Genomic DNA, 57,334 nt, shown 5'->3' on the forward strand with positions numbered 1-57,334 from the left:
CGCCTCGGCCAACACACCCAACTCCACCAACTCGCGCGGCCCGAACTGCTCTGCCGACGCCTTGTATCCCAACTTCAGCATTACCGTGCAACCTCCGAACAACGTGGTGCCAGCGAAACGATCACGCACTATCGCGCAAATCCTGCACGAAATCATGCACACTGAGCGCAGACAGTGTCAATATCCACGCAAAGGTGTGTCGCCCGTGCGTTATGGTCGTGCACCGACCCCCGACCACGGCGTCCGAGTACCCAGAAATTCGAGTGCCCAGAGCCCTAGGAGCAATCGTGTCAGCGACCGCACGGCGACGTGAAATCTTCCACCGAATCCTCGCCGACGGATATGTCGATGCGAAGACCCTCTCGGCCGATCTCGGCGTCGACGCGTCCACGATCCGTCGCGACCTCGATTCGCTCGCCCGTGAAGGGAAGGTCGAGCGCACGCACGGGGGCGCCCGAGCGGTCGAGGGCGCGGGCCTCGAGGTGCCGTACGCCCTCGAGAAGGACGTACGCCGTGAGGAGAAGGTGGCGATCGCGGCGGTAGCGGCCGCCATGGTGTCCGACGGCGACAGCGTGGTGCTCGACAGTGGATCCACAACCTACGAGGTAGCGGTCGCACTGCGACACAAGGCGTCACTGACGGTCCTCACCAATGACCTGCGTATCGCGAAATACGTTGCGGCATTTCCCGATGTCCGGCTTCTCGTGTCCGGAGGCGAGCTCCTCGGCTCGGCCTACACCCTGGTCGGCGACCATGCCGTGCAGTTCCTCTCGGACTACTCGGCCGACTGGGCGTTCCTCGGTGCCGACGCCGTGCACCCCACTGCCGGCATCACCAACACCAACACGCTGGAGATCCCGATCAAGCGGGCGATGATCCGGTCGGCCGAGAAGACGATCGTCGTGGCGGATCGTTCGAAGTTCGGAGAGCGCGCGCTCGCCCGGGTCGCGAGCCTCGACGAGGTCTCGTGCATCGTCACCGACGGCGGCCTCGACGAGGAGAAGCGGGCAGCCTACGGCGACCGACTCGTGATCGCTTCGAACTCTTGACATACAATCATTCGGTTGTGCATTTGGGATGTGAGCGGAGACGACGAGGACCGGGCCGATGCCCTGTTCCACGCGCTCTCCGACCGGACCCGACGAGACATCATGCGACGCGTCCTGGCGGGGGAGCACTCGGTGTCCGCTCTCGCAGCGAACTACGACATGTCCTTCGCCGCAGTACAGAAACACGTCGCCGTGCTGGAGAAGGCCGGTCTGCTCGTGAAGCGACGCAGCGGTCGCGAGCAGTTGGCCAGTGGTGACGTGGCGGCAGTGCGGTCGGTGGCGTCCATGCTCACCGAGATGGAGCAGCTCTGGCGCGGTCGCATCGCGCGCATCGACGAACTCATCGCATCCGAATCCTCCGAGGAAGGCTGAGAAATGCCTGTAACCGACGTCCGGCACGACTCCGACCAGCCGACCCTGACCATCACCGCGGAGTTCGCCGCCCCGGTGTCCCGCATCTGGCAGGTCTACGCCGATCCCCGTCAGCTGGAGAAGATCTGGGGACCCCCGACCTTCCCCGCGACGGTGGTCGACCACAATCTGAAGCCCGGCACCCGTACCACCTACTTCATGACCGGCCCCGATGGTGAGAAGTACGCCGGCTACTGGGATATCACGACCGTCGACGAACCGACGGGCTTCTCGTTCCTGGACGGCTTCGCGGAGCCGGACTTCACCCCGAAGCCGGAACTACCCGTCTCACGGTGCGTCTACAGTTTCGAGGAGTTCGAGGGCGGCACGCGCGCAACCTATGTCAGCACCTACGAGAGCGCCGAAGCGCTCCAGCAGGTTCTGGACATGGGCGTGGTCGAGGGCGCCTCGTCCGCCATCAACCAGATCGACGCATTGGTAGCGGAGCAGTAGCACCGAGCCGAACCCCGGTCCGTGCGGAGAAGAAGTACACCTCGTCGGGTTTCGGGATCACGTGGATCTCGGAACCCGACGAGACGGGCACATGCCGATCCCACCGGACGACGATCCTGTCGGCATCTCCGTCCACGGTGTCCTTCGGCACCGCGTACACGAACGACTCGGCACCGAGTTCCTCGACCAGGACCGTCCGTAGCGACCAGGAGTCGGATCGCCACGCCCCCACGGTCGTCCACGATTCCGGACGGACCCCGATCACCACGCGATCGGAATCCACCGAACGCGGAACGCGGATTCGCAGCGCTCCGAGTTCGGCGTACCCGTCGTGTACAGCTGCCTCGACGAGGTTCATCCCCGGCGACCCCACGAACCCGGCGACGAAGGTGTTCACCGGCTCGTCGTACAACTTCCGAGGCGACGCGACCTGCTGAAGGCGGCCGTTCTCCAGGACGGCGACACGATCTCCCATCGTCATCGCCTCGACCTGGTCGTGGGTCACGTACACGGTGGTGGTGCCGAGCGACCGCTGCAACTCGGCGATCTGCGCGCGGGTGCTGACCCGCAGTTTCGCATCGAGATTCGAAAGCGGCTCGTCCATGCAGAACACTGCCGGGTGACGGACGATCGCGCGCCCCATCGCGACACGCTGACGCTGACCACCCGACAGCTTTCCGGGCTTGCGGTCCAGCAGTGATTCCAGTTCGAGCATCCGGGCGGCTTCGAGCACTCGGGCCGTGCGCTCGTCCTTCTTCATCCCCGCGTTCTGCAGAGCGAAGGCCATGTTCTCCGCCACGGTCATGTTCGGGTAGAGCGCATAGTTCTGGAAAACCATCGCGACGTCACGGGCCTTCGGTGGCAGTCCTGTGACGTCACGACCACCGATCTCCACGCGCCCGGAGTCGACCGCCTCGAGACCGGCGAGCATGCGCAGGCTCGTCGACTTGCCGCATCCCGAGGGCCCGACGAGGACGAGGAATTCCCCGTCCTCGATGTCGAGGTCCAGTCGGTCCACGGCAGGACGATCGGCACCGGGATACCGATGGGTGACGTTGCGGAAGGCGATGGCAGCCAATGGTGTTCCTTCTACTTCAGGTTGGGGGTGATCTGCCTGTCGACGACCGCCTGCAGCTGCTGCTGCACGTCGGCGAAGGTCGTTGCGACGTCGGCGTTCTGCAGTGCGATCCGTTCCAGGCCGGTCCCGATGATCTGATCGCCACCGGGGACGAACACCCGGGCGTAGTCCTGGGAGCGCGTGACGGCCAGCTGGTCGACCGCGGTCCGTGCGTTGGGGTTGTCCTCGAGGTACTCCTTCATGGCGGGGTTGTCCACCGCGGACTTCCGGACCGGCATGTAACCGATGTTCTGTGAGAAGTACGCGGTGTTGTCGCCGTTGGTGACGAACTCGACGAACTTCAGGGCATTGCGCTTGCGTTCGTCGGAGATACCGGACGGAATCGCCAGACCCGCACCACCGGTGGGGCATCCCGCGACGCCTTCGGGAGCCGGCAGGAAGGCCGTCCCGAATTCGAAGGACGCGTTCTGCGTGATACCCGACAGGTCTCCCGTGGACGCGATCGTGGAGGCGATGAGACCGGCGGAGAAGTCGTTCGCGATATCGGTCGTCACCGCGGCGTACTTCTTGTCGTGGATCATGCGCTTCAGGAATTCACCTGCCGCAATTGTCTTCTCGTCGGTGAACTTCAGGTCCCATCCGTCGGAATAGGCACCACCGAAGGTCCAGATCGGGCCCTCGAAGGTCCATCCGAGGTAATCCTTGGCGTTGCCCCAGCCGTGCGCGAGCCTGCCGTCGCCGACCACCCCCTGGATGCGGGGACCCCACTCGTCGAACTCCTCCCAGGTGTCGGGTCCGCGATCGGGAAGTCCGGCCTGCTGCCACACCTGCTTGTTGTAGTAGAACAGCGGAGTCGACCGCGCGTACGGAAGAGCGAAGTGACTCCCCTCGTAGAGATAGTCCGCGAGCAGGGAATCGACGTAGTCGCCGGTGTCCACTCCCACCTCGCGGAACAGATCGTCGAGCGGGGTGATCGCACCGGTGATCGCATAGTTGAACCACCACACGTCCGACAGCACGACCACGTCGGGCAGGTCGCCGCCGGAGAGCGCGGCGTTGAACTTCTGTGAGACCTCCTCGTAGTTCTTGCCACCGTCGATGAGATCGACCGTGATGCCCGGGTTCGCGTCCTGGAACCGCCGGATCAGCTCCTTCTCCACGTCCTGGGATTTGCCGGGGTGGTTGGACCAGAAGCTGATCCGCGATGCATCGCCGGATACCGATCCCGTTCCCGAAGTCTGGGACGAGCCACCGCCCGTCCCTGCACATGCGGTCAGCGCAGCGCTCGCAGCCACGAGACCGGTCAGCCCGAGGAAACGACGCCTGTCGATGTTCCTGATGTCCATTCCCAGCTCCCTGAGGATTCAGCCCTTGACCGCACCGGAGGTGAGGCCCTTGATCATGTGCTTTTGCAGCACAAGGAAAATCACGAGAATCGGCAGCATCGCGAGCACGGTGCCGGCCATGACCGGACCCCAGTTCGTGACACCGTCGTTGTTCTGGAGTTGTGTCAGCCCGATCGGTAACGGCGCAACGGATGCGTCGTCGGCCATCAGGAACGGCCATAGATACTCGTTCCACTCGTTCACGACGGTGATGAGCGCGAACGCGACCATGGTCGGGCCGGATACGGGGAGGACCACGCGCCACAGCAGCCGGAACGGGCCCGCTCCGTCCATCCGTGCGGCTTCGATGATCTCGGCCGGAATGGACAGGAAATGGTTGCGCATGAGGAACGTTCCGAAGGCCACGCCTGCCAACGGCACGATGATGCCCTGGAAGGTGTTGCGCCAACCCCAGTCCGCGACGAGCGCATAATTGGAGATGACGGTGATCTGGTTCGGCACCATCAGCGCGGCGATGATGCCGAGGAAGACGATGTTCTTGCCGGGGAACCGCAGGAACACGAGACCGAACGCACTGAACACTCCGAGGACGAACTTCACCGTCGCCAGTATCGTCGTGATGACGATCGAGTTGCGCAGGAACAACCCGTACGGCACAGATTCGGTTGCCTCCGTGTAGTTCTGCGGATGGAAGACGCTCGGCCACCAGGTCACCGGCAGCGTGTAGATGTCGGGCCGCTCCTTGAACGATGTCACGACAATCCAGTACAAGGGCAGAGCCACCACCAGCAGCACGAGCACCATGGCGACATAGGCCAGAGCCGTGACGGCGCGCTCTCGTCTTCGGTGCGAACGCGTTTCGTCCGCGGGTGCGACCAGGTGCACGACAGACTTCTCCGCGACAGCGGTCACGAGTGACCTCCTCGGTCCATGATGCGCACCTGATAAACGGTCACCGCGAGCAGTACCAGGAACATGATGGTGGCAACGGTGGCGCCGTAGCCGGCACGGAAGTTGCGGAACGACTCGTCGTAGATCTGGTAGACCATCGTGGTCGTGCCGGTCCCCAACGGACCCCCACGAGTCATGACGTTGATGATGTCGAAGACCTGGAACGAATTGAGCAGCACGGTGATCGACAGGAAGTAGGTGGTGGGCCGCAATTGCGGAAGGACGACGCGCCGGAAGGTCGTCCCCCGGGAGGCACCGTCGATGGCGGCGGCTTCGCTCAACTCGGGCCGGAGTCCCTGCAGTGCAGCGAGATAGATGACGAATGTGTAGCCGAGATTCTTCCACATGTACGTCAGGGTCACCATCACCAACGCCCAGTTGGAGTCCTGGTAGAAGTCCGGCGTCGGAAGTCCCACCCGGGTCAGGACGTCCTGCACCAGACCGAAGTTCGGATCGAAGACGAACTGGAAGGCGATTCCGACGGCTGCACCGGAGATGACGAACGGTGCGAACAGCGCCGACCGGACGAGATTGCGTCCGTGGAGCCTACGGTCCAGAAGCAGTGCGAGCCCGAGTCCCAGTGCCATCGAACCGGCAACGGTCGCCACGGTGAACACGATGGTGTTGCCGACGATTTCCCAACTGTCGGGACGCGTGAACCATTCTCGGTAGTTGGCGAGTCCGACGAAGGTCGAGTTCGGGCTCGCGATGTTCCACTCGAAGAAGGAGAGCCGGATGTTGTCGGCGAGAGGCCGGTAGGTGAACAGGATCAACAGCGCGAGATTGGGCCCGACCAATGCCGCGAAGAGCGCGTAATCGCGCCACGGGCGGTGGCGGAGGCCGCGTTCGTGTTGCGGCAGGGTTCGTTCCGGACTCGGTGACACCGGAGCAGTGTGTGCCGACAGAACGAACCATGGGTTACGAAAGGGCGACGCCCCCTGCTATTCCGGACGAACGTTACGAACCGGAAGCAGGGGGCGTCGGAGATGTGCGTCGGTGTCAGAGATTCCAGTCGCCGAGACCGTCCCAGCCGTTGAGGGTTCCACCGGCCGTGTTCTGCACGATCACCGGATCGCCCTTCTTGGCGTTCTCGTAGAACCACTTGCCGTCCTCGGTGCTCACGTTGAGGCAACCGTGGCTGACGTTGGTGTTGCCCTGCGCGCCGACCGACCACGGTGCGGCGTGGAGGAAGATGCCGCTGTTTGACATCCGCGTCGCGTACTCGACGTAGGTGCGATATCCCTCGGGGCTGTCGACGGGCACCCCGTAGGTCGACGAGTCCATGTACATGTCGCGGTACTTCTCACCGACGATGTACGTGCCGTTCGGGGTGTCGTGGCCGGGCTTGCCGAAGGACGTCGGCATGGTGCGGACGACCTCGCCGTTACGGGTGACGGTGATGGTCTTGGTGTTGTTGTCGGCGACCGTCACCAGAGCGTCACCGATGGTGAACGACGACTGAGTGTCGCCGGCCTTCACGGTCACCGCGGTGTTCGCGGGCCAGAACTCGAACGGCTTCCAGCGGACCTGCGTGTTCGACGCCCAGTAGAAGTGCCCGTCGACGGGCGGCTGCGTGGTGATGCGGATGGCGCGTTCGGCGGCTGCACGATCTCCGACGGCCTCGTTGAAGCGGATGATGATCGGCTGCGCGACACCCACCGTCTCCCCGTTCGACGGGTTGACGGACGGAGCGGAGAACGGGGCGGCCGGCTCGGGAGCGAGCTGGGGCGGAAGCTGCGGCGGCGTCACCCCGGGCGGCGTGAGCCCTTCGATCAGCTCTTGGACACTCGGCACCTCGGGCCCACCGGGCCACAGCGGTGCCGCGCTCGCAGGACCGGCGGTGGCCAGTGCCACGGCGGCTGCGCCCACGAGTGCAGCACCGATCCGCGCAGATCGGCGGCCCGTGCGGCGACCGTTCGACAAAGCTCGCTTTTCGAACATTCCACAACCCATCGTTCAGCGGTGCGCCGCGCCTTACTTCCCCTGCGCGGCGTGCTCGTACCCGTTCATTAGACACAGGACGGTTACGGACGGGCAATTCGAATGCGGACGGTCTCGGCGTTTTCCCAGTTCAGCGGACCGAGTGGTCTATTACGAATGCGGACGGCTACGGCGCGGGTGAACGGATATCACCCGCGCCGCAGACCCGCGGTCACACCGTTTCCGGGACGTCGAGGTGGGCGATGACGAGCTCGAACTCACCGGTATCGAGCACCCTGGCGCCTGCTGCCCGAGTCACCTCGGAGCGGATGTCGTCGACATGTGCTCTGGTGCGGTCCATCGCCTCGGCACTGTCGAACGTCAACGAGGTCACCCCGCGACCACCGGCACGGTCGAGCATCAGGCTGGCGCTGCAGAAACCCTCGAGTTCCTCCATCCGCGGCAGCGCGGCCATCTTCCACATGTCCACACCGCGATCCACCTGCGCGGGATCGATGTCGACCCAGGTGACACTGCAGCAGGACCCACGGGTCGAGTGGTGATCGCGGTGCATGACGGCGATCTCCCAGTTGGCCACGTCCGTGGTGGCATGGAACATCCGGGCCGCCTCGTCCCGGAGCATGCGGGCCATGCCTTCGCTGGAGCGCAACACGTCCTCGTCCCGCCAGGAGCTGGTGGCGATGCATCGGCCCGAGCCGCGGTCGATCAGCAGGGACAGCCCCAGGCAACCGTTCATGTCCGCCAGGGCAGGCATCACGATGTCGCGTACGTGCTTGATCCCGGCGTCGATGTACGACGGATGCGCATGAATTGTGGTGGAGCGTGCAAACACGATCGGCACCCCTCTCCTCAGGGCGGCGCCGACGCGGCGTCGCCGGTCGTTTCGGCGCGACCCCCCACCCGAAACCACCCGTGTTCACACTGCTCCCCTACTCGGCCGTAGGCAATAGACGGACAGCGTGCGTCTGTCATCCTCGAAGGGTGGCGGCCTCGAACGGCATCGACCGCATCGGTCCCGGAGACCTGATCGAACTCGTCTCGGACGTGGGACGGGTACCCATGAATGTCGGTGCTGCGATCTTCTTCGCCGGTGAGAACCTGACGAACCCCACGACACTGATGACCGTGCTCGCCGAACGCCTCGTCCGGGTTCGACGCCTGCGGCAATGCCTGATCGAGCCGGCCTTCGGACTCGGGCGTCCCTACTGGCTCGACGACGCCCACTTCGACATCGATGCCCACTTCTCCCAGGTGCGGTGCCCCGGTCCCCGCGACAGGGACGCCGCACTGACGCTCGCCGCGGACGCCCTTACCCGGCCGCTGCCCCGATCGCAACCGTTGTGGCGCGCGCTGCTCGTCACCGACATCGCGGACCCGAACGGGCACACGGCGTTGGTGATGGTGCTGCACCACGTCCTGGCCGACGGGATCGGTGGTCTGTCGATCCTGGCGCATCTCGTCGACGGCATGGACAGCACACCGCCCATGCCCGAACAGCGCGCTTCAACGCAACCAACCAGACGAGAGTTGTTCTACGACAATGTAATCGGTCACTTGCGGGCGCTCCGCCGGGCACCGCGAGCCGTCGCACGTCTTCCTGCAGCATGGACAGAACTCGGGGGGGCGCCGGCGGACGTGCCCCGCGGTGTTCGTTGAACGCGCCCATCGGGTCTCGTCTGGCGCTCAGGACCGTCGAGGTGGATCTGGACACGCTCCGTCGGGCGGGACGGCAGTGGGACGCAACGATCAACGATGTGCTGCTGGTCGCCGTCGGGGGCGCCCTCGCCACCATCCTGCACAAGCGCGGCGAGTTCCCGTCCGAGCTGATGATCTCGGTGCCGGTCTCCGCCCGCACCGCTGCCACGGGTGGGCAACTGGGCAATCGCGTCGGCGTCATGCCCGTCCGGGTACCGCTGGACGGGACCCCGGAGCACCGGTCGGTATCCGTCTCCCGCACGACCCGACTGCAGAAGGCGAACGTGCGGGGCCTGTCTGCCGAACTACTGGGTCCGGTCTTCCGCGCCCTTGCGGCCGTCGGGGCGTTCCGCCGGTTCGTGGACCGGCAGCGCCGGGTCAACTCGTTCCTGTCCGACCTGCCGGGACCGTCGTCGACGCTCACCGTTGCCGGAGTGCCTGTCGCGTCGATGGTGCCGATGATCGTCACCACGGGCAACGTCGCGGTCGCTTTCGCGGCCCTGTCCTATGCCGGCACGCTGACCGTGGCGGTCGTCGTCGACCCCGATCTCGTCCCCGAACACCGTGACCTCACGGAGGCCCTGCGCGAACAGTTCCGCTCGATCGTCGCCTCCGCACAGTGACTGCCGGCCGCTCCGATGTGGCGGTCGGGAACCGAGGAGCGGAGTACCTTGCTGTGCATGTCGGAGAAGATCGCCGAGATCCGTACCCTCGCCGATGCCCGGAAGGTGTTGGCATCGCAACCGTTCAGCGTCCTGATCGGAGCCCGTCTGACCGAGTACGAGCGCGGCCGGGCAGTCCTGGAAATACCGCTCAGGGAGGAACTGCTCCAGCAGTTCGGCTTCGCGCACGGAGGTGTTCTGGCCTACGCGGCCGACAATGCGCTCACGTTCGCCGCAGGCACGGCCCTCGGGCCGTCGATCGTGACGACCGGCATGAGCCTCGACTACCTGCGGCCCGCCGGGGGCGCACTCCTACGCGCGGTCGCCACGATCGTCAGCACCAGTCGCAGGCAGGCACTGTGTCGTTGCGAGATCTACGCCGTCACCGAGGACGGGACGGAGAAGATGTGTGCGGCGGCGCAGGGCAGTGCTCGCCTGATCGATCTGAATCGTTGAGCGGGACAATCTGTTCCACCCTCCGTTCAGAGACCGAAGATCCTCGTCAGTCGCGCATCGGAGTCGTACAGGGCGTCGGTGTCGAAAGTGGATGCGGAGCTGAGCACCTCGTTCGCCCCGGTGGAGGCGAGCAGTTTCTCGAGCCCTTCGGCCACCTGATCCTCGGTGCCGGCCAGCGAACCCTTCGCGGTCTCGTCGACGATGCGGCGGCGCCGCTCGGTCATCGGCTGCCGGCGGATCTCCTCGATCGGGGACAGCGGCGGGAACGCCCCCTCTTCGCGTGAGACGGCCATCGCCCATGCCTCCGGAAGCTGCAGCTCCCGAGCCTCGGCTTCGGTGTCGGCGATGAGGATGTCCAGGCCGACGACAACATAGGGCTCAGCGCCGGGTGTGGCCGGGCGGAAGTCGGCGCGATAACGGTCGAACGGTTCCGATCCCTGCCGCAGAAGCGGTCCGGCGACGACGACGGGCAGGCCCAGACGCGCCGCCAGCCGCATACCTTGCCCGGTGCCGAGGACGAAGATCGGAGGCGGCTCGGACAGTCGAGGACGCACCGTCACTTCGGCGGTGCCGTGCAGATAACCGCGCAGTTCCTCGATGTCGGCGGCGAAGTCGTCCGCGTCGGCCTTGTGGGTCCGCAGCGCATCGCGCACAGGCGCGGTGAATCCGAGGGAACGACCGACACCCAGATCGATCCGTCCCGGGTGCATCGCTTCAAGCATCGCGAACTGTTCGGCGACGACGATCGGTTGATGGTTGGGCAGCATGACGCCGCCGGATCCCACTCGGATCCGGCTCGTCCGCTCCGCGATCGTGCCGATGAGCAGCGGTGGAGCTCCCGACGCGATGCCTGGGACGGCGTGGTGCTCGGCCACCCAGAAGCGGTGGTAGCCGGCCGCCTCGGCGAGTTCGGCGCGACGCAGGGTCTGCTGCAATGCGGCAGCGTCCGGCTGCCCCTCCCGGGTCCGGGAGCGGTCCAGCAACGACAACGCCACCTGCACGGTCGTCTCAACACCGCGACCGTCCCGGATCTTCCCTGCAGGTCAGGGATCTTCGGGACCCCAAGCGCGTCCGGCTGCGATCCAGTCCCCATGGAAGTGGAGTTGCCCGTGCTCCGATGCCTTCTGCGCCGCGGCGACACCGTGTGCATCGGCGAGGTACAGCAGGAGATCGGCGATCGCGTCTCCGACCGCGACGACCTGGTCGCGGGCATCACCCGCTCGGATCGCCATCTCGGCGAGTACGCGCCCGGTGCCGATCGCCCCTGTCAGGGACCGGTGGTGGAACTGGGTGCAACCGGCACGACCGCAGGACAGACACAGATCCGATACGTGATCACCCATCGGAGTCCTCATGTCATTTCCTGCCGAAACATAAAGCCAATTATGTCCGATTTCGTTTCGGTGCCGAATGGGAGGTGTCGACGTACTGGACAATGCCACCCCACGCGGCAGGGTCGAACTGCTCACGGCCGCGGGTTCTTCCGGGTCCACCGCGGCCGGTCGTTGCGGGTGGCCGCCGTGCAGCGACGACACGGGACGACTCCGTGTTCACCCAGCTCCGCCAAGTCCATGCGTGGGTGTCGCCGGACGGGTAGCGGATCCCGTCGGTATCGATCCATCGGCCCGACGCAGCGACCGCCGGGTGGGAGTGCTGAGCCATGGGTCCGGGTTCCCGCCACCGGACGGGATTACTCGATCCGCGACGCTGCGAGCATCTCCTCGATCGAGACGAACTTCAGGCGCGAGCGTCCCGCCGCCGATCCGCGGGCCTTCTCCTGCTTGTCGATCTGCAGCCAGCCCCGGTAATCGATGTGCTCCGGACGCCGCTCGGCGACCAGCGCCGCCAACTTCTCCCGATCGGCGACCGGCTCGGGCAGCTTGCCCTCGACGAAATCGTCGAGGATCTTCTCGACCGTTTCGGCAGAGCACTGCTTGTTGGTGCCGATCACGCCGCTGGGACCACGCTTGATCCAACCGGCGGTGTAGACACCGGGCACCGGTGCTCCGGCCTCGGCGTCGATCACCCGGCCGCCCTCGTTCGGGATGACCCCGCGCCGCTCGTCGAAGGGCAGACCGGCCGGCGCGGTGCCGCGGTAACCGATCGAACGCAGCACCAATCCCGCCTCGAGGATTTCGGTCTGTCCGGTCGGGCGGGCCTCGAGACGGCCGTCGACCTCGACCAGTTCGTTGCGCTCGAGGGTGATCGATTCGACAACACCGTCGCCGGAGATCTCCACCGGCGAGGCGAGATAGCGCAGCACGATCCGCTTGTTGCCCTCGGTGGGAGTGCGCTGCGCGAAGCCCTCGACCTGCCGCACCTTGAGCGTCAGGCGGGGTTCGACCTCCGGATCGTCGATCAGCGCGCGGCTGACCGGGTCGAGTTCGACCTCGACCGGGTCGACGACCACATCGACACCGGGCAGCGAGCCGAGCGCGAGCAGCTCCGGGTTGGTGTAGGCGGCCTGCGCCGGGCCGCGCCGGCCCACGACCACGACCTCGCGGATGTTCGACTTCCGCAGCGCCTCGAGCGCGTGCTCGGCGATGTCGGTGCGCGCGAGCTCGTCGGGGTCCATCACCAGGGCTCGCGCGACGTCCAGGGCGACGTTGCCGTTGCCGATGATCACCGCGCGTTCGGCCGACAGATCGAAGGTGTGGTCGGCGAAATCAGGGTGTCCGTTGTACCAGGCGACGAACTCGGTCGCGGCGCGGCTGCCCACGAGGTCCTCTCCCGGGATGCCCAGCGTGCGGTCGCCTGCGGCACCGGCGGCGTAGATCACGGCGTGATGGTGCGCGAGCAGTTCCTCGTGGGTGATGTGGGTGCCGACCTCGACGTTGAAATAGCACTGGGTGTTCTTGTGGCCGATGGCGCTGCGGAAGAGGTCGCCGACTCCCTTGGTGCTCTGATGATCGGGGGCCACACCGGCACGCACGAGCCCGTAGGGGGTGGGCAGGCGGTCGAAGATGTCGACCTGCACCGCCGAGTGCGTCACCAGATCCATCGCGGCATAGCACGCCGCAGGACCCGAGCCGACGATCGCCACCCGCAGCGTGCCCAGCTCGGCGGGCAGCTTGCGGCGCGTGCGCAGCTCGGGCCAGTCCGGTCCGATCGGGTAGCGACGGTAGTACTCGGCGTTGATCTCGAGATACGGCTCCTGCGCCGGCGTGAGTTCGTTGTCGGCGGCGATCGCATCCACCGGGCACTCGTCGACACAGGCCCCGCAGTCGATGCACGTGTCGGGATCGATGTAGAGCATCTCCGTGGTCGCGAAGGGTGCTTCGTCGGGTGTCGGGTGGATGCAGTTGACCGGGCAGACCTCGACACACGAGGCGTCGTTGCAGCACGCCTGGGTGATTACATAAGCCACAGTTGTACCTGCCTACAGTGCCGATTCCGGACAACGAACGAGCCTCAGACTAGTACACGTTCCAGTTTCGGTCGAGAACCACGTTCTCAAAACCATATCATCGAATTTCCGGCTGTCGAGATGCCTCAGATGTCCGTTTCGGCGCTCGATTCGATGCGGAAACCGATCTTGAGAGTGACCTGCGTGTGGGCCACCCGGCCGTCGTCGATGTGGCCCCGGATGTTGACCGTCTCGAACCACTCGAGATGCCGCGTGGTCTCCGCTGCTCGCGCCACCGCTTTCGCGATCGCGTCGTCGACTCCCGTCGTCGACGATCCGACGACCTCGATCACCCGGTAGACATGGCTCATGGCTGAACTCCTCGAATCGACGATGCTCCGATTCGGATCGTCCCGCCCCCGAGGGACCCCCGTCCCCGGAACCACGAAAATGACAGAAAGATTCAGGCACGACGAGCGAGCAACCGGGCGAGTTCGCCCAGCCGCGCCAGACGCAGGTCCCCGAGCGGGATCGCGCCGGCACCGAGCCGGTTGGTGACGAAGGCGAGCGACAGACCGGTGTCGAGATCGGCGTACGCCCCCGAGCCACCCACTCCGTAGTGCCCGAGCGCACCGCGCGGACGCTGGATGCTCGCGAAGATGGGCTGGTGGTAGCCGAGCCGCCACGCCATCGGCACACCGAGCACGTAGTCCCGGCTGCGCACCCGCACGCGCGACATCTCGTCGATCGTGGTGAAGTCGAGGAACTTCACGCCGTCGATCGTCCCGCCGGCGGCTATCGCCCCGTACATACGCGCGAGCGAGCGGGCGGTGAACACACCGTTCCAGCCCGGCATCACCGAGTCGTGCACGGCCGGGTCGCCGACGAGCCTGTCGAAGCCGTCGGGCATCGCGGCCTCGGCGAGACCGCGGGTCGGTTCGAGTCGCGACAGGACCGCGGCGCTCGCACCCCAGTGCAGGCCGACCGGGGCGAGCCGCGGGAAGAGCTTCGCGATACGGCCCCGTTCGTCATGAGGCACGCGGTACCAGAAATCGGGATCGCCGAGGGGCCGGGCGATCTCCTGCTCCACGACCTCCACGAAGGGCAGACCGGTCACCCGCTGCACGAGTTCGGCGACGAGCCATCCGTAGGTGACGGCGTGGTAGCCCGAGCCGCGTCGCCGCCGTCGATCCGGTGCCGCCTGCTCGAGCGCCGCGACGGTCGTCTCGTAGTCGAGGATCCCGCGCGTCCCCGGAACCAGACCGCGCACCCGGTGCAGGCCGGATCGGTGGGTCATGACGTCCGCGACGGTGATGTCATCCTTGCCGTTCGCGGCGAACTCCGGCCAGTACTGCGCAACGGGCGCGAAGTAGTCGATCACTCCGCGCTCGGCCAGACGGTGCACGACGGTCGACGCCACGCCCTTGCCGGTCGAAAACGACAACGCCATGGTGTCGCGGCTCCACCGCTTGTCGGGGGCCGACCAGCCGGACCAGATGTCGAGGACCTTCTCACCGTGGAGATAGGCGGTGAGTGCGCCGCCGCCGTCCCGGGGCCGCTTGTACAGCGAGAAGAACGCGTCGGCCAGCCGCAGGAATCGCGGATCGACGACCATCTCGGTCGGCGCCGCCGGGCCCGGCCGGGCGTCGATCCGCCCCGGGACGTGCACCGGTGCGAACGACGCTGTCGCCCCGGCAGGTTCGAAGACTGCTCCGGTCGTCATCGCGACACCTCCATCGGCATGTGCGACAGGCTACGACGACACGGAACGTAAAGGAAGGGTTTACGTACAGTCTGTCTGTCGAGGATCCCGGCGAGACGCGTCGAATCTACGGCAGGGGCGACGGCGGCGTCTGCGCGCCAGGAGTGAAGTACCGGAAGTCGCCCAGCACGACACACCCGCGTGCGGCCTCGAGTTCGAACGCGGCCGCCGCCGTGCCCTCGCACAACACCGGATCGTCGGCGTCGCCCACATAGGCCTGCGACTGCGGACCCGCGGCGACGACCGCCGTGCCCGGACTTTCGAGCACACCGAGCGCCAGGGCCTCCTCCCCCACGCCGATCGCGAACAGCCGTCCCGACGTGCTTTCCCCGGCGCCGACACCGCCGTCGAATCCGGCGGCCACCACCTGTGCGGCACTGCGGGCATCGGCGAATCCCACGCCCCGCTCGGCATAGCTCCACGCCTCGGCGGTGCCGTCGGTGGACGCACCACACGCTTCGCCCCCGTCGATCTGCACGATCTCGGCCGGGGCACCCGGCGGTGCCGTGCACGTCGTGGCCGCGGACGCGGTCTGAGGAATGAGGAAACCGACCCCGATGGCGGCAGCGAATACTGCCCCGACGCCGAGAACCCGACCGGACGCCCACGAGCGAATCACGACATCGACCCTTCCGAACCTCGAGTGACTGTTCTCTCGGACAGTTTATGGACTCGCACCTCGGGAGGACTCATACTCGAGGTCACGACAGGGACGCGATTCCCCGAACGTTCCGGTTCACGTGTCCTTTGCCCGGTCGGTGTCGCGGGACGGTTGGACGCGCTTCGGCTCCCCCGGCATCTTCGGGTGATTCGGCGGATACGGCAGGTCGCCGATACCGTTCGCCTCGTCCCGTTCGGCCATCTCGAGCAGAACGTCCAGCGAGTGCGCATGCGCATCGAGATCCGCCATCGGATCGCCGCGCTTCGCCAGCAGATCCGGCACCGTGGCGATCGTGAAGTCGTCAGGTTCGGCGTCGACCAGCTCGTCCCAGGTCAGCGGAGTCGAGACGGTCGCGATCGGGGTGCGACGGACCGAGTAGGCCGAGGCGATCGTCTTGTCGCGCGCGTTCTGGTTGTAGTCGAGGAAGAGCCGCTCTCCGCGCTCCTCCTTCCACCACGCCGTCGTCGCCCGCCCGTCGCTGCGCCGCTCGATCTCACGCATGAGCGCGATCCCCGCACGACGGACTCCGACGAAATCCCATTCGGGCACGATCCGCAGATAGATGTGGAGTCCCCGCCCACCGGACGTCTTGGGATATCCGGCGAGTCCCAGTTCGTCGAGAAGCGGGCGCACGACCTCCAGCGCCACGGCCCGCGCGTCGCCGAAATCGGTTCCCGGTTGCGGGTCGAGGTCGATGCGCAATTCGTCGGGACGGTCGGTGTCGCCGCAGCGCACCGGCCACGGATGGAAGGTCACGCACCCGAGATTGGCCGCCCACACCACGTCGGCGGCCGAACACACACGCAGCGCATCGGCGGTACGCCCCGACGGGAACGTGATCTCGCAGGTCGCCACGTGGTCGGGTCGCTTGACCGGTGCCCGCTTCTGATAGATCTCCTCCCCCTCGATGCCGTCGGGAAAGCGCTGCAGATGCGTCGGCCGATCGCGCAGAGCCGTCAGGATCGGTGCGTCGAACTCGGTGGCGACCCTGCGGTAGTACTCCACGAGGTGCCGCTTCGTGCCACCTGCGGCGCCGAGCTGCGGGAAGTAGATCTTGTCGGGGTTCGACAACCGCACGGGCGTGCCGTCGACGTCCAACTCCTCCGCGGGCGAACGCTTCGTGGCCATGTCAGTCCTCCGTCCGGTCGAGCACATCCGACAGGTCGTAGCGCACCGGCACCTCCAGCTGGTCGAACGTGCAGCTCTCGGGGTCACGGTCGGGACGCCACCGCAGGAACTTCGCTGCGTGCCGGAACCGCATCCCCGCTCCCGACACACCTTCCATCTGGTCGTACGCGACCTCCACGACACGTTCGGGACGCAACGGCACCCAGCTGCGGTCCACCGCCGAACGCCACCGCGTCGGTTCGCCCTGCTCGACGACGTCGTCCCCGAGTCGCAGCGGTTGCAGTTCGGCGAGCAGTTCCTCGCGCCGCTCCCGCGTGAACGCCGAGGCTCCGCCGACCATCGCAAGTTCGCCGTCGTGATAGAGCCCGAGCAGCAACGACCCGATTCCCTCGACGCTCTTGTGCATGCGGTAGCCCATGAGGACGCAGTCGGCGGTGCGGGCATGTTTGAGCTTGAGCATCTCCCGCTTGTCGGGCACATAGAGCCCGTCGAGTCGCTTGGCGATCACGCCGTCGAGGCCGGCCCCTTCGAACTCCTCGAACCAGCGGCGGGCGGTATCGGTGTCGGTCGTGGCCATCGTGACATGACAGCTCTTACCCCCGCCGATCTCGGACCGCAGCCGCGCGCGCCGCTCCGCGAACGGGGTCTCCATGAGATTCTCGTCGCCGAGAGCGAGCAGATCGAAACCGACGAACACGGCCGGTGTCTGCTCGGCGAGCATCGTGACCCGGCTGGCGGCCGGATGGATCCGCTCGGACAGCGCCTGCCAGTCGAGTCGGGTGCGGCCGTCGTGTTCGCGCGGGACGACGATCTCCCCGTCGACCACGCACCTGCGGGGCAGTTCGGCGCGCGCGGCGTCGGCGAGTTCCGGGAAGTAGCGCACGAGGTCCTTGCCTCCGCGCGAGCCGAGAACCACCTCGTCACCGTCTCGGAAGACGATCGCCCGGAAACCGTCCCATTTGGGTTCGTAGGACCACTCGTCGGGACCGTCTTCGGGTTGGGAGGGGACGGTGGAGGAGACCTTGGCGAGCATCGGGGCGATCGGCGGCACCACAGGCAGGTCCATGCGGCACATCGTTCCACCCTGTACGGGTACCGGCAGCACTTCCGTAGGCTCTTCGACCATGAACATTCTCCGAGGGGCGGCCGGTGCCGCGGTGGCGTTGGCGGCAGCAGGGGTGCTTGGAGGATGCGCGACCCAGGTCGAAGGGCAGGCCGTGCCCGCCGCGAACGCCCTGGACACGTCCACGGCGCCGTCCTTCTCCCTACCCACCACGACCCCGTCGGCGTCGTCGTCGACCGAATTGAGCGTCGACGTCGCAGCCGGCGAATGCGTCGCGCTCGGCGGCACGGTCGACGACGCGACCATCGACTACGCGGTGTGCGGCAGCCCGAGCTCGAATTACAAGGTCGTCGACGTCGTCGATGCCAGTGCCATGTGCCCCGGCGACATCGACCAGACCTACTACGAGTCCTTCGGCGGCATCGAGGTCGGCGCGTTGTGTCTCGACATCGACTGGGTGGTGGGCGACTGCATCGACCTCGGCGGCGAGGATCCGCAGCGCATCGACTGCGGTGAGCCCGCGGTCCAGGGCGAGGAGGTCACCGAGATCCTGCTCGACACCTCCGACGTGAACGCCTGCTCGACGTCCGAGGGTGGGTTCGTGTACCGGGAACGCAACTTCGTGGTCTGCACCGACACCATCTGAGGTTTTCTCCTTGTGCGGATGCCCGTCGCGGCCGCGACGGAGCATGTCGGTGCCTCCCGCAACAATGCGTTCGACAGATCATCATCCGACGGACGCGAGGACGGAACATGACGCACTGGCCGGACAGACCGATCTGCGCGTTCGATCTCGAGACCACCGACCGGGATCCCCGCAACGCCCGCATCGTCACGGCATGCGTCGCGACCTTCGACGGCGATCGCATCGGCACACGCTCGTGGCTGCTCGACCCGGGTATCGCGATACCCGAGGAGACCACCGCGATCCACGGCATCACCACCGCCCACGCCCGCGCCGAAGGACTCGACTATCTCGAGGGATACAAGCAGATCCGGCAGGCCGTGAGCGACGCGTGGGCGCGCGGCCACATCGTCGTCGCATTCAACGCCAGCTACGACCTGACGGTCCTCGACGCCGAAGGACGCCGGCTCGGCCTGACGGGGCTCGACATCGGCACGGTCGTCGACCCGTACGTCATCGACCGGGAGATGGACCGCAGCCGGCCCGGCAGGCGCACACTGCAGGCGGTGTGCGAGGCGTACGGGGTGTCGCTGCCGAATCCGCACGAGGCCGAGGCCGACGCGCTCGCCGCCGGCCACCTGACCCGCGCGCTCGTGGCGAGATTCCCCGAGCTCGCCGAACTCGACATCATGGCCGATCAGGCCGCCTGGCACGCCGAACGGCAACGCAGCTTTGCCGAGTACCTGCGCGGGCTGGGTCGCGAGGTCGTCGACGTCGACGACAGCTGGCCCGTCCGGCTCCCCACGCCGGTGGGTACCGATGTCCTCGAGCGTCCCGCGACCGAGACCAGGTTCCGGCGCGCGCTGCGCGCGATCCGCGAGTTCTTCCGGCGACTGCGCCGCCGCTGATCAGGAGTGCGGTCGATCAGGGCAGCAGTCCCTGCCGCCGCGCCTCGACGACCGCCGCGTGCCGACTGCGCACATCGAGTTTGTCCATGGCGTTGCGCAGATAGGTCTTCACCGTCTCCACGCGCAGCGACAACCTGTCGGCGATCTCCGCGTTGCGGCAGCCCAGCGCCACATGACTCAGCACGTCGTGCTCGCGCGCGGTCAGATGCGTCCGCGGCCGCGACGCACCGTCGCGCGCCCGGGCCAGTGTCTCCTCGACGTTCCGCACCTGTTCCCTGATCACCGGGTCGTCGGTGCGCGCCGCGATCGCCCGCAGCGCCACGAGGCTTTCCGTCAGCGCTTCGGAGACGGAGGCAGGCACGGTGGCGCCGTGCGCGGCCCGCGTGTTCCCGATCAGCGACACGCGACGGTCCACCTCGTCGCGGATTTCGATCTCCCGCGCGAGCTCCGCGGCCGACCGCACGACCTTCTCCGCTACGACGTCGCCGATGGGCCGATTGACCCTCAGCCCGCCGTAGATCGCCGCCCGGGTGCGTCCGCGCACCACCACCGGCACGGCGAGCAACGACTCGATTCCCTCCCCGGCGACCTGCCGGTCGTAGTGGTGGGTGATGTGCGGGGAGGTGAAGTAGTCGGCGACCGCGCCGGGACGTTGTTCGACGACCACCCGACCGCCGAGTCCACGTTCGGCGGCGATCACCAGATTGCGCAGGGCACGACCGCGGGTTCCGACGAATCCGGACAGGACGACGTCCGAGCCCTGCACCGCGCCACCGAAGAGCACCGGTAGTTCCGTCGTCGCCTCGAGGTCGCGCAGCGTGGCGCGGAGGGTGTCGAGATCGTCGGGACGCAACACACCCGGCACGGCGACATCCATCGATTGCTCCTGCTCTTCCCTCCGAACACCCACTTTCGAGGGTAGAGGGGCCAGTTCCACGATTTGTAACCTGCACATCGCCCGGTGTTGCAACGATCACAGAAGACGCCGGAATCCGAGTAGGCCACCCCGGAGGTATCCGTGTCCATCGCCCCCGTCCGTCCCGGCTCGACCGGAGCCGCGAACTACAGCCAGATGAGCCCGCTGCGCTTCCTCGAACGGTCCGCGGCGGTGTTCCCGGATCGCACCGCGATCATCCACGGCGACCGCACGTACACCTACGCCGAGTTCGCCGACGAGGCGCAGCGGCTCGCGCGCGTGCTGCGCAGCCGTATCGAGCCGGGCGACAAGATCGCGTACCTGACTCCGAACGTGCCCGAGATGCTCATCGCGCATTTCGCGGTTCCGCTCGCAGGCGGTGTGCTGGTCGCGCTGAACTCGCGCCTGGCCGGGCCGGAACTCGAGTACATCCTCGCCCACTCCGAGACGAAGCTGCTGTTCGTCGACTCCGAACTGCTCGGATCGGTCGCGAACGTCCGCGACAACGTTCCGGGCGTCGCCGAGATCGTCGAGGTCCCCGACTCCACCGTGCCCGCTCCCGAGGTACCCGCCGGGGTGGCCACCGCCCGGTACGACGAGTTCCTCGCGCAGGCCGACTCGCTCGATGCGACGCCGCTGCCGTGGAGCGTCGACGACGAGCTCGGCGTCATCACCCTCAACTACACCTCGGGCACGACAGGCAAACCCAAGGGCGTGATGTACACCCATCGCGGCGCGTACCTGAACTCGCTGGGCGAGACCTTCCACAACAGCTTCGACGGGCAGAGCAAGTATCTGTGGACACTGCCGATGTTCCACTGCAACGGCTGGTGTACGCCCTGGGCGGTGACCGCTGCGGCGGGCACCCACATCTGCCTGCGGGCGGTGCGGGCCGACGCGATCTGGGATGCCATCGACAACCTCGGTGTCACCAACCTGTGCGGTGCGCCCGCGGTGTGCTCGACCATCGCGAACGCCGAGCAGGCTCATCCACTCGACCGTCCGTTGCGGATCACCACGGCCGGCGCGCCGCCGTCGCCGACGGTGATCGCCCAGCTCGAACAGATCGGCATCACGGTTGTCCACGTCTACGGACTCACCGAGGTGTACGGCCCGTACACGATCTGCGAGTACCAGGACAGCTGGGACGACAAGCCGGCCGACGAACGCGCCGCGCTGCTCTCCCGTCAGGGTGTGGGCATGCTGCAGGCCGAGACCGCGCGGGTCGTCGACGAGGACATGAACGACGTGTCCGCCGACGGCGAGACCATGGGCGAGATCGTGCTGCGCGGCAACAACGTCATGCTCGGCTACTACAAGGACCCGGACGCGACCGAGGAGGCATTCCGCGGCGGCTGGTTCCACACCGGCGACCTCGGCGTGATGTACCCGGACGGATACATCCAGCTCAAGGACCGCGCGAAGGACATCATCATCTCCGGCGGCGAGAACATCTCGACCGTGGAGGTCGAGCAGGCGATCGTCAGCCACCCGGCGGTGCTCGACGTCGCGGTCGTCGGCGTTCCGGACGAGAAGTGGGGTGAGCGTCCCAAGGCGTTCGTGATCCTGAAGAAGGGCGAATCGGTCACGGCCGAGGAGATCATCGACTACACGCGCACGCTGCTCGCCGGGTACAAGGTGCCGCGCGACATCGTCTTCCCGCTGGAGCTGCCCCGCACCTCGACCGGCAAGATCCTGAAGTTCGAGCTGCGATCGGCCGAAGCCGCCGAGGGGTGAGCCGACCCCTCACGACTGCATTGGATACTCGACGCCATGACATCCGGTACCGGTAACAGCACCCGTCGCCTCGATTCGACGGGCCCCGATCCCGCCCAGTTCCGGGTGCATGTCGTCACGCAGGCGATCCGTTTGTTCTCCGAGTTCGGCTACGAGTCGACCACCGTCGAGCAGATCGCCGCGGCCGCAGGGGTGTCGCGGCGGACCTTCTTCCGGCAGTTCCGGTCGAAGGAGGACGTGATCTTCGCCGATCACGAGTCGCTGCTCGAGCAGGTCGCCGAGTACCTCTCGCAGGATTTCGACGATCCGTGGGCGGCGGCCTGCGAGGGGGCCAAGCTCGTCTTCGGGCACTTCCGGGACCGGCGCGAGCTGGCGGTGTGGCGGTATCGGGTGGTGCAGCGGGTGCCGGCGCTGCGGGAGCGCGAACTCGTCACCACCTACCGCTACGAGCGGTTGTTCACCGACTTCCTGCGCGCCGCCGTCCCGACGGAGAAGCCGGTGCGCACCGTCAGCTTCGCGGCGGCGATGACCGCCACGCACAATTTCGTGTTGCGCGCGATGATCCGCGGCGACGAGACCGCCACTGCCGAACGCCTCGAGCAGGAGCTGCTCGAGCTCCGCCGCACGTACGGGGTGGTTCCGGTGCCCGAAGGCGCGACGAACGGGAAGGTCGCGCCGGCTCCGCCGGCGGTCGCGGTGGTGACCTATCCGGCCCACCTGACACCGGCCGAGATCGCCGAGCAGGTTCGGCTCCAACTCGAAGGCGCACAGCAGCGCCGTTGACCTGGCACTGAGTGCCGTGGTTACAATCGACTCATTCCGTCACGTCGCGAACCCTCGCCCCGATATCGTCGAGGGAGCTACGTTCGCAAATCTGGCACCGCGTGCCGTTAGGAGTCCGCCGTCATGGCCCTCAATCCCGACTTCGATCTGTTCAAGCTCTCCGAGGAGCACGACGCGCTGCGCGAGGCCATCCGCGCGCTCGCCGAGAAGGAGATCGCGCCCTACGCCAAGGACGTCGACGAGAACTCCCGCTTCCCGCAGGAAGCCCTCGACGCCCTCAACAAGTCGGGCTTCAACGCCATCCACGTGCCCGAGCAGTTCGAAGGCCAGGGCGCCGACTCGATCGCCGCCTGCATCGTCATCGAAGAGGTCGCCCGAGTATGCGGCTCCTCCTCGCTGATCCCCGCCGTCAACAAGCTCGGCACCATGGGCCTGATCCTCCGCGGCTCCGACGAACTCAAGGCCAAGGTCCTCCCCGACATCGTCAACGGCGCGATGGCCTCCTACGCGCTGTCCGAGCGCGAAGCCGGCTCCGACGCCGCCTCCATGCGCACCCGCGCCAAGGCCGACGGCGACGACTGGATCCTCAACGGCTCCAAGTGCTGGATCACCAACGGTGGTAAGTCCACCTGGTACACCGTCATGGCCGTCACCGACCCCGAGAAGGGCGCCAACGGCATCTCCTCCTTCATGGTCCACAAGGACGACGAGGGCTTCGTCGTCGGACCGAAGGAGAAGAAGCTCGGCATCAAGGGCTCCCCCACCGCCGAGCTGTACTTCGAGAACTGCCGCATCCCCGGCGACCGCATCGTCGGCGAGCCGGGCACCGGCTTCAAGACCGCTCTCGCGACCCTCGACCACACCCGCCCCACCATCGGTGCGCAGGCCGTCGGCCTCGCCCAGGGCGCCCTCGACGCGGCGACCGCCTACGTCAAGGACCGCAAGCAGTTCGGCCGCCCGATCTCCGACAACCAGGGTGTGCAGTTCATGCTCGCCGACATGGCGATGAAGGTCGAGGCCGCACGCCTGATGGTCTACACCTCCGCCGCTCGCGCCGAGCGCGGCGAGCCCAACCTCGGCTTCATCTCGGCCGCCGCGAAGTGCTTCGCGTCGGACGTCGCCATGGAGGTCACCACCGACGCCGTGCAGCTGTTCGGTGGCGCCGGCTACACCACCGACTTCCCGGTCGAGCGCATGATGCGCGACGCGAAGATCACGCAGATCTACGAGGGCACCAACCAGATCCAACGCGTCGTCATGTCGCGCGCGCTGCTGCGCTGACACCGGTCGCGTAGGTTACCCCCGGAACATCGAAGCGATCAGGAGTTACCGCAGTGGCAGTGGAAAAGGTAGGCGTGATCGGTGGCGGCACCATGGGTGCCGGTATCGCCGAGGTGTGCGCCAAGGCCGGTAGCGACGTCCTCGTCAAGGAGACCACCGAGGAGTTCGCCGCCGCGGCACGCGAGCGTCTGAAGAAGTCGATCGGACGTGGCGTCAAGTCCGGCAAGATCACGCAGGAGGACGCCGACGCGGTCCTCGGACGGATCCGCGTCACCCTCGACCTGAAGGAGTTCGCCGACCGCGACCTCGTCGTCGAGGCCGCCCCCGAGATCGAGTCTCTCAAGGTGGAGATCTTCTCCGAGCTCGACAAGATCGTGAAGCCCGAAGGCATCCTCGCCACCAACACGTCGTCGATCCCCGTCATCAAGATGGCGCAGGCGACGCAGCGGCCCGGCAAGGTCGTGGGCGTGCACTTCTTCAACCCGGTGCCGGTGATGCCGCTCGTCGAGATCATTTCGGCGCTCACCACCGACGAGGCCACCGCCGACACGGTGTTCGACTACGCGAAGAACACCCTCGGCAAGACGGCCGTGCGCGCAGGCGACCGTGCGGGTTTCATCGTCAACGCCCTGCTCATCCCGTACCTGTGCTCGGCAGTGCGCATGCTCGAGTCGGGCTACGCGACGAAGGAAGACATCGACGCCGCGATGAAGGGCGGCTGCGGCTACCCGATGGGTCCGCTGACCCTCATCGACACCGTCGGCCTCGACATCACCCTCAACGCCGCGCAGTCGCTGTACGACGAGTTCGCCGAGCCGCACTTCGCTCCCCCGGCACTGCTGCGTCGCATGGTCGACGCGGGTCGCCTGGGTCGCAAGACCGGCGAGGGCTTCTACAGCTACAAGTAGGCCTCACTCGGACGCCCCTGCCGTTCCTTCTCGGAACGGCGGGGGCGTCTGCGCATCCGGACAGCCGGGAGGTACGCAACAACAGTTCCGGGTTCGCAACACGGCCAGCAACTGCCGGCGTTGCGAACCTTCACTACGTGTTGCGTACCTCGCGCACGACCGATGCCCCGCTCGAAGTCGCCCGACGGTCCGCTCCGGCTCCGCGAGGGCGCCGTCTGCTATCGTCCCCACCCGGACGTATCGGGGGATTCTGCCGGGGGGCAGTGGTGACATTGCACGTAGATCCTGAAGCGCTGCGCACATTCGCAGCCTTCGTGGCGGACACCGCCGACGCGATGAACGACTGGGACGTCGGCGAACCGTATGCCGTGTCGCAATCAGCACTTCCCGGAACAGAATTCGCGGCCGTCTGCGCACGAGCCTTCACCGCCACCGATCAAGCACTCGGCAACGTGTGCAGTCGCCTGCGCGAGATCGTCGACATCACCGACGGCGCCGCGAACGATTACGTCGTCGCAGAGACGGACTTCGTGGCTGCACTCTCGGCGATGGATCAGCACGGATGAGACCGGGAGTCGCTGCGGTCCGGTCCTGGAATCCCGACGCGCTGCGAATCACCGCCGACCACCTCGACGTGCTCGTCGACACACTCGACGACCGCATGAAAGCTCTGCTCACCGAGCAGGATGTGCTCGCCGAGCGATGGTCCGGCGACGCCGCGCGTGCCGCCGCCGCGCGAGTGGTCCGCGAACGCTCATTGGGCAGCGCCATCGCCGAAGCCCTCCTGCAGGTCGCGGAGGCGTACCGCACCGGCGCGTGGCTCGTCGAAGGCACCCGCCTGCACCTCCTGTCGGTCGTGGGCGGCGCCGAACAGTCCGGGTTCACCGTGCACGACGACGGCACCGTCGACCCCTCCGACCAGATCCACATCCTCTCGGCGACGCTGCCGGCCGAAGCCGTCGCCGAAGCCCGCGTCCGCCTCGAACACGAAGCAACGGAACTGACCCACACCGTCACCGGCGCTCTCGAACAGGCGTCGCGAGCCGCAACCGAAACAGCCGATCGCATCACCGCTGCCGTTGCGGTACTCGAAGCAGCCCGGGATGCCGCGGCGCCGGGGAAGGTCGTGCAGAACGAGAACGGCGAGTTCTCCTGGTGGCCTGACTGGGCAGCTACGACCGCAGCCTCGACCATCGGCGTGATGGCCGACGGAACGAAAGAGGGTCTTACAGCGGCAGCAACAGCGTCCGGTGACGACCTCGCCCGTGGAGTCTCGCAAAAGCTCGGGCCGGCTGGGGCGGCACTCGGAGTGGTCCCAGCGATAGTCAACGACATCGAAGGAGGGATGCATCCTGCCGAGGCAGTCGTAACAGAAGGCGCCGGCGCTGCGCTCGGCTACTGGGGCGGCCTGAAGGCCGGAGCTTTTGTTGGATCCCTTGTCGCCCCGGGGATCGGAACCGCAGTCGGACTGGTGGCGGGTGCGGTGGCCGGCGCTTCCATTTCCTGGTTGACCTCCAAGGTTCTACAAGCAGCACTGCATTGATTCGAGTCGTCCACCGCGTTGAAAGGAACAGGGCCAGACTTATGCAACACCAGCACCCGACGATGCCCGTCGGCCTTCCGGACGACAACCAGGCATGGCCTCAGTGCCTTCGCTGCACAGATGCCGTTTTCTCCGTCGCCATGTTCAGTCTTGCAATCCTTCTCGCACACTCGTCTTTCCAGGGCGCCGAGCGTGGGGACGCTACCTACTTCGTCGGCTTCGCAGGTGGAACAGCACTAGCAATTTCGCTCTTCATCATCGGCATCCGTGATGCCGGAATCCGATATCTCGGGTTATCCCGGTCGATTACGGTTCATGAGGATCCCGTGCGAGGACTCGGCTTGGCGATCCCGGTTCGAAAATCGAACACCCGGATCCTCTCGGGAATCCTTTTCGGCACCGCCGCATATGGTGCTTCCGCTTCACTTGGATGGTTCCTGGGATTCGGCGAGTCCCTGATGCCTTCCGGTCGCGACACACTCCCCGGTGCCGTGCTTCTACTCGCCGGTGCAATCGTCATGACCGCTCTTGCGCTCTTTGTCTTCGCCTTCCGCGCAACAACCGAATTAAGGATCTTTCCGTCCGGGGTGGAGCGACTTCGGAGGCGACGATCATTCCTCTCTGTACGAGATGATTCGACTTTCCTACCCTGGGACGATATCGGTCGCATAGAACCCAGGGAACTACCACCACGTACAGGATCCGCGGGTCGGCCGATCATCCACCTTTACAGCGCAACTGGAGCCGACACTTCGAGCACCGGGCATGATTCGACCCACCCCGTAAGCATTACAGCGCATCAACTGGTGGCGGAGCCGAACACACTTTTCGCGCTTCTCGAACACCTACGGACGAATCCGGATCAGCGGAGCTATGTAGGACAAAGGGGGGCAGTCGAACTGCTCCGCCCTCCCCCGCTTCGAAAACGGCTTCGTGAAGCCAGAATTGCTCACACGACGCGGTGAGGAAACACGTAGGTTGCGCGCGGACGCGTCAGAGAATCCACCGGCCGGAGTCCCAGGTCATTTCGCGGTTTCAGGTCTTGGCCAGTAGGCGTGGAAATGATCTCATCCCTCACGTACGAGCGAGGTGCTTGTTGAAGCGAGGAAAAAAAGTTCGGACACCTGACGAACTCGTCGACAACATCCGATCGACGCCATCCGAAGCGCCCTGGCCACAACCGCTCAGGATAGTGCCACTAGTTCTGTCGATTGCGCTGCTTATCGCAGCTTGCGTGAGCTTCGCATTCGTCCAGGACACGATCCGAACGAACGACTTCCAAGTCACACTCGGTGCGGCAGGCGGCTCGATTGCGCTGTTCGTCATCGCCCGATCCTCGTTTCGGCGTGCGGGTCTTCGGGACCTTCGACCGCACCGCGACATCAAATTTCGTCACGATCGCGACCGCGGTCCGGGTATCAGCATCCCAACACGAAGAACCGAAGTGTGGACAACAGTCGCAGTCATGCTGGGGTTGGCCGCCTATGGTTCCGCAGCAGCATTCACATGGCACAGCGGCCTCGGCGAAGCACTGTTGCCGATCAACCGAGACAACAGTGAGAGTGCCTTCTTCATAGCGGTATGCGCCGCCGGCATGGGCCTGATCGCGGTCCTGATCGTCTCCATCCGTTTCGAGACGACCCTGTGCATCAGCCCACGAGGTGTACGCCGCTACGTACGTCGTCGAGTCTTCTTCAAGAAACAGGTATTCGACATCTCCCTGTCCTGGGAAGGTATTGCCCGGATTGGGGTAGGTAGCCTCGGAGTCGGTGGTGGAACTACGGTCCACCCGGTAATCGATCTTCATACGAACGAACCGATTCCACCAGAAGCTCGGACTCGACATGATTCGGAGTGTCGAGTGGCGGTCATGGCCCACCAGCTCGTGACGGAGCCGAACACTCTGTTCGCGCTTTTGGAACGGTTGGCAGAGAACCCGCGCGATCGCGAACTTCTCACGAAATCCGATGCAGTCGAACTCTTGTGCCCTCCGCCGCTGCGGGAACGATTCCGCGCAGCACGCACGCCGTCGCGTCAGCACGGGAACAACCGGTAGGTACGCAACAGCAACATCGGGTTCGCAACGCGGCCAGTAACTGACGGCGTTGCGAACCCTCACTGCATGTTGCGTACCTCGATCCCCTGCCGCAGCAAGTGACGACCGGTTCGTCACCCCAGAGACAGCGCCGCCACGCCGTACACATTCAAAATGATTCAGGGAGTTGTAGTGACAGCCGGACACAACCGACCTTCTGGGACCGACTTTGCGAGAACGATTCCGGATGGCACGCCACCAGGAGGCGTCTCGATGAACGCTTCGATTCAGACGACTACAAGTAAGCCTCACTCGGACACCCCTGCCGTTCCTTCTCGGAACGGCAGGGGCGTCTGTGTATCCGCACCCTCGATCTCGTACCGGCGCCCGATACCGACGGTCAGCCGTCCCCACTCACTGCGGGCCACCCGCGTTCGATGCATCTCGAACGCGGTGACGTCGACGAAGGTTTCCTCGACGCGCCACACCATAGGGTCGTCGGTCGGCAGGACTTCGAACGAGACACAACCGGGTTCGGCGCGCGTCAGGTCAATATGACACTGCAGATGGCCGAGCATGATCTCACGCTCGGCCTCGCTGTGGCACAGCAGTTCTCCCCTGAGACGGACGTAGGACATCTCGGCTCTTTCCACGGCACCCCGACCGATCTCTGCTACCGTCACGCGCGGCGTATCGGAGAATTCAGTCGTAGGTTACACCATTTCGCGCAGCACGCACCTCGTCACGCCAGCGCGCACACAACCGGTAGGTACGCAACAACAGTTCCGGGTTCGCAACACGGCCAGCAACTGCCGGCGTTGCGAACCTTCACTACGTGTTGCGTACCTCGCGTACGACCGATGCCCCGCTCGAAGTCGCCCGACGGTCCGCTCCGGCTCCGTGAGGGCGCCGTCTGCTATCGTCCCGACCCGGACGTATCGGGGGATTCTGTCGGGGGGCAGTGGTGACATTGCACGTAGATCCTGAAGCGCTGCGCACATTCGCAGCCTTCGTGGCGGACACCGCCGACGCGATGAACGACTGGGACGTCGGCGAACCGTATGCCGTGTCGCAATCAGCACTTCCCGGAACAGAATTCGCGGCCGTCTGCGCACGAGCCTTCACCGCCACCGATCAAGCACTCGGCAACGTGTGCAGTCGCCTGCGCGAGATCGTCGATATCACCGACGGCGCCGCGAACGATTACGTCGTCGCAGAGACGGACTTCGTGGCTGCACTCTCGGCGATGGATCAGCACGGATGAGACCGGGAGTCGCTGCGGTCCGGTCCTGGAATCCCGACGCGCTGCGAATCACCGCCGACCACCTCGACGTGCTCGTCGACACACTCGACGACCGCATGAAAGCTCTGCTCACCGAGCAGGATGTGCTCGCCGAGCGATGGTCCGGCGACGCCGCGCGTGCCGCCGCCGCGCGAGTGGTCCGCGAACGCTCATTGGGCAGCGCCATCGCCGAAGCCCTCCTGCAGGTCGCGGAGGCGTACCGCACCGGCGCGTGGCTCGTCGAAGGCACCCGCCTGCACCTCCTGTCGGTCGTGGGCGGCGCCGAACAGTCCGGGTTCACCGTGCACGACGACGGCACCGTCGACCCCTCCGACCAGATCCACATCCTCTCGGCGACGCTGCCGGCCGAAGCCGTCGCCGAAGCCCGCGTCCGCCTCGAACACGAAGCAACGGAACTGACCCACACCGTCACCGGCGCTCTCGAACAGGCGTCGCGAGCCGCAACCGAAACTGCCGATCGCATCACCGCCGCCGTTGCGGTACTCGAAGCAGCCAGGGATGCCGCGGTGCCGGGGAAGGTCGTGCAGAACGAGAACGGCGAGTTCTCCTGGTGGCCGGACTGGCCATCCACCATCGCAGCGTCGTCCATCAGCGCAATGTCCGGAGCTACCAAGGAACTCCTGACCGACGCGGCGGTGGCCTCGGGCGACGATGTCGCACGCAACATCGCGCGCGGAATGAACCCGGCTGCCGCTGCAGTAGGCACCGTTCCTGCGATCGTCAACGACATCAAGGGAGGGATGGATCCCACCGAGGCAATAGTCTCCGAGAGCGCCGGAACCGTTGCCGGCATGCTCGGTGCCGTAGCCGCATCGAAACTTTCAGCGGCGTTCATCGGGGCAGTGGGCGGTTCGGTCGTCCCGGGAGTCGGCACTGCAGCGGGCTTCGTTGCCGGCCTCATAGGTGGCGGCGCAGCCACATGGTACGCATCCAAGAAAATCCAGGAGTTGTGGTGACGACCGAAAACGTTCCGCCGGACCGATATCGAACTCACATCGATTCGTTCTTCGACCCTCGTTGGCCGCAGCAACTGCGAATCGGGTGGTGCATGGGCGGGGTCTTCGCTGCTGTTCTGGCTGTATGGTCCCTCGGGGATGCACTGGTGAACGTCGGGCACGAAGAATCGATATCCACAATCGGCTCGGTAGTGTTCGGAACGTCGATGCTACTCATGAGTGTCGCAGCGTTCAGGCACGGCGGGATTCGAAATGTATTGCATTCCAAGCGGGTCAGGAGTAATAAACATTCTGAACTCGGAATCGGAATCGTTGTGCCGGGAGGACTCACCCTTCCCAGCCTGGCTGTTGCCATGCTTATCTTCAACGGCCTTACCGGTTTGGCCATCTCTGCTCTGAACGTCTACATCACCGACAGATCCGAGTTGCCGCATGGTTACGACCCCCGAACCACTGCAATCTTCGCGCTCGTGGGTGGGATCGTTCTCTTGCTCATGGCGGCGGCGTTCATCTGGTTCCGACTTCCCACCACACTGGGGTTGTATCCACACGGAATCGAAAGAGTCGTACGTTCTCGCAAGCTCCGACGAAACAATGCCACCGTGCAATTTGTGCATTGGAACGATATCGAGGGCATCGCCGGAACGGATATCGTGACCCGTTCCGGATACGGCGACGTCCGGACTCCGATGATCCACATCCACACGACCGGACGGATTCCCCCGGAAGCGCGCATCCCCCACGACGAAGAACACATTCTCGCCATCGTCTGCACTTGGCTCATCGCAGAACCCAACACACTCCTGGCCCTGGCCCGACGAATGCATGAACGTCCACACGACCGCACACTCCTCGCTCGGGAGGACGCGGCCGAACTTCTCAGACCACCGCCTTTGCGAGGGCGATTCCGGATGGCACGCCACCAGGAGGCGTCTCGATGAATGCTTCGCTTCAGACGACGCTCTCCGACTACCTCGCAGCACGCGAAGTCGAACTGAGCCCCTGCGACCCGGACGATCCGCGGCACCCGCAACCGGAATCCCAGGCGCCGGAAGGCTGGATCACACTCCCCCGCGATGTCTTTCCGCACGCACATACGGTTCTCGTAGCTCCCCAGTCCGTCATGGATGATTGGGCACCCAACGCCGTATTCCTCCACGGCGCACTGTCGAAATGGCGGCCGACGGACGAACTGCTGGAGGTCGCGGGGAATGAAGTTCGCGAACTGCCCGCATGGAGGGAGAGGTTCCGCGACACATCCGATTTCCGCGGGCACCGATCGGTGATCGTCCAAGGCTCCTATCGAGTGGACGACGTCGAGTACACCGCCGTGACGCGATATCTCGTGATCGACCACGAGTACGATCGCTACCTGACGCAACTGACGGCAACCGCACGTTCCGACAACGCCGAGTCTCTTATCGCTCATCTGCATGCAATCCACGAGGGACTGAGAATCCGGTGAGCGATTCCATCGAGACGTACCCGTACGGAGAACGATCCGAACCTACTTGGCCGCAAAGGGTTTCGTACGGGATCGCTCTGCCTCGGCGTGTTCCTGGCCGGGACCGGAATCCTTGTGCTGCAGAAGACCGTCGACGTTCGACGAGCGGATGACGGCGGAGCCATCGCCCTGGGGTTCTGTCTCGCTGTGATGACGGCGTCAAGTTCGGCCTGGGGATTCGAGCGAGCCGGCTTCCACCGATTCGGTGTGCATCCGAGGATCCAGCAGTACCGAGACGACGTTCACGGCCCTGGCATCGAGATTCCTTACGTGAGGATACTTCCCGTTCAGCTGTCCGTCGTGTTCTCCTGCATGACAGTAGCGGGTGCTTTCATGATTACATGGCTCGTGCGGCGTGGCGTTTCGGACGTGTTCGTTCGATGGGACGAGATCCGGGAAGTGGATGCCGATGTCTACACCGTCTCGGGCCGCGGGGCGTCTACGCACAATCCACTCATCCGTCTGCACGTACCCGGCTACGAACCGACTCCGCCTCGCGTGGCGCACGACAAGCCGGATTCGTTCACCGTGCCGGCGTACGTTCTCGTGAGCGATCCCAACACGCTGCTCGGACTCATCGACCGCCTCCATGGGTGTCCCGAAGATCGCCATCTCGTCACCACACCCGAGGCCCCAGAACTCCTTCGTCCCCTCCCGGTGCGGGAACGCTTACGTATCGCGCGGAAGATTCCGCGTCAACAGTGGGAATGGTGATGGGCACGCAACACCGGTGGTGGGTTCGCAACGCCGACAGTGACCGACCACGTTGCGAGCCTTCACCCCACGTTGCGTACCTCGGTCATTTTCCGTTGTTCGGGCCGTGGACGCGGCGGTGCAGTGCTTCCATCCGCAGGTCCAGATCGCGCGCCGTTTCCGCGGCGAGGCGGAGTTCTTCGCGCAGTTCGTCCGGTACCTCGCGATCGTGCTTGTAGTAGATCTTGTGTTCCAGGCTCGCCCAGAAGTCCATGGCGACCGTGCGGATCTGCAGTTCGACGTAGACGCGCTCGACCCGGTCGGACATGTACACCGGGATCTGGACGATCACGTGCACGCTGCTGTACCCGTTGGGTTTCGGGCGCGCGATGTAGTCCTCGATCTCGACGACCGTCACGTCGAGCTGGCTCGTGATCATGTCGATGATCCGGTAGACGTCCGACGTGAAGCTGCACGTGATGCGGATGCCTGCGATATCGCGGACGGCCTCGCGGATGCCGTCGAGCGAGGCGGGCGCACCCTTCCGTTCCGCCTTGGCGAGGATCGACTCGGGACTCTTCAACCGCGACTTCACGTGCTCGATCGGGTTGTACTCGCGGGCGTAGGTGAACTCCTCGCGCAGGATGTTGATCTTCGTCATCATCTCGTCGATGCCGAACTTGTACACCATGAGTGCGCGTCGCAGATCTTGCGCGAGATGCTCCACTGCGACCAGCGGTGCCTGCACGTCGTCCGGTGTCGGTAGTCCCGGTTCGGGTTCGCCCACCGTCGTCTTCACTCGATTCCTCCTCGATCACTTCCGGGATCGAGTCTGCCAGTCCGACCACGACAGGCGGTTCTGACCGCCCTGACCTGCAGTGATGCGAGACGGTCCACTCGAACAGGACTCCCGCCGATCGTCGATCGAGGCATCCGGACGCCTCGAAGCCCAGTGCTTGCCCCAACCGAGTTCAGCGCTTACCCCGACCGAGTCGGTCGAGCACGACCGCCCGCAGCGAACGCGCTTCGATGCCGGCCTCGCGGCGGGCGCGTCCTCGGGTCACGAGCACCCCGATGAGCGCGATCACCCAGATCGGGTACTGCGCGAACCACGCGACGCGGAAGGCGTCGAAGGTGTAGCCGCCGAGCCGGTCGAGCACGATGCCCATCGTCTGCACGACCAGCAGCGTCGCGAGGAAGCCACCGATGTTGACGATGCCGTTGGCCGTGCCGAGCGCGGTCCCGGGATTGAAGGTGCGGGCGTAGTCGAAGCCGATCATCGATCCCGGCCCGCCCACCGAGATGACGACGACGAGCACCACGAGCAGCCACAGCGGTGCGGGTCCGGGCAGGGCGAGCACCGCCGACCACGTCACTGCGCTGGCGAGGATGATCATGAGCACAAGCCACGAGCGTCTGGTCGGGAAGCGTCCCGACAGCACGCCGAGGATGGGTCCGGCGGAGATGGCGGTGACCACCGAGACGGTCAGCATCGAGCCGGCCGCCGCGGGTGACAGGCCCTGCGCGGAGACCAGATACGGCACGCCCCACATGAGCGCGAAGGTCGTCACCGAGAACTGCGTGCCCATGTGGGTGAAGAAGCCGAGCTTGGTGCCGGGGCGCCGCCACACCGTGCCGAGCCCGCCGATCACCTCCCGCAGCCCTGACGCGGTGGCTTCGCGCGTCTCACCGGGCGGGGTGTCGCGCACGACCGCGAACACCAGCACGCACGCGAGCAGGCCGAGCGCCGCGGCACTGCCGTAGGCGGCCGTCCATCCGGTGCCGGTGAGCAGCAGGACGAACGGCACCGCCGACAGCACCTGGCCGAGCTGGCCGAAGATGCCCGTCAGCTGCGAAACGACAGGCACGCGGCGCGGCGCGAACCACACCGGCACGAGCCGCAGCACCGAGATGAACGTCAGGGCGTCACCGACACCGACCAGCACTCGGGCCAGATACGCGACCGGCAGCGACTCGGTGAGGGCGAGGATCGCCTGACCGACGGCGAGGATCACGGCGCCGGTCGCGATCATCCGCCGCGAACCGAACCTGTCGAGGAGCACACCGGCCGGGATCTGCATCCCCGCGTAGACGATGAGCTGGAGGACGACGAAGCCGGACAGCACCGACGGTGAGATCTCGAAGCGTTCGGTGGCGGCGAGTCCGGAGACGCCGAACGCCGTCCGGTGGAGGACGGCGACGATGTAGGCGAAGACTCCGATACCCCAGACCAGCCATGCCCTCATGTCACAAGGACGATACGCGTCGGTCTGTTAACGGTGCTGATTACTCACGTCCGAGCGACACCCACATCGGGTCGGCCGCACGCGGACCGGCGACCTTGCCGGCGAGACGATCCAGCCGTGCAACCTGCTCGTCGGTGAGCGTCACGTCGAGCGCTCCGGCGTTCTCGGTGACGCGATTCGCGTAGCGAGTGCCGGGGATCGACACCGACGGCAACCCGAACTCGCGCCCCTTCGCGTCCAGCCATGCCAGGGCGATCTGCGCGATGGTCGCGTCCGCCTCCTTCGCAACCGCCCGCACCTCTTCACGGACCGAGAGGTTGGTCGGCAGGGCGTCGGCGTCGAAGCGCGGGAAGCGCTTGCGCAGGTCGTTCTCGGCGACCTGTCCGGGATCGAAGGCGTCGGTGAGCAGCCCCCGGCTCACCGGCGAGTACGGCACGAAGCCGATACCGAGTTCGGCGGCGGTGGGCACCACGTGCCGTTCGACGTCGCGCGAGACGATGCTCCACTCCGACTGGATCGCCGCGATCGGGTGGACGGCGTGCGCGCGACGCAGTTCGTCGCCCGTGGCCTCCGACAGTCCGATGTGCCGCACCTTGCCGGCCTGCACGAGTTCGGCGAGGGCACCGACCGTATCCTCGACCGGCACGTCAGGATCCACGCGGTGCAGGTAGTACAGGTCGACGTGGTCGACGCCGAGACGCCCGAGCGACTCGTCGATGGCCTGCTTCGCGTATTCGGGACGGCCGTTGATGCGACGGTTGGCGGTGCCCGTGCCGCCGACCGCGCCGACGAGACCGAACTTCGTCGCCAGCTGGACCTCGTCCCGCCGGTCGGCGAGCAGCGTGCCGACCACCTTCTCGCTGGTGCCGTCGCCGTAGACGTCGGCGGTGTCGATGAAGGTGATGCCCAGATCCACGGCGTGGTGCAGGGTCGCGAGTGCCTCGTCGAGATTCACCTCGCCGTATGCGGGGGCGACGGACATCGCGCCGTAACCCTGGGCGCTGACGACGAGACCGGGCGCGAGCTGGACGGTGGGGACAGGCATGTACTTCTCCTCGACGACGACACGGTGCGACTCCCGATCGTCCCGCATCCCGCGCATGATCGCAGGAGTTGAAATCGCCGTGATCCGAGCAGCCCGCGCCCTAGGCTGAGATCCATGGTGACCGACTGGCTCTCCCTGCAACGAACCGCGCGTCGCGAGTTCGACGACCGTGTCGCGCAGATCCGCGACTGGCACGCACCCACCCCGGACACCGAGTGGGACGTCACCGACCTGGTGTGGCACATGGTCGACGAGCAGCGCTGGATCCAGCCGCTGCTCTCCGGCCGTTCCCTCGACGACGCGAAGGCCGCACTCGAACCGATCGGGGACGATCTCGCCGCCGAATGGGCACGCTTCGCCGAGCAGGCGACCGCCGCGTGGGCGATGGCGTCACCGTCCCAGGAGGTCCACCTGTCCTACGGCACCGTCCCGTGCCTCGACTACATGAAACAGCAGGTCGCGGACATCACCGTGCACACCTGGGATCTCGCCCGGGCCATCGGTGCCGACGAAACGCTCGACGCCGACCTCGTCGACGCCGTGCTCGCCGACATCGAACCGCAGAAGAACATGCTCGCCTCGAGCGGTCTGTTCGCCGATCCCGTCCCGGTCCCCGACGACGCGTCCCCGCAGGACCGGCTCATCGCCCTCACCGGCCGCGACCCCAGGAAGGCGTCATGACGGACCGACCCGATATCAAGCCCCGCAGCCGCGACGTCACCGACGGCATGGAGAAGGCCGCCTCGCGCGGCATGCTCCGTGCGGTGGGGATGGGAGACGAGGACTGGGGCAAGCCGCAGATCGGTGTGGCGTCGTCGTGGAACGAGATCACCCCCTGCAACCTCCCGCTCGAACGCCTCGCGCGATCGGTGAAGGAGGGCGTGCACGCCGCGGGCGGTTACCCGCTCGAATTCGGCACCATCTCCGTGTCCGACGGGATCTCGATGGGGCATGAGGGTATGCACTTCTCCCTGGTCTCCCGTGAGGTCATCGCCGACAGCGTCGAGACGGTGATGCAGGCCGAGCGACTCGACGGCTCGGTGCTGCTCGCGGGATGCGACAAGTCCCTGCCCGGCATGCTCATGGCTGCCGCCCGCCTCGATCTCGCCGCCGTCTTCCTGTACGCCGGGTCGATCCTGCCGGGCATCGCGAAACTGTCCGACGGCACCGAACGCGACGTGACGATCATCGATGCCTTCGAGGCGGTCGGGGCGTGTGCGCGAGGCCTGATGTCCGAGACCGATCTCGACGCGATCGAACGCGCCATCTGCCCCGGTGAGGGCGCCTGCGGCGGCATGTACACCGCGAACACGATGGCCGCGTCGGCCGAAGCGCTCGGTATGTCGCTGCCGGGAAGCGCATCCCCACCCGCCACCGATCGTCGCCGCGACGGTTTCGCCCGGCGCAGCGGACAGGCGGTGGTCGAGTTGTTGCGTCGCGGAATCACGGCCTCCGACATCCTCACCAAGGAGGCGTTCGAGAACGCCATCGCGGTGGTCATGGCCTTCGGGGGATCCACGAACGCCGTGCTCCACCTGCTCGCGATCGCGCACGAGGCGCAGGTGGATCTGAGCCTCGACGACTTCGTCCGCGTGGGCGCGCGGGTGCCGCATCTCGCCGACGTCAAACCGTTCGGCCGGCACGTGATGAAGGACGTCGACCACATCGGCGGCGTCCCGGTCATCATGAAGGCGCTGCTCGACGCGGGTCTGCTGCACGGTGACTGCCTCACCGTCACCGGGAACACCGTGGCCGAGAACCTCGCCGGCATCAGGCCACCCGACCCGGACGGCAAGGTGCTGCGTGCCCTGAGCGACCCCATCCACCCCACGGGGGGCATCACGATCCTGCGGGGCAGTCTCGCTCCCGGCGGAGCGGTGGTGAAGTCCGCAGGCTTCGACGAGTCGGTCTTCGAGGGAACGGCGCGGGTCTTCGAACGCGAACGCGCCGCGATGGACGCGCTCGAGGACGGCACCATCACCGCAGGCGACGTGGTGGTCATCCGGTACGAGGGTCCCAAGGGTGGCCCGGGCATGCGCGAGATGCTCGCGATCACCGGTGCGATCAAGGGCGCCGGGCTAGGCAAGGACGTCCTGCTGCTCACCGACGGACGATTCTCCGGTGGTACCACCGGGTTGTGCGTCGGGCACGTCGCCCCGGAGGCCGTCGACGGCGGCCCCATCGCCTTCGTCCGCGACGGCGACCGGATCCGTCTCGACGTCTCGAACGGCCTGCTCGACGTGCTGGTCGACGAGAAGGAAATGGAAACGCGGCGACAGTGCTGGGAGCCACTGCCGCCGCGCTACACCCGGGGTGTACTGGCGAAGTACACGAAGCTGGTCGGTTCCGCATCGAACGGTGCGGTGTGCGGATGAGGGTCGGGTGAACCCTCCCGCTCCGGGGGTGCTGCTAGATCGGACGGAAACCTGCGCCCGGCCCGCCCCGACCGTTGATGTCGGCCATGATCACGTCGATGTTCGTTCCGACCTCGGGGCCGGCGCATGGCGCGAGCAGGTAGGCGTTGACCATCGCGACGAGCGTCGTGCCCACCACGAGCGGTGCGCCCGAGTCGCCTTCGATGACGCACACCTGCGTCCAGGTCTCCTGCGAGCCGAACACGTCGCCCCAGACGATGCCGCAGGTGTTGCCCGTGGTGCGGCCTTCCTTGCAAGCGATGTTCGGGAAGCCCGCGGGGGCACCGAGGCCGGTGATCGTCACGTTGCCGACGCGGTTGACCGGAACGACCTTGCTCCGGTCGAACTCGATCACGGCGTAGTCGAGCCGTTCGTTGGTCGACACGATGCGGCCCACCGAGCCGGCAGCGAGGTCGTATTCGGCTTTCACCGTCATGCCGGGAGAGCCGCAGTGCGCGGCAGTGAGACCCACGAGGCGTCCGGCGGCGTCGTTGCCGATCGTGGTGAGCGTGCAGTCGAAGATGTCCTGCCCGTTGTCTCCGAGAGTGATGCCCGAACCGCCACCGAGGGTGACCGGAGGAGCCGCGACGGCCACCCCGGAACCCGCGCCGACCAACGCGACCGCGCTCGCGATTGCAACAACCAGTTTTCTGAACATGGAGGCCCTCCTGCGCTGCGCCGTCCGGCAGCCGTCGGGCTGAGCGTACTAGAGGTTTCCGCCGGATTTCCGGGTTGCGCCCAAGCTTTCCAGAGCTTGACGGGCCTCCTCGAGCTCGCGGCTGAGCTGCGCGACCCGCTCCTCGGCCGCGCGACGCGCCTCCTCGATCACCGACTGGACGGCCTCGGTGGCCGTGGGATCGCCGAGTTCCTTCACCGCACGTTCGACGGCGTCGGGTGCGACCGGCGCGGGCTTACCGACCTTGCGGGTGCCGTGCGCGACCCCCACCGTCCACTCGTTCTCCGGGTCGATCGTGACGGTGATCGTGATCGACGGCGCCTTCTTCGCCTTGCGGGCCGGGGCCTTCGGCTTCGCCGGTGCCGGCGGCCGGGAGGCGGGAGTGTCGGACGAAGCGGGGGTCGTCTGGGTCACGGGCTTCTTCTCCTGGGCGCGGGGAACCGCAGCGACTGCTGGGCTCTCGGATTTCTGGGGAGCAGGCTTCGGTGCAGCAGGCCTGGATGCGGTAGCCCGTGGGGTCGCGGGTTGCACAGGTGCCACCTTCGCGGGAGCTGCCTTCGCCGGAGCGGGCTTCGCACCACCGGACGTGCGCGCGGTCTTCGTCGGTGCGCGCTTCGTTCCGGCCGGCTCGCGGGTGGCGCGCAGTTCGTCGGTCTCGAACGGCAACTCGTCGTCGACGCCCTTCGGCCGCACCATCACGGTGCTGCCGCTGATCGATACCACCCGCGCCGACGTCCCCGGGTCGATGCCGAGACTCGGAATGCCCTCGACGAGGTAGACGGTCGCGCGGCGCCCCTCGGCGAGAGCGGCACCGAGCTCTCCGAGTTGTTCCTCCGTCAGGTGGTCCGCGCGTCTGCGGGGCGACATGCGACGTCCTTTCTCGGTTCGCCGAAGGGTCGGCAGGGCTTCGATGTCGGTCACTGTCGCACATCCGTACGACACGCCTGTACACCTGTTCGATACGACCTGCCGCGCGCATGGGCCCGGGGCACGGTAAGGATGGAGGAGTGACCCCGTCCGATCCGGCACCTGCCTCAGGAACCGACGTGCTGTCCGTGATCCAGTCACAGCTGGAGAACGCGCTGCTCGGTGGTCCTCTTCGTTACACCCTGAACGAGGTGGCCGAGTTGTGCGGGCTCGCACCTGCGCGGGTGCGCCGGCTGTGGCAGGCACTCGGTCTGACCGTCGATCCCGATCCCGACGTCGTGATGTTCACCGACGGCGACGTCGAGGCCCTGCGTGCGACGGCGGCCATCATCGCGAGCGGCGCGATCGACGAAAGCCTCGAGGTGCCCGCGGCCCGGTCGATCGGACAGTCGATGTCGCGGCTGACCGAGTGGCAACTGAATCTGCTCAACACCCACGTCTTCACCCAGTTGGCCTCCGCCTACGCGAAAACGGAGACTCCCCCGCAGGAAGAGGAGATCCGCGCGCTGATCGACCACATCGTCGATCGCACGACCGAGCTCACGGTGAGCCTCCAGAGCCACATGTGGCGTCGGCACCTGGTGGCCACGACCGCCCGGGCCGCCGCGCGCCCGCAGGATTCCGGGGAGCTCCACGAGTTGGTCGTCGGTTTCGCCGACATGGTCGGCTACACACGGTTGACCCGGCAGATCGATGCGGCCGCGCTGAGCGAGCTGCTCGACTACTTCGAATCGGAGGTCTCCGACGTCATCGCCCGGCACAACGGCTGGGTGATCAAAACCGTCGGCGACGAGGTGATGTTCGCGGCCGAACGTCCGGTCGACGCCGCACGGATCGCCCTCGAACTGCAGGATTCGTTCAGGTCCCAGAAGGACTATCCGGACCTGCGGATCGGACTGGCGTGGGGCCAGGCGTTGCCGCGCTTCGGCGACCTGTTCGGTTCGGTCGTCAACATCGCGGCCCGTCTCACCGGCGCGGCGCGGCCGGGCACGATCCTCGTCGACGAGAACCTCGCCGACGCCCTCTCCGACTGCGAGGAGTTCCGCTTCCAGACGGTGCGCACGCTGCGGCTGCGGGACTTCCAGCATTCGCGGCTGTACGTCCTGCGTCGTCCGCGCGAGGAGAAGAAGGCGGCGGTGGGCGTGGAGGGTCTGCACGACGAGGACATGGGTCTGTGACCGGCAGGCTGACAACAGTCGACGAGAAGCCCGATACTCCCTCATACCCACTGATACTTCTTCCGACCTCCTTCGCCCTCGAGGAGACCACGAAGTACCGCCCCCGTGCGGCGGTCGACGACGCGACCCGCGAGATCGGTGCGGCGATCGGTGTTGCGATCACGGGCAGCGTCCTGGCCGCAGCCTACGGGCACGGCATCGATCCGGTGGCGCCGATGATCCCCGAGCCGGCCCTTGCCGCCGTGCAGGATTCGCTCGCCGCCGCGATACAGGTCGCCGAGCATGCGGGTCCGCAGGGCGAGCAACTCGCCGAACTCGCACAGAACGCCTTCCTCGACGGCTTGCAGCAGGCATCGTGGGCAGTCGCCGCGATCTTGCTGGTCGGAGCGTTGATCTCCGCCTTCTGGCCACCCCGGCGCTCGTAACCCTCTTCTCTCTTTTCTTTCTCGATGCCCGCGACGCAGGTCGCGGGCATTGTGCTGTGCGCGTGATCACGCTAACCTGGATAACAGTTACTAGTCGTCACACTAAAAAGGTGGAGGCATGACCGCATCGCTCACCCGCGAGACCAGCAAGGGCTTCATCCCCGGCGTCGCACTGTCCGATCGCGAAGAAACCGCCGGACGACTGCTCGCCTCGTCCGCACGTAAGTCGTACGACCCGGTCGTCGAGGTGGACTGGGAAGCCCCCGTCCCCGACGACAAGTTCGGAATGACCCCCGAATGGAGCACGCTCTACGGCACCGCACTGTGGGACGAGCTCACCGACGAACAGCGCATCGAGCTGACCAAGCATGAGGCCGCGAGCGTTTCGAGCGTCGGCTTGTGGTTCGAGATCCTGCTCATGCAGATGCTCCTGCGCGACGTCTACGACCGCGACAAGCATTCGCGTCACGTCCAGTTCGCCCTCACCGAGGTCGCCGACGAGTGCCGCCACTCGGTGATGTTCGCGCGCGCCGGCGAACGGCTGAACATGCCGGGCTACGGTCCGGCCCGCTACATCCACCAGCTCGGTCGCCTGTGGGGCCATTTCTTCAAGGGCGCCAACGCCTATGCATCGGTCATGGCTGCCGAGGAGATCCTCGACATGATGCAGCGCGACTTCATGCGCGACGAGCGGGTGCAGCCCGTCACCCGCGCGGTGTCGAAGATCCACGTCCTCGAGGAAGCGCGCCACATCCGCTTCGCCCGCGAGGAGGTCGCACGCCGACTCGCCGGTGCGAGCCGCACGCGACTCGCGTTCGAGCGGTTCAACACCGCGCTCGTGGTGTTCTTCGTCGTCAAGAGCATGATCCACCCCGACGTTTACACCAATGCGGGCCTCGATCGCGAGCGCGCTCTGCAAGAGGCGAAGGGCAACAAGCACTATCACGATCGCGTGCGCAAGTCCGGCGCGAAGCTGATGACCTTCCTCGACAACGTCGGCCTCATCGGCGGACCGTCGAAGATCCTCTACAAGAAGGTCCACCTGCTCTGATACGGCCTACGGCCATACAACGAACTGTGCGCAGTTCTCGTCGATCTCCTCGAGGGATTTCCGACGAGAACTGCGCACAGTCCTTCGTGGCGAAAACCGAAAGGCGTCAGCCCACCTTCTCGGTGGCCCGCAGGCTGTCGTCGCGCTCCTGCTCCGGGAACAGCGTGCGCGTGATCTTTCGAGCGGTATCGGCGACGATCGGCGCCACCCACTCCAGGCGAGTCGAACGCGCGTCCGCCGCCAGCGACAGGGCGGCGACCGGGCCGTCGACGCCGCGGAGCGCGACGCCCACGCATCCGATGCCCCGCGCAGCTTCCTCACGTTCGAACGCGACGCCACGACGCTTGCGAATGCGGTTGAGCTCCTGGTGCAGTGCGACGTGATCGCGGATGGTGCGCTCGGTGCACGGCACGAGAGTCTTGCCGTACAGCGCGTCGATGCGTTCGGGCTCGAGCCACGCGAGGATGGACTTGCCGGCCGCGGTGGCGTAGGCGGGGAACCGACCGCCCACCCGTGACGGCACGCTCGACGCGAACTGTCCACCAACCTTGTCGAGGTAGAGCACCTCGTTGCCCTCGAGGACCGTCAAGTGGACGACGGCGCCGGTCTGCATCGCCAGGTCGTGGAGATGCGGCGCAGCGGCCTCCCGGATGCGGCGGTGGCCCGTGTCGCTGCCACCGAGACCGAGGGCACGCGGGCCGAGGCAGTAGCCGAAGGATGCGTGCTCGATCCAGTCGCGACGCACGAGGTGATCGAGGATGCGGTGCACCGTCGAACGGGGCAACCCGGAGCGACAGGTGACCTCTTCGAGAGTGAGTGCGCCGCGGCTGTCGAAGGCCTCCAGGATGAGGGTCATCCGATCGACCATCGATGGTGGAAGTTCTCGTTTCGACGAGGTTCCGACGGGCTCGAGCGCGGAGTCGACGGCGGTCAACTGCACCTCCATAAGTCCTGGCCACGACCCTGCGCGCCTCATGAAACTGGAATCTGTTCCAGAACGTTAGCAGTAACAGAGGTCACACCGGAAGGGGTACACACAGACTGTAGGTACTCCGGAGTCAGTTTCCTGGCGAGAGCGAATTCCTATGAGTCTGGTCGGAATCGTGCGGACAGGTTATTGTCGGGACCGTGAGCAAGACGTACGAGCGCGCGAGCCGGTCGCCGCACCGTCGTGCCCAACTCTCGTGTATCAGCGGGTGCCTGGCCCGCTGACCGCCGCACCCGTTCCTGCCCCCTCCACACCGCCGTACGGTGATGTCGTGTAGCGGGGCCCGAAGGTCAGCATGTCGACGATCAGAACACATCCCGAATCCGGAGCAGAGCCATGAGCGACACCACCCCTGAAGCAACCGATCCCAGCGCGAACTGGAGCTTCGAGACCAAGCAGATCCACGTGGGACAGCCCGCCGGCGGCGACACGAAGGCCCGGGCCCTGCCCATCTACCAGACCACCAGCTACACCTTCGACAACACCGATCACGCCGCGGCGCTGTTCGGTCTCGCCGAACCGGGCAACATCTACACCCGCATCATGAACCCGACGCAGGACGCGGTCGAGCAGCGCATCGCTGCCCTCGAAGGTGGCGTCGCCGCCCTCCTCCTCGCGTCCGGACAGGCCGCCGAGACCTTCGCGATCCTCAACCTGGCGCAGGCCGGCGATCACATCGTGTCGAGCCCGTATCTCTACGGCGGCACGTACAACCTGTTCCACTACACGCTGCCCAAGCTCGGCATCGAGGTCACCTTCGTCCAGGATCCCGACAACCTCGACCAGTGGCGCGAGGCCGTCCGCGACAACACCCGCGCGTTCTTCGGCGAGACGATCGCCAACCCGAAGAACCACATCCTCGACCTGCCCGGCATCTCGGGTGTCGCCCACGAGAACGGGCTACCGCTGATCGTCGACAACACGGTCGCGACCCCCTACCTGCTCCGCCCGCTCGAGCACGGTGCCGACATCGTCGTGCACTCGGCCACCAAGTACCTCGGCGGCCACGGCACGGCCATCGCCGGTGTCATCGTCGACGGCGGCACGTTCGACTGGACGCAGGGCCGCCACGTCGGTTTCACGACCCCCGACCCGAGCTACCACGGTGTCGTCTTCGCCGACCTCGGCGCTCCGGCCTACGCACTCAAGGCGCGCGTGCAACTGCTGCGCGACATGGGCGCGGCGGTCTCCCCGTTCAACGCCTTCCTCATCTCGCAGGGCATCGAGACGCTGAGTCTGCGCATCGAGCGGCACGTGGAGAACGCACAGAAGGTCGCCGAGTTCCTCGAGGGACGCCCGGAGGTCACCTCCGTCGCCTACGCCGGCCTGAAGTCCTCGCCGTGGTACGACCGCGCCCAGCAGCTCACCCCGCGCGGCGCCGGTGCGATCGTGGTGTTCGAGCTCTCCGGCGGCATCGACGCCGGCAAGCGCTTCGTCAACGCGCTGACCCTGCACAGCCACGTCGCGAACATCGGCGACGTCCGTTCGCTGGTCATCCACCCCGCGTCGACCACCCACTCGCAGCTCACCGGCGAGGAGCAGATCGCCGCGGGTGTCACCCCGGGTCTCGTGCGACTCGCCGTGGGCATCGAGAACATCGACGACATCCTTGCCGACATCACCACCGGTCTCGAGGCTGCCGGCAGCTGATTCCGGCACATCGAGAACGGCGACGGCCCACCCCGAGGGATGGGCCGTCGCCGCGTTCGGCGTATGTGCGCTCAGTCGTTGCGTGCGAGCGCCTGCGCGATGCGCTCGGCCTGCGTGCTGCTCTCGAGCAACTGCCTGACCAGCCACAGACGCAGGACACGAGTGACCGCGGCGGCGAGATGGACCGCCACACCGATCAGAGTGACAGCCACGAAGCCGAGAGCGAGCAACTGGTAGGACAGCAGGTCACGGGTATCGGAGAGGGTCAGCGACGCAATGTAGACGACGAAGATCGCGATGGCGCCGATCACCATCAGGGCCAGGCCGACGATGCGGGCCTTTCCTCCCGAATCCGAACGGGGAGCGTCGAGACCCAGCGCTGCAACGTCCTTCTTGAACTGTTCACGTCGCTCGTCGGCGAGTGCGGTCATGGTCATCCTCCTAGATAGGTGGTGGAAAGTTCTTCTTCGATCTCCGCCGGATCGCCCGTGCGCGCCACCCGGCCCTGCAACATCAGCGCGGCACTGGTGGCGATCGGGAGCACCGCTCGCGCGAACTGTTCGGCTACGAGAATCGACACCCCCTCGGCGGCGAGTTCGCCGACGATGTCGTAGATCCGGGAGACGATGCGCGGTGCCAGACCCATCGACAGTTCGTCGAGCAACAGCACCGTGGGATGGGTACCGAGCGCCCGCGACAGCGCAAGCATCTGCTGTTCGCCGCCGGACATCGAACCGGCCAGCTGTGATCGGCGCTCACCGAGAACGGGGAATCGCGTGTACGCCACCTCTTCGAGGTCTGCGAGAGGAACACCGGTGCCGGTTCCGATCCACAGGTTCTCGCGGACGGTGAGGTTGGGGAAGATGCCGCGTCCCTCGGGAATCGAGCACACCCCCAGACGTGCGAATTCCGCTGCGGACACACCGTTGACGACGCGGCCGGCCAGCCGGAACTCACCCGACGAGACCGGATGGATACCCGAGCACACGCGCAGGGTCGTCGTCTTACCTCCGCCGTTGGGCCCGAGCAGGGCGACCACCGCGCCCGGTTCGAGTATGAGATCCACGCTGTGCAGCACCTCGATCGCACCGTATCCGGCCCGGACACCCGACAGTTCGAGCAACGGTTCGACGCTCATACCGCTTCCTCCTCGGTGCCGATGTAGGCGTTGATCACTGCCGGATCGTTCTTGATCTCGTCCGGGACGCCACTGGCCAGCACCGCGCCGTAGTCGAGCACGTGGATCCGGGAGCAGATCTTCATCACGAGCGGAATGTCGTGCTCGACGAGGCAGATCGCGAGACCCGAATCGGCCAGATCGCGGAGCAGGGCGGCGAACGCCTCCGTTTCCTGTTCCGTCTGCCCGGAGGCGGGTTCGTCGAGCAGCAGCACCCGCGGCGAGGTCATCAACGCGCGGGCGACCTCCACGACGCGGGCGCGGCCGGTGGGCACATCCGAGACGTCGGTGCTCGCGATATCGGCCAGGCCGGTCAGCTCGAGGAGCCGGTCGACTTCCTCGTCCAGATCGATCTTGTTGCGTCCGTTGGCATTGTGGATGTCCCCGGCCACTCGGAGGTTGTCGCGCACGGACAGCGACACGAACAGCTCGAGACGCTGGAACGTGCGGGCCATACCCATGCGGGCCCGCTTGTAGGGCGGTAGCGACGTGATGTCACGACCATCGAGGAAGACCTTGCCTACCGTCGGCCGTTGCAGGCCGGTGATCGTGTTGAACAGGGTCGTCTTCCCGGCCCCGTTGGGTCCGATCAGGCCCGTCACCGTTCCCGGTTCGATTCCGAGGCTCACGTCCTTGACCGCGACGTGTCCGCCGAATCGGACTGTGATTCCGCGTGTTTCCAGAATGGGTGTCTCAGCCATGAGGAACCAGTTCCTTCTCCGACCCGGTGGCACGTGCGGCCAGAAGTTCGTCGATGCCGAGTTCACGGTCGATCTCGTCCCGTGCCTGCTCGTTGTAGGGCTCGTCGATTCCGATCCGTTCGGGAACCAGCGGCGCGCGACGTTGCGCTTCCTCTGCGCCGAGCACAGCTTCGGGCATCAGCCACTGTGCCACGACCGGAAGCATGAACACCGTCGCGATGGTGATCGACGCGAACCACCAGTTGTCGAGCGCGCCGACGAGCGCGAGCAGGTAGGACACGAGCACCACCGCGGCACCCCCGACCAGCACGGGCTCCGCGTTCTTCAGGTGACGGTAGCCCTCCACCATCTGGTGGACGCTGCCGCTCGGGTTGGCCGCGACGCCGATACCGATGAGCGCGGGGCTCACTGCGGCGACGTGACCGAGGAAGGTCCACATTCCGGCCAGTTCCGGCTGTCCCGCAGCGAGATCGGAGAACGAAACCATGATGACGGCGAAGCCGATACCCGACATCAGACCACCGAACAGCGCACCGGAGACGTAACCGATACCGGCCACGACGGTGAGCATCAGCAGCGACAAGCTCACCATGATCGAGAAGCTTTCGTTCGACACCGAGCCCATCGCACTCGACATGAACAGCCCGCCCAGTCCGGCGATGCCCGCCGACAGGGTGAAGACTCCGAGCTTCAGACGCACCAGGCTCTGGCCGAGCATCGCCGCCGCGGCGGGGCTGTCCTTCATCGCTGCGAGCCGGCGGCCGTAGCCGCTGTTGCGCAGGGCGATGAGGCCCACGCCGAGAACGGCGAAGATCACCGTCACCGTCATGAGGAAGGCCGTCTCGTTCCGCAGGTCGAGTGGGCCGACCTTCAACGGCGGGATCGCGATGTTGCCGTCGGTGAACAGCGAGAACCTGATGCCGAACAGCTCGTGCTGGGTGGTGTCGCGCAGCACCATGTTCGACAGGAACACACCGAACGCCATCGTGGCCAGGGCGAGATAGAGGCCGCGCAACCGCAGGGCCGGAAGCGCAATGAGCCCGCCGATCACGGCCGTGACGGCGACGCCGAGCGCCACGCCCCACAGGTTCAGGTGGGCAGCCAGTCCGCTCCCGGAGATACCGAAGTGGAACGCCACGATCGTCGCGATGGCACCGAAAGATACCGGCGCGAGGTTCATCTCGCCCGCGTATCCGGTCAGCAGGGTCAGCGACAACGCGATGATCGCGAAGGCCATGCCGATCGTGAGGGTCGTGACCGCCGACGTCACTATGAGCAGGCGGATGGCATAGACGATGACGACGAGCGCGACCGCCCAGGCGATCGCCTTGCGCACCGACGGCACGTGGTAGCGCTCCCGGGTACGGGTGACGGCACCGCGCAACCGATCCTGCGGCAGTACGACGAGAACCACGAACAGCGCGATCATCGGCAGGGACACCCGCAGATTCGATGTCCACGTCCACGCGGTCGGGAAGTAGGCGAGCACGTATGTGGCTGCCAGGCCGAGGAACAGCGCACCGGCGAAGGTGCGCGGAATGCTGCGCAGCCGGCCGAACATCGCCGCCGCGAACGCGTCGATGACGAGCAGGGTCAGCATGTTCGCTTCGAGGGTGCCACCGTTGATCGGTGTCACGAGGACACCTGCCAGCACCGCGAGGGTCGAACCCATCATCCAGGACAGCGCGGCGAGCCGGTCGGGGTCGTGCCCGTTCAGGCGCAGCAGATCGGGATCATCGACCACACCTCGCATCGCCACTCCGACGCGGTTGCGCACGAACATGATTCGCAGTCCCACGGCGATGAGCACCGCGGCGGCGAGACAGATCAATTCGTGGTAGCGAATGGTGACGCCGAAGAGGTCGATCCTTGCCTGGTCGCCGAAGAACATCGTCATGGTGCGTGCGGTCTCCGGATGCCAGAACCAGTGCGACACCGAGACCATGCCGAGCAGGATCGACACGGTGACGACGATTTTGGTGACCTCGGCGGTGTCACGCATGCCGCGCATGATCACGACGTAGAGCAACAGGCCCGTCATCGGGCCGAGGACGCCGAGGACGAGAAGCAACGCGACGGGTGTGGGCAGCCCCCAGCCGTAGCGCAGTTGCCAGTAGGCGAACGCACCGAGCATCGCCTGTGCGCCGTGCGCGAAGTTGAAGATGCCGGACGTGTTGTAGGTGAGAACGAGGCCCGATGCAGCGATCGCGTAAACCGATCCGAGCACCAACCCCACGATCGTGAAGGTCAGAAAGGTGTCCATACGAGTACCTCTGGTCGGGGTGCCGGCGAGTGCGTGTCAGGCCTCGCCGGCACCGGGCGCTCGGATCAGACGGTCGGTCTGATGATGTTCGGGTTCAGGTATTTCGTCGCGACGCGGTCGGGTCCGAGTTCGGTGCCCCACGTGCTCGGATCGGTTGCGACGCGGTAGCGGTCGTCGCACTTGAAGGTGCCGGCCTCCGTGGGGAACGCCTGGGTGTATTCGGCGCCGGTGAGCCTCACGACGAGCCCGCAGGTTGCCGGCATGTTGTTCCCGGGATCGGTGACGGCGTGCAGCCCGCCTCCGTCCCACTCGTCGATTCGGGACAGTTCGTCGATGACGCACTGACGGGACAGGTCCGATCCGCAGGCGTCCGCAGCGGTCGCCCACAACAGGAACGAAGAGGTGGCCTGCATGCCGAGCAGCGCGGTCTTGCCGTCCTGCTCGGTGACCAGCTCGACGTACTTCTTCACGGCCGGTACGGCATCAGCGTTCTCGATCATCTGGAAGGTCATGCCGGCGTGGAGGTTGTCGAGCAGACCGCTCTCCCCGTTCCACGCCTGGGCGGCGTTGCCGTACCAGGTGGCCTCACCGAGCAGGATCGGGTCGATGCCGGCCTGGTCGAGTGCCTTCACGAAGTTGAACTCGGCCGGCACCGGAGAACGGGACGTCCACAGGCCCTTGACGCCGCACTGCTTGAACTTCTCGGCGAAGGGCGCGTAACTCGACTCGCCCTCGTAGTTGAGCGTGACACCGCAGTTCTTCAGCGTGAAGCCGGCGGCCTCGGCGATGGACCGGATCTTGGTGCTCGCCGAGATGATCGTGGGCATCGTGCTGTCGATGACGTCGAACTCGCCGACCAGGTCCGGGTACATCTCGGCGATCTGGAACCACTGCGAGCCGTTCGCGTAGTCGACCGGGAACGGGACGCCCTGGTAGGTCATCGGGCCGTTGGCCGCGTCGGGGGACACGGTGAAGGCGGGGACAGCGGCGAGATTGCACGCGACCCGAGTCTGCTCGGACGTCTGGTCCATGGCGAAGCCGTGACCGACCATCATGAACTCGCTCGCACACGCGTTCTGCATCACGGCGTTGGCCTGCGTCATCGCAGCGTCGTAGTGGGTACCGACGATCGTGCGACCGTTGATGCCACCCTGGGCATTGCACCAGTCGATCATCGCGGAGACGGCATCACCGATCTCCTTGTTGAGTCCGGGACTTTTCGAGTAGCCCCGGTCGTCGCCGTATCCGATGCGGATCTCGGTATCCGACACTCCCTGGTCGGTGCTTCCTGCCGCATCCCCCGGCCCGCACGGAGACGCGAGGGTTCCGAACGATTCCTCGGCCGTGGGGGCCGCCGCTGCGGCGGCTGCCGCCGGAGCGAGGGCGCCCGCCGACGGGTCGGCGCCGCGGTCCGACGCACAAGCGGACGTCGCCACTACGACGGCGAACAGACCCGCCATCGATTTCGAGGCAGCGCTGAGTTTCACGACGATGGACTCCTTGGTCTCGGTCTGGGCTGAAGCGCAATTCCGGGGCGCCGGACGGTAGGCCGGGTGTCGCGAAGGTAGCCACCCCACAGAGTGAGACCTGGGCCACTCTCACTCACCGGGACAAATCTGTGACAGTGAACACAGCGCCTAGGGTTCGATGCACTACGTCACCCGAAACAGTTCTCCGATCCCCCTGTGTACGTCCTGCTGCGCGACGAAACCGTGCGGGACCGAGAAAGGCGAATCCTTGACAGCACAAGCAGATCTGCAGCAGATGTTGCAGATGGTCGTTTCCCAGCTCACCGGCCCCGGTGGCCGATTCGAAATCGTCGAAGAGGACGTGCGCGGCAACCGGATGCAGGTCATGCGCAACCGCGACCGCCGCATCGGCGACCTCGTCGCCGCGTCCCGGCAATGGGGCGACCGCGACTACCTCGTGACGGCCGATCGCCGCCTCTCGTTCAGCGCGCACGCCGACGCCGTCGCCGCCCTGGCGACCGTCCTGCGCGACGACCACGGCGTGAAGAAGGGCGACCGCGTCGCGCTTCTCGCGGCCAACTCTCCCGAATGGATCATCACCTTCTGGGCCGCTCAGTGCCTGGGTGCAATTGCAGTGGGCCTGAACTCCTGGTGGACGCCGCCCGAGATCGCGTACGGCGTGAACCTGGTGCGGCCCAAGGTGATCGTCGCCGACGCCAAACGCGCCGAGTTGCTGGCGAGAGCGGGGGTCTCCGGGTTCGATCTGCTCACCACCGAGCAGGACGTGCCCCGGATCGTGGCCGCGGCGTCCGGCGCCGAACTGCCGTCGGCGGACGTGGAGGAGGACGATCCCGCGGTCATCCTGTTCACGAGCGGTACCAGTGGGCGTCCCAAGGGGGCACTGCACTCCCACCGCAACGTGCTCGCCGTCGTCGACTATCACCGATACTCCGACGCGCTGGTTGCCGCGATGCAGCAGCGCCCCTATGACGACTCGGTGCCCAACGACAACCGGTATCTCCTGACCTCACCGTTGTTCCACATCGCGAGCCTGCACAACCTTGCGGTGCCGCGACTCGCAACGGGAAGCGCCGCTGTCATGACGGAAGGCGGGTTCGACGTCGACAAGGTCTTCACGCTCATCGAGCGCGAGAGGGTGACCAACTGGGGTGCGGTGCCGACGATGGCTTCGCGCATGCTCGAGCACGAGAACACCGACAAGTACGACCTCGGCTCGCTCACTGCGTTCGCGCTGGCTTCTGCTCCGTCCTCCCCCGAGTTCAAGCAACGCCTGCAGGCGAAGTTCCCCTTCGCGCGACAGGCTCTGGTGGACAGCTATGGGCTGACCGAGTGCAGCACCGCGATCGCCATGGCGACGGCCCCGGAAATCGAGGCCTTCCCCGGAACCCTCGGCTCCCCCATCATCACGGTGAGCATGGAGATCCGCGATCCGTTCGGCGAACGGGTGCCCGACGGCACCGAGGGTGAGATCTGCGTCCGCAGTCCCTACGTAATGCTCGGCTACTGGGAGGATCCGGCCGCAACGGACGCGGCCATCACCCCGGAGGGATGGTTGCGTACCGGCGACTACGGCGCGATCGAGAATGGACGTCTGCGGCTCACGGGCCGACGGTCCGATCTCATCCTGCGCGGCGGCGAGAACGTCTATCCCACGGAGATCGAACAGTGCCTCGACGAGCACCCCGGCGTCGTCGAGAGCGCCGTGATCGGCGTGGACCACGAGGATCTGGGACAGGAGATCGCCGCCGTCGTCGTGCTGCGACCCGGCAGCACGATCACCGAGGACGAGTTGCGAGCCTTCTGCGCCGAGCGACTGGCCTACTACAAGGTCCCTACCGTCTGGCGGATCACGCAGGATCTGCTCCCCCGCAACGCGACCGGCAAGATCGTCCGACGCTCGATCACCGTCTGACCGGCGAACCCGTCGATCACTCGCCGAGCCCGAACAGCGACGTGGCGTTGTCGCGGCACACCGCGCGGATCCACTCGCTGTCGGGCGCGACGCGCTCGAGCACCTCGAGCTGGTGCAGATAGTCGTACGGAATGTTCGGAAAATCCGTGCCGAGCAGGATCTTCCGACGCAGTGCGTCGAGACGCGGCAGCTGATCCCTCGGGAAGGGTGTGTCCTCCTCGACGAAATCGGTGAACGCCATCGTCGTGTCGAGATACACCCGCTCGTACTGTTCCGCGAGGTCGAGGAACTCGCGGTACTCGGGCAGGCCCATGTGCGCGACGATCACCGTCAGCTGCGGGTACCGGCGCATGAGTTCCTGCATCGGAGCCGGACCGGTGTACGTGCCGGGCGCCGGGCCCGACCCGCAGTGCACGACGATGGGCACGCCCGAGTCCTCGAGCAGGCCCCACACGTCGTCGAGGAGCGGATCGAGCGGCGAGTAATCGCCGACCTGGATGTGGGATTTGAACACGCGCGCGCCCGCCTCGATCGCCGACGCGACGTACTCCTTCGCCTCGGCCTCCGGGTAGAAGGTGGCGGTGTGGAGACAGTCGGGGGTCCGGGCCGCGAAGTCGGCCGCCCACGAGTTGAGCCACGCCGCCATCTCCGGCTTGTGCGGGTACAGCATGGCGGTGAACCGGCGTACCCCGAAGTCGCGGAGACGCGCGACGCGTTCCTCCTCGTCGTGCCGGTAGGTGACCGGCCAGGGCCGTCCGACGAGCGGACCTGCGGAGTCGAAGTACGCCCAGACCTTGTCCATGACCTGGCGGGGCATGAAGTGCGTGTGGACGTCGATCAGGTGATCGAGACCGTGGGTGCTCCGAAAGCGTGCGACCGACTCGACTTCGTTCATGCCGCGACCCTATCCGGCGACCCTCAGCAGGGGTGACGTGAGTAGTTGATATCCGCTCCGGGAGATCGTTGTCACATACCCCCAGCAGGACAAAGGTTTGCCTTACCAATACTATGTGAAACTTGAATTACCGATCCGCGAGCGTCTTGGCACATGTCAGCACGCCGTCCGACCCTTCCTCGGAGTCACCCGTGAAACTGAATCTCGAGCGCCTGCTCCTCGCACCGGCCCTCGCCGGGGCGCTCGTCCTGACCGCCTGCGGTGACAGCGGTATCGACAGCGCCGACGCCGAGAACGGCGCGACCGTCACCATCGAGACCAACAACGGTGAGATGGAAGTTCCTACGGACCCCGAGCGTGTGGTGGCCCTCGACAACAAGTCGTTCGAGATGCTGCGCGATTGGGGCATCACGCCCGTCGCCCTGCCGAAGACCCTCCTCCCCAACACGGGCTTCGACGAGTGGCGTGAGGACGACTCCATCCTCGATGTCGGCACGCACCGCGAGCCGAAGCTCGAACTGGTCAGCGAGGCCGAGCCGGATCTGATCATCGGTGGTTCGCGCTTCACCGAGTTCACCGGAGAACTGTCGAAGATCGCGCCGGTCGTCGACGTCTCCGCGCTGGACGATTCCGAGGGCGGCTACATCCAGGGACTGAAGGATCAGGCCCTCGCGCTCGGGCAGATCTTCGAGAAGGAAGCCGAGGCCGAGGAGATCGTCGCCGAGCTCGAGGCTGCCACCGAAGCTGCCCAGGACGCCACGAACGGTGAGAGCGTCTTCCTCGCGGTCGTCGCGGGCGGCAAGATCGACAACGGTGCAGGCCGTATCGGTCGCCTCCTCGAGGGCGTGAACCTGAAGGACGTCTTCGCCGGCGACGCCGGTGATGTCCACGGCGATTCCGGTCTCGCTCCCGAGACCATCGCGCAGGCGAACCCCGACTGGATGATCGTCCTGGACCGCGACTCCGCCACCGCCGTGCCGGGCGAGGAAGCCCCGCAACCGGCCGCCGCGGTGATCGACGCGCAGGAAGCGTTCGCCAACACCACCTTCGCCACGAAGGACCAGATCATCTACCTGGACGGCGACTTCTACAAGCGTGAGGGCATCGAGTCCTACACCGAAGCGTTCCAGCAGATCGCCGACGCGTTCGAAGCTGCGAACCAGTCGGCACAGTAAGTCCCTGTTGTTCGACGCTCCACAGCAGCCTGCCCCGACCCGAATCACGGGCCGGGGCAGGCTGCGTGTGTGAGCGCACCTTCTCCGGATCCGAGCCCCCATGACGAAGAACAAAGTGCTGCTGCCGGTGATCTCGGTGGTCGTTCTGGCACTGACCGTGGCGTCCCTGATGGTCGGCGGCTACGACATCACCCTCGAATCGCTGATCCACGACCCGGCGGCCCGCGAGATGTTCTTCATCTCCCGCGTGCCGCGAACCCTCGCCCTGATCTTCGCGGCCGTCGCGATGAGCATCTCGGGCGTGATCATGCAGTTGATCACCCAGAACAAGTTCGTCGAACCGACCACCGCGGGCACCGCGCAGTGGGCCGGTCTCGGCCTGCTGGCCACATTGATCGTCGTTCCCGACGCGTCGCCGATGGTCAAGATGGTGATCTCGGTGATCTTCGCGTTCGCGGGAACGATGGTGTTCATCGTCGTCCTGCGCCGGATCGCGTTGAAGTCGTCGATCATCGTGCCGCTCGTCGGCATCATGCTCGGTGCCGTGGTCGGCTCGATCACCACTTTCCTCGCCGGCAACTTCGACCTGCTGCAGTCGATGTCGGCGTGGCGTTCGGGTGGCTTCAGCAGCGTGGTTCGCGGCTTCTACGAACCGCTGTGGGCGGTGCTCGCCGTCGCCGTCCTCGCCTATCTCCTCGCCGACCGGTTCACCATCGCCGGTCTCGGTAGAGACCTCGCCACCAACGTGGGGCTGAAGTACGAGCAGGTCGTCTTCCTCGGCGTCATGCTCGTCGCGATCGCCACCGGCGTCACTACCGTGGTGGTGGGCTTCATCCCGTTCCTCGGCCTGATCGTCCCGAATCTCGTGTCGATGATGCTCGGCGACGACATGCACAAGAACCTGCCCTGGGTCGCCGTCATCGGCGCCGGACTACTTCTCGCGTGCGATCTCGTCGGCCGCACGATCGTCGCCCCCATGGAGATTCCCGCGTCCGTCGTCCTCGGCGTCGTCGGCGCCGTCGTCTTCATCACTCTCGTTCTGAGGCAGCGTCGTCATGTCAGTGCTTGATTCCGTACGCGCCCGGGCCGTCCCGACCGGCAAGGGTGAGCGCCGTCGCCTGTCGCCGGGAGTGCGCCTGGCCATCGTCGCCGCGATCGCCGCCGTAGCGGTCGCCTGCTATCTGTTCCTGTTCATCCGCGGCTCGTTCGACTTCACCTTCCCTCGCCGGCTCACCGTCCTGGGAGCCATGGTGGTCGCGGCGTTCGCGCACGGCATGGGGACCGTCGTGTTCCACACGGTCACCGACAACCGCATCCTCACGCCGTCCATCATCGGGTTCGATTCCCTGTACACGCTGATGCAGACGCTGACGGTCTTCTTCTTCGGAGCCACCGCGATCGCGACCTCCGAAGGCATCCCGAAGCTCGTCCTCCAGACCGGGCTCATGGTGGCACTGGCGACGCTGCTCTATCGCTGGTTGTTCTCCGGCCGTTTCGGCAGCCTGTTCCTGATGCTGCTCGTCGGCGTCGTACTCGGAATGGCGTTCGACAGTCTCTCGACGTTCATCCAGCGGGTGCTCTCCCCCACCGAGTACGACATGCTCTCGGTCGAGCTGATGGGTCGCCTGTCGTCTGTACCCGGCGACTATCTGCCCCTCGCGTTCGGCATCTGCATCGTCGTGGGGGTGATCCTGTGGCGCCGTCGCCACCGTCTCGATGCGCTGCTGCTCGGCCGCGACACCGCAACCAACATCGGTGTCGCCTACAAGCGCGAGTTGACGCTGATGCTCGTCCTCATCGCGCTGCTCGTGGCGTTCGCGACCGCATTGGCCGGGCCCATGACCTTCTTCGGCTTCCTCGTCGCCACCCTCGCCTACCAGATCGCCGGTTCGTACAAGCACCAGTACGTCATGCCCATGGCGTTCCT

General features: G+C 66.1%; 56 protein-coding genes and 1 pseudogene (1 of these 57 cut by a window edge). 29 read left to right on the forward strand and 28 right to left on the reverse strand.

Annotated features, from left to right (window positions below):
- Positions 1–287: 287 nt before the first annotated feature.
- From A5767_RS03595 to A5767_RS03605, 3 genes are read left to right on the forward strand one after another with little or no spacing between them, the layout of a single operon-like run.
- Positions 288–1,049, forward strand: a complete 762-nt coding sequence (locus tag A5767_RS03595) for a DeoR/GlpR family DNA-binding transcription regulator (RefSeq protein WP_064851657.1) — start codon at positions 288–290, stop codon at positions 1,047–1,049.
- Positions 1,050–1,079: 30 nt separating this feature from the next.
- Positions 1,080–1,421: an ArsR/SmtB family transcription factor gene (locus A5767_RS03600; protein ID WP_006553668.1), complete on the forward strand. Its 342-nt coding sequence runs from the start codon at positions 1,080–1,082 to the stop codon at positions 1,419–1,421.
- Between the two features lie 3 nt (positions 1,422–1,424).
- A complete protein-coding gene (locus A5767_RS03605) occupies positions 1,425–1,913 on the forward strand; it encodes an SRPBCC family protein (protein WP_024102123.1) in 489 nt (162 codons plus the stop codon).
- Here A5767_RS03605 and A5767_RS03610 read toward each other — a convergent pair.
- The 6 genes from A5767_RS03610 to A5767_RS03635 all read right to left on the reverse strand — a co-directional run bounded on the left by A5767_RS03610 (position 1,879) and on the right by A5767_RS03635 (position 8,070).
- The gene (locus A5767_RS03610; protein ID WP_006553670.1) at positions 1,879–2,991 is read right to left on the reverse strand and encodes an ABC transporter ATP-binding protein; all 1,113 of its coding nucleotides are present in this window, start codon (positions 2,989–2,991) and stop codon (positions 1,879–1,881) included. The genes A5767_RS03605 and A5767_RS03610 overlap by 35 nt on opposite strands.
- An 11-nt stretch (positions 2,992–3,002) precedes the next feature.
- Complete coding sequence (locus A5767_RS03615) at positions 3,003–4,337, reverse strand: ABC transporter substrate-binding protein (protein WP_082921143.1); 1,335 nt, start codon at positions 4,335–4,337, stop codon at positions 3,003–3,005.
- Between the two features lie 18 nt (positions 4,338–4,355).
- On the reverse strand, positions 4,356–5,249 hold the full coding sequence (locus tag A5767_RS03620) for a carbohydrate ABC transporter permease (RefSeq protein WP_064851658.1): 894 nt from the start codon (positions 5,247–5,249) through the stop codon (positions 4,356–4,358).
- The gene (locus A5767_RS03625) at positions 5,246–6,172 is read right to left on the reverse strand and encodes a carbohydrate ABC transporter permease (RefSeq protein ID WP_019290805.1); all 927 of its coding nucleotides are present in this window, start codon (positions 6,170–6,172) and stop codon (positions 5,246–5,248) included. The genes A5767_RS03620 and A5767_RS03625 overlap by 4 nt, the downstream gene beginning before the upstream one ends.
- Before the next feature lie 115 nt (positions 6,173–6,287).
- Positions 6,288–7,229, reverse strand: a complete 942-nt coding sequence (locus A5767_RS03630; protein ID WP_006553674.1) for a L,D-transpeptidase — start codon at positions 7,227–7,229, stop codon at positions 6,288–6,290.
- A gap of 211 nt (positions 7,230–7,440) precedes the next feature.
- Positions 7,441–8,070, reverse strand: coding sequence for a hypothetical protein (locus A5767_RS03635; protein ID WP_019290804.1), 630 nt, complete (start codon positions 8,068–8,070; stop codon positions 7,441–7,443).
- 140 nt (positions 8,071–8,210) lie between these two features.
- Between A5767_RS03635 and A5767_RS03640 the strand changes: the two are divergent.
- Both A5767_RS03640 and A5767_RS03645 read left to right on the forward strand, forming a co-directional pair.
- Positions 8,211–9,547 (forward strand): annotated as a pseudogene (locus A5767_RS03640) (wax ester/triacylglycerol synthase domain-containing protein).
- A 57-nt stretch (positions 9,548–9,604) separates the two neighbouring features.
- Positions 9,605–10,042 carry a PaaI family thioesterase gene (locus tag A5767_RS03645; RefSeq protein WP_064851699.1) on the forward strand — a complete coding sequence of 146 codons (438 nt, stop codon included), beginning with the start codon at positions 9,605–9,607 and terminating at the stop codon, positions 10,040–10,042.
- Positions 10,043–10,068: 26 nt separating this feature from the next.
- Here the strand turns inward: A5767_RS03645 and A5767_RS03650 are convergent, their stop codons facing one another.
- The 8 genes from A5767_RS03650 to A5767_RS03685 all read right to left on the reverse strand — a co-directional run bounded on the left by A5767_RS03650 (position 10,069) and on the right by A5767_RS03685 (position 18,005).
- Entirely contained in the window at positions 10,069–11,037 is a 969-nt protein-coding gene (locus tag A5767_RS03650; protein WP_064851700.1) for an MsnO8 family LLM class oxidoreductase, read from the reverse strand.
- Between the two features lie 48 nt (positions 11,038–11,085).
- A complete protein-coding gene (locus A5767_RS03655; protein WP_231913105.1) occupies positions 11,086–11,385 on the reverse strand; it encodes a hypothetical protein in 300 nt (99 codons plus the stop codon).
- Positions 11,386–11,732: 347 nt separating this feature from the next.
- The gene (locus tag A5767_RS03660; protein ID WP_064851659.1) at positions 11,733–13,409 is read right to left on the reverse strand and encodes an FAD-dependent oxidoreductase; all 1,677 of its coding nucleotides are present in this window, start codon (positions 13,407–13,409) and stop codon (positions 11,733–11,735) included.
- Positions 13,410–13,534: 125 nt separating this feature from the next.
- Positions 13,535–13,759, reverse strand: a complete 225-nt coding sequence (locus A5767_RS03665; protein WP_006553682.1) for a dodecin — start codon at positions 13,757–13,759, stop codon at positions 13,535–13,537.
- Positions 13,760–13,851: 92 nt separating this feature from the next.
- Positions 13,852–15,111, reverse strand: a complete 1,260-nt coding sequence (locus A5767_RS03670; protein WP_064851660.1) for a serine hydrolase domain-containing protein — start codon at positions 15,109–15,111, stop codon at positions 13,852–13,854.
- 106 nt (positions 15,112–15,217) lie between these two features.
- Positions 15,218–15,769, reverse strand: coding sequence for a DUF6764 family protein (locus A5767_RS03675; protein WP_006553684.1), 552 nt, complete (start codon positions 15,767–15,769; stop codon positions 15,218–15,220).
- A gap of 117 nt (positions 15,770–15,886) precedes the next feature.
- Positions 15,887–16,939, reverse strand: coding sequence for a DNA polymerase domain-containing protein (locus A5767_RS03680; RefSeq protein WP_039585290.1), 1,053 nt, complete (start codon positions 16,937–16,939; stop codon positions 15,887–15,889).
- Between the two features lies 1 nt (position 16,940).
- Positions 16,941–18,005, reverse strand: a complete 1,065-nt coding sequence (locus tag A5767_RS03685; RefSeq protein WP_064851661.1) for an ATP-dependent DNA ligase — start codon at positions 18,003–18,005, stop codon at positions 16,941–16,943.
- A 58-nt stretch (positions 18,006–18,063) separates the two neighbouring features.
- On the opposite strand from A5767_RS03685, the gene lppU reads away from it, so the two are divergent.
- Together lppU and A5767_RS03695 are read left to right on the forward strand one after the other, a co-directional pair.
- Entirely contained in the window at positions 18,064–18,648 is a 585-nt protein-coding gene (lppU, locus tag A5767_RS03690; RefSeq protein ID WP_041803464.1) for an LppU family putative lipoprotein, read from the forward strand.
- Positions 18,649–18,755: 107 nt separating this feature from the next.
- Positions 18,756–19,535, forward strand: a complete 780-nt coding sequence (locus tag A5767_RS03695) for a 3'-5' exonuclease (RefSeq protein WP_064851662.1) — start codon at positions 18,756–18,758, stop codon at positions 19,533–19,535.
- A 16-nt stretch (positions 19,536–19,551) separates the two neighbouring features.
- On the opposite strand, the gene A5767_RS03700 is transcribed toward A5767_RS03695, so the two are convergent.
- Positions 19,552–20,412: a LuxR C-terminal-related transcriptional regulator gene (locus A5767_RS03700; protein ID WP_064851663.1), complete on the reverse strand. Its 861-nt coding sequence runs from the start codon at positions 20,410–20,412 to the stop codon at positions 19,552–19,554.
- A 195-nt stretch (positions 20,413–20,607) separates the two neighbouring features.
- Here A5767_RS03700 and A5767_RS03705 point away from each other — a divergent pair, with 195 nt between their 5' ends.
- The 7 genes from A5767_RS03705 to A5767_RS22950 all read left to right on the forward strand — a co-directional run bounded on the left by A5767_RS03705 (position 20,608) and on the right by A5767_RS22950 (position 28,759).
- Entirely contained in the window at positions 20,608–22,188 is a 1,581-nt protein-coding gene (locus A5767_RS03705; protein WP_231913111.1) for an acyl--CoA ligase family protein, read from the forward strand.
- A 36-nt stretch (positions 22,189–22,224) separates the two neighbouring features.
- On the forward strand, positions 22,225–22,971 hold the full coding sequence (locus A5767_RS03710; RefSeq protein ID WP_006553690.1) for a TetR family transcriptional regulator: 747 nt from the start codon (positions 22,225–22,227) through the stop codon (positions 22,969–22,971).
- A 123-nt stretch (positions 22,972–23,094) separates the two neighbouring features.
- Entirely contained in the window at positions 23,095–24,252 is a 1,158-nt protein-coding gene (locus A5767_RS03715) for an acyl-CoA dehydrogenase (RefSeq protein WP_006553691.1), read from the forward strand.
- A 59-nt stretch (positions 24,253–24,311) separates the two neighbouring features.
- On the forward strand, positions 24,312–25,160 hold the full coding sequence (locus A5767_RS03720) for a 3-hydroxybutyryl-CoA dehydrogenase (protein WP_037217799.1): 849 nt from the start codon (positions 24,312–24,314) through the stop codon (positions 25,158–25,160).
- A gap of 266 nt (positions 25,161–25,426) precedes the next feature.
- Positions 25,427–25,726 (forward strand): hypothetical protein, encoded by a 300-nt coding sequence (locus A5767_RS03725; RefSeq protein WP_230826533.1) that lies wholly within the window; start codon positions 25,427–25,429, stop codon positions 25,724–25,726.
- Positions 25,723–26,703: a hypothetical protein gene (locus A5767_RS03730; RefSeq protein WP_064851665.1), complete on the forward strand. Its 981-nt coding sequence runs from the start codon at positions 25,723–25,725 to the stop codon at positions 26,701–26,703. Before A5767_RS03725 ends, A5767_RS03730 begins: the two co-directional genes overlap by 4 nt.
- Before the next feature lie 1,234 nt (positions 26,704–27,937).
- Complete coding sequence (locus A5767_RS22950; RefSeq protein ID WP_156665116.1) at positions 27,938–28,759, forward strand: hypothetical protein; 822 nt, start codon at positions 27,938–27,940, stop codon at positions 28,757–28,759.
- A gap of 287 nt (positions 28,760–29,046) precedes the next feature.
- Here A5767_RS22950 and A5767_RS03740 read toward each other — a convergent pair whose 3' ends face one another.
- Positions 29,047–29,376 (reverse strand): putative quinol monooxygenase, encoded by a 330-nt coding sequence (locus A5767_RS03740; RefSeq protein WP_064851667.1) that lies wholly within the window; start codon positions 29,374–29,376, stop codon positions 29,047–29,049.
- A gap of 326 nt (positions 29,377–29,702) precedes the next feature.
- Here A5767_RS03740 and A5767_RS03745 point away from each other — a divergent pair, with 326 nt between their 5' ends.
- From A5767_RS03745 to A5767_RS03765, 5 genes are all read left to right on the forward strand, one after another.
- Positions 29,703–30,002 carry a hypothetical protein gene (locus tag A5767_RS03745; protein WP_230826533.1) on the forward strand — a complete coding sequence of 100 codons (300 nt, stop codon included), beginning with the start codon at positions 29,703–29,705 and terminating at the stop codon, positions 30,000–30,002.
- Positions 29,999–30,997: a hypothetical protein gene (locus tag A5767_RS03750; RefSeq protein WP_230811163.1), complete on the forward strand. Its 999-nt coding sequence runs from the start codon at positions 29,999–30,001 to the stop codon at positions 30,995–30,997. Before A5767_RS03745 ends, A5767_RS03750 begins: the two co-directional genes overlap by 4 nt.
- Entirely contained in the window at positions 30,994–31,938 is a 945-nt protein-coding gene (locus A5767_RS23635; protein ID WP_230811164.1) for a hypothetical protein, read from the forward strand. The genes A5767_RS03750 and A5767_RS23635 overlap by 4 nt, the downstream gene beginning before the upstream one ends.
- Positions 31,935–32,462: an LpqN/LpqT family lipoprotein gene (locus A5767_RS03760; protein ID WP_064851668.1), complete on the forward strand. Its 528-nt coding sequence runs from the start codon at positions 31,935–31,937 to the stop codon at positions 32,460–32,462. The genes A5767_RS23635 and A5767_RS03760 overlap by 4 nt, the downstream gene beginning before the upstream one ends.
- 114 nt (positions 32,463–32,576) lie before the next feature.
- Entirely contained in the window at positions 32,577–33,215 is a 639-nt protein-coding gene (locus A5767_RS03765) for a hypothetical protein (protein WP_231913106.1), read from the forward strand.
- 85 nt (positions 33,216–33,300) lie between these two features.
- On the opposite strand, the gene A5767_RS03770 is transcribed toward A5767_RS03765, so the two are convergent.
- The 3 genes from A5767_RS03770 to A5767_RS03780 form a co-directional block, all read right to left on the reverse strand.
- Positions 33,301–33,993: a GTP pyrophosphokinase gene (locus A5767_RS03770; protein WP_006550989.1), complete on the reverse strand. Its 693-nt coding sequence runs from the start codon at positions 33,991–33,993 to the stop codon at positions 33,301–33,303.
- 172 nt (positions 33,994–34,165) lie between these two features.
- Positions 34,166–35,440, reverse strand: a complete 1,275-nt coding sequence (locus tag A5767_RS03775; RefSeq protein ID WP_064851670.1) for an MFS transporter — start codon at positions 35,438–35,440, stop codon at positions 34,166–34,168.
- Between the two features lie 40 nt (positions 35,441–35,480).
- Complete coding sequence (locus tag A5767_RS03780) at positions 35,481–36,485, reverse strand: aldo/keto reductase (protein WP_064851703.1); 1,005 nt, start codon at positions 36,483–36,485, stop codon at positions 35,481–35,483.
- 114 nt (positions 36,486–36,599) lie between these two features.
- Here A5767_RS03780 and A5767_RS03785 point away from each other — a divergent pair, with 114 nt between their 5' ends.
- Positions 36,600–37,166 (forward strand): TIGR03086 family metal-binding protein, encoded by a 567-nt coding sequence (locus A5767_RS03785; protein ID WP_064851671.1) that lies wholly within the window; start codon positions 36,600–36,602, stop codon positions 37,164–37,166.
- The gene (gene ilvD, locus A5767_RS03790) at positions 37,163–38,860 is read left to right on the forward strand and encodes a dihydroxy-acid dehydratase (RefSeq protein ID WP_064851672.1); all 1,698 of its coding nucleotides are present in this window, start codon (positions 37,163–37,165) and stop codon (positions 38,858–38,860) included. Before A5767_RS03785 ends, ilvD begins: the two co-directional genes overlap by 4 nt.
- Before the next feature lie 34 nt (positions 38,861–38,894).
- On the opposite strand, the gene A5767_RS03795 is transcribed toward ilvD, so the two are convergent.
- Together A5767_RS03795 and A5767_RS03800 are read right to left on the reverse strand one after the other, a co-directional pair.
- Entirely contained in the window at positions 38,895–39,557 is a 663-nt protein-coding gene (locus A5767_RS03795; RefSeq protein ID WP_006550994.1) for a hypothetical protein, read from the reverse strand.
- 48 nt (positions 39,558–39,605) lie between these two features.
- Positions 39,606–40,442 (reverse strand): DUF6319 family protein, encoded by an 837-nt coding sequence (locus A5767_RS03800; RefSeq protein ID WP_064851704.1) that lies wholly within the window; start codon positions 40,440–40,442, stop codon positions 39,606–39,608.
- A gap of 140 nt (positions 40,443–40,582) precedes the next feature.
- On the opposite strand from A5767_RS03800, the gene A5767_RS03805 reads away from it, so the two are divergent.
- The 3 genes from A5767_RS03805 (at position 40,583) to A5767_RS03815 (ending at position 43,156) form a co-directional block, all read left to right on the forward strand.
- Positions 40,583–41,680, forward strand: a complete 1,098-nt coding sequence (locus A5767_RS03805) for an adenylate/guanylate cyclase domain-containing protein (protein WP_082937593.1) — start codon at positions 40,583–40,585, stop codon at positions 41,678–41,680.
- A complete protein-coding gene (locus A5767_RS03810; RefSeq protein ID WP_064851674.1) occupies positions 41,677–42,105 on the forward strand; it encodes a hypothetical protein in 429 nt (142 codons plus the stop codon). The genes A5767_RS03805 and A5767_RS03810 overlap by 4 nt, the downstream gene beginning before the upstream one ends.
- 118 nt (positions 42,106–42,223) lie before the next feature.
- Complete coding sequence (locus tag A5767_RS03815) at positions 42,224–43,156, forward strand: AurF N-oxygenase family protein (protein ID WP_019290779.1); 933 nt, start codon at positions 42,224–42,226, stop codon at positions 43,154–43,156.
- A 106-nt stretch (positions 43,157–43,262) separates the two neighbouring features.
- Here A5767_RS03815 and A5767_RS03820 read toward each other — a convergent pair whose 3' ends face one another.
- Positions 43,263–44,102, reverse strand: a complete 840-nt coding sequence (locus A5767_RS03820) for an IclR family transcriptional regulator (protein ID WP_006550999.1) — start codon at positions 44,100–44,102, stop codon at positions 43,263–43,265.
- Between the two features lie 378 nt (positions 44,103–44,480).
- Here A5767_RS03820 and A5767_RS03825 point away from each other — a divergent pair, with 378 nt between their 5' ends.
- Positions 44,481–45,794 carry a bifunctional o-acetylhomoserine/o-acetylserine sulfhydrylase gene (locus A5767_RS03825; RefSeq protein ID WP_006551000.1) on the forward strand — a complete coding sequence of 438 codons (1,314 nt, stop codon included), beginning with the start codon at positions 44,481–44,483 and terminating at the stop codon, positions 45,792–45,794.
- A gap of 71 nt (positions 45,795–45,865) precedes the next feature.
- Here the strand turns inward: A5767_RS03825 and A5767_RS03830 are convergent, their stop codons facing one another.
- From A5767_RS03830 to A5767_RS03850, 5 genes are all read right to left on the reverse strand, one after another.
- Positions 45,866–46,231: a hypothetical protein gene (locus A5767_RS03830; RefSeq protein WP_082937588.1), complete on the reverse strand. Its 366-nt coding sequence runs from the start codon at positions 46,229–46,231 to the stop codon at positions 45,866–45,868.
- On the reverse strand, positions 46,228–46,932 hold the full coding sequence (locus A5767_RS03835) for an ABC transporter ATP-binding protein (RefSeq protein WP_019290777.1): 705 nt from the start codon (positions 46,930–46,932) through the stop codon (positions 46,228–46,230). Before A5767_RS03835 ends, A5767_RS03830 begins: the two co-directional genes overlap by 4 nt.
- Complete coding sequence (locus A5767_RS03840) at positions 46,929–47,672, reverse strand: ABC transporter ATP-binding protein (RefSeq protein WP_006551003.1); 744 nt, start codon at positions 47,670–47,672, stop codon at positions 46,929–46,931. The genes A5767_RS03835 and A5767_RS03840 overlap by 4 nt, the downstream gene beginning before the upstream one ends.
- Positions 47,665–49,935, reverse strand: coding sequence for an ABC transporter permease (locus A5767_RS03845; RefSeq protein WP_064851675.1), 2,271 nt, complete (start codon positions 49,933–49,935; stop codon positions 47,665–47,667). The genes A5767_RS03840 and A5767_RS03845 overlap by 8 nt, the downstream gene beginning before the upstream one ends.
- A 65-nt stretch (positions 49,936–50,000) precedes the next feature.
- On the reverse strand, positions 50,001–51,395 hold the full coding sequence (locus A5767_RS03850) for an ABC transporter substrate-binding protein (RefSeq protein ID WP_193903964.1): 1,395 nt from the start codon (positions 51,393–51,395) through the stop codon (positions 50,001–50,003).
- A 304-nt stretch (positions 51,396–51,699) separates the two neighbouring features.
- On the opposite strand from A5767_RS03850, the gene A5767_RS03855 reads away from it, so the two are divergent.
- Positions 51,700–53,337, forward strand: coding sequence for a class I adenylate-forming enzyme family protein (locus A5767_RS03855; protein WP_197483194.1), 1,638 nt, complete (start codon positions 51,700–51,702; stop codon positions 53,335–53,337).
- Positions 53,338–53,353: 16 nt separating this feature from the next.
- Here A5767_RS03855 and A5767_RS03860 read toward each other — a convergent pair whose 3' ends face one another.
- Complete coding sequence (locus A5767_RS03860; RefSeq protein WP_064851678.1) at positions 53,354–54,232, reverse strand: amidohydrolase family protein; 879 nt, start codon at positions 54,230–54,232, stop codon at positions 53,354–53,356.
- A 191-nt stretch (positions 54,233–54,423) separates the two neighbouring features.
- Between A5767_RS03860 and A5767_RS03865 the strand changes: the two genes are divergently transcribed.
- From A5767_RS03865 to A5767_RS03875, 3 genes are all read left to right on the forward strand, one after another.
- Entirely contained in the window at positions 54,424–55,407 is a 984-nt protein-coding gene (locus tag A5767_RS03865; RefSeq protein WP_064851679.1) for an ABC transporter substrate-binding protein, read from the forward strand.
- Positions 55,408–55,507: 100 nt separating this feature from the next.
- On the forward strand, positions 55,508–56,476 hold the full coding sequence (locus A5767_RS03870; RefSeq protein ID WP_033098431.1) for an ABC transporter permease: 969 nt from the start codon (positions 55,508–55,510) through the stop codon (positions 56,474–56,476).
- Positions 56,463–57,334: the 5' portion of an iron chelate uptake ABC transporter family permease subunit gene (locus tag A5767_RS03875; RefSeq protein ID WP_228044714.1), read on the forward strand. It continues 139 nt past the right edge of the window; 872 of the gene's 1,011 nt are visible here — the first part of the coding sequence; the start codon lies at positions 56,463–56,465; its stop codon lies beyond the right edge, outside the window. Before A5767_RS03870 ends, A5767_RS03875 begins: the two co-directional genes overlap by 14 nt.

This window comes from Rhodococcus sp. 852002-51564_SCH6189132-a, assembly GCF_001665495.1.
Classification (GTDB): Bacteria; Actinomycetota; Actinomycetes; order Mycobacteriales; family Mycobacteriaceae; genus Rhodococcus; species Rhodococcus pyridinivorans.

Excerpts from the sequence above, each read along its gene's own strand:
- A5767_RS03615 (WP_082921143.1), bottom strand. The coding sequence starts at position 4,337 with ATGGACATCAGGAACATCGACAGGCGTCGTTTCCTCGGGCTGACCGGT.
- A5767_RS03715 (WP_006553691.1), top strand. The coding sequence starts at position 23,095 with ATGGCCCTCAATCCCGACTTCGATCTGTTCAAGCTCTCCGAGGAGCAC.
- A5767_RS03710 (WP_006553690.1), top strand. The coding sequence starts at position 22,225 with ATGACATCCGGTACCGGTAACAGCACCCGTCGCCTCGATTCGACGGGC.
- A5767_RS03700 (WP_064851663.1), bottom strand. The coding sequence starts at position 20,412 with ATGGATGTCGCCGTGCCGGGTGTGTTGCGTCCCGACGATCTCGACACC.
- A5767_RS03695 (WP_064851662.1), top strand. The coding sequence starts at position 18,756 with ATGACGCACTGGCCGGACAGACCGATCTGCGCGTTCGATCTCGAGACC.
- A5767_RS03840 (WP_006551003.1), bottom strand. The coding sequence starts at position 47,672 with ATGGCTGAGACACCCATTCTGGAAACACGCGGAATCACAGTCCGATTC.
- A5767_RS03655 (WP_231913105.1), bottom strand. The coding sequence starts at position 11,385 with ATGGGTGATCACGTATCGGATCTGTGTCTGTCCTGCGGTCGTGCCGGT.
- A5767_RS03760 (WP_064851668.1), top strand. The coding sequence starts at position 31,935 with ATGAATGCTTCGCTTCAGACGACGCTCTCCGACTACCTCGCAGCACGC.
- A5767_RS03835 (WP_019290777.1), bottom strand. The coding sequence starts at position 46,932 with ATGAGCGTCGAACCGTTGCTCGAACTGTCGGGTGTCCGGGCCGGATAC.
- A5767_RS03680 (WP_039585290.1), bottom strand. The coding sequence starts at position 16,939 with ATGGCCACGAAGCGTTCGCCCGCGGAGGAGTTGGACGTCGACGGCACG.
- A5767_RS03850 (WP_193903964.1), bottom strand. The coding sequence starts at position 51,395 with ATGGCGGGTCTGTTCGCCGTCGTAGTGGCGACGTCCGCTTGTGCGTCG.
- A5767_RS03820 (WP_006550999.1), bottom strand. The coding sequence starts at position 44,102 with ATGGAGGTGCAGTTGACCGCCGTCGACTCCGCGCTCGAGCCCGTCGGA.
- A5767_RS03855 (WP_197483194.1), top strand. The coding sequence starts at position 51,700 with ATGTTGCAGATGGTCGTTTCCCAGCTCACCGGCCCCGGTGGCCGATTC.
- A5767_RS03825 (WP_006551000.1), top strand. The coding sequence starts at position 44,481 with ATGAGCGACACCACCCCTGAAGCAACCGATCCCAGCGCGAACTGGAGC.
- A5767_RS03815 (WP_019290779.1), top strand. The coding sequence starts at position 42,224 with ATGACCGCATCGCTCACCCGCGAGACCAGCAAGGGCTTCATCCCCGGC.
- A5767_RS03665 (WP_006553682.1), bottom strand. The coding sequence starts at position 13,759 with ATGAGCCATGTCTACCGGGTGATCGAGGTCGTCGGATCGTCGACGACG.
- A5767_RS03845 (WP_064851675.1), bottom strand. The coding sequence starts at position 49,935 with ATGGACACCTTTCTGACCTTCACGATCGTGGGGTTGGTGCTCGGATCG.
- A5767_RS03730 (WP_064851665.1), top strand. The coding sequence starts at position 25,723 with ATGAGACCGGGAGTCGCTGCGGTCCGGTCCTGGAATCCCGACGCGCTG.
- A5767_RS03705 (WP_231913111.1), top strand. The coding sequence starts at position 20,608 with ATGAGCCCGCTGCGCTTCCTCGAACGGTCCGCGGCGGTGTTCCCGGAT.
- A5767_RS03630 (WP_006553674.1), bottom strand. The coding sequence starts at position 7,229 with ATGTTCGAAAAGCGAGCTTTGTCGAACGGTCGCCGCACGGGCCGCCGA.
- A5767_RS03870 (WP_033098431.1), top strand. The coding sequence starts at position 55,508 with ATGACGAAGAACAAAGTGCTGCTGCCGGTGATCTCGGTGGTCGTTCTG.
- A5767_RS03780 (WP_064851703.1), bottom strand. The coding sequence starts at position 36,485 with ATGCCTGTCCCCACCGTCCAGCTCGCGCCCGGTCTCGTCGTCAGCGCC.
- A5767_RS03860 (WP_064851678.1), bottom strand. The coding sequence starts at position 54,232 with ATGAACGAAGTCGAGTCGGTCGCACGCTTTCGGAGCACCCACGGTCTC.
- A5767_RS03605 (WP_024102123.1), top strand. The coding sequence starts at position 1,425 with ATGCCTGTAACCGACGTCCGGCACGACTCCGACCAGCCGACCCTGACC.
- A5767_RS03645 (WP_064851699.1), top strand. The coding sequence starts at position 9,605 with ATGTCGGAGAAGATCGCCGAGATCCGTACCCTCGCCGATGCCCGGAAG.
- A5767_RS03685 (WP_064851661.1), bottom strand. The coding sequence starts at position 18,005 with ATGGACCTGCCTGTGGTGCCGCCGATCGCCCCGATGCTCGCCAAGGTC.
- A5767_RS03670 (WP_064851660.1), bottom strand. The coding sequence starts at position 15,111 with ATGACGACCGGAGCAGTCTTCGAACCTGCCGGGGCGACAGCGTCGTTC.
- A5767_RS03750 (WP_230811163.1), top strand. The coding sequence starts at position 29,999 with ATGAGACCGGGAGTCGCTGCGGTCCGGTCCTGGAATCCCGACGCGCTG.
- A5767_RS03785 (WP_064851671.1), top strand. The coding sequence starts at position 36,600 with ATGGTGACCGACTGGCTCTCCCTGCAACGAACCGCGCGTCGCGAGTTC.
- lppU (WP_041803464.1), top strand. The coding sequence starts at position 18,064 with ATGAACATTCTCCGAGGGGCGGCCGGTGCCGCGGTGGCGTTGGCGGCA.
- A5767_RS03830 (WP_082937588.1), bottom strand. The coding sequence starts at position 46,231 with ATGACCATGACCGCACTCGCCGACGAGCGACGTGAACAGTTCAAGAAG.
- A5767_RS03740 (WP_064851667.1), bottom strand. The coding sequence starts at position 29,376 with ATGTCCTACGTCCGTCTCAGGGGAGAACTGCTGTGCCACAGCGAGGCC.
- A5767_RS03800 (WP_064851704.1), bottom strand. The coding sequence starts at position 40,442 with ATGTCGCCCCGCAGACGCGCGGACCACCTGACGGAGGAACAACTCGGA.
- A5767_RS03795 (WP_006550994.1), bottom strand. The coding sequence starts at position 39,557 with ATGTTCAGAAAACTGGTTGTTGCAATCGCGAGCGCGGTCGCGTTGGTC.
- A5767_RS03775 (WP_064851670.1), bottom strand. The coding sequence starts at position 35,440 with ATGAGGGCATGGCTGGTCTGGGGTATCGGAGTCTTCGCCTACATCGTC.
- ilvD (WP_064851672.1), top strand. The coding sequence starts at position 37,163 with ATGACGGACCGACCCGATATCAAGCCCCGCAGCCGCGACGTCACCGAC.